Here is a 55,561-nt window from a genome sequence, read left to right as displayed (position 1 = left end):
CCCAGTGGGTCCGTCACGGCGCGCATCAGCCGCGCCGCCGCTAATGCAGTCGATTGCACGGCGTGGGGCAGCGGCGCTGAGGAATTCCTCGACGCCCTTCCGGCAATGCTTGGCGCCCTGGACGATTCGTCGAATTTCGTACCGGCCCACCCCATCGTCGCCGCGGGGCACCAGCGGGTGCCGCACCTGCGACTCGGCCGCACCGATCAGGTGTTGGAGGCGGTGATCCCGGCCGTCCTCGAGCAGCGGGTGCCGGGTGCGGACGCGTTCCGCGCCTGGCGGTTACTGGTCACCAAATTCGGGACGCCGGCACCGGGACCCGCCCCAGAGCGGATGCGCGTACTGCCGCCGGCCGAGGTGTGGCGGCGCATCCCGTCGTGGGAATTTCACCGCGCCAACGTTGATCCCGGACGGGCCCGCACCATCGTCGGTTGCGCGCAACGTGCGTCGTCGCTGGAGCGGCTGGCGTCATGGCCGGCCGGCAAGGCCCGCGAGGCGCTGAGGTCGCTGCCCGGAGTCGGGATATGGACGGCGGCCGAGACGGCGCAACGTGCCTTCGGCGACGCCGACGCGCTGTCGGTGGGCGATTACCACATCTCCAAAATGATCGGTTGGACGTTGCTGGGACACCCGATCGACGACGACGCCATGGTCGAACTTCTCGAACCGATGCGCCCGCACCGCCACCGGGTGGTCCGGTTGCTGGAGGTCAGTCGGCTGGCCTACGAGCCACGCCGGGGCGCGCGGCTGCCGGTGCAAGACATCCGCGCGCTGTGATCTGCCAGGTTACGTCCCACGGTCATCGGGTACCCGTCGCCTGACCGAGGGGACGACCTTCAGGGAGGAAGCCATGACCCAATTCACCGTTCCGGGCTTGACCGACAAGCAGGGAACCAAGGTCGCTGACCTGCTGCAGAAGCAATTGAGCACCTACAACGACCTTCATCTGACACTCAAGCATGTCCACTGGAATGTGGTCGGCCCCAACTTCATTGGGGTGCACGAGATGATCGATCCGCAAGTGGAGTTGGTCCGCGGTTATGCCGACGAAGTGGCCGAGCGGATCGCGACTCTGGGTGGATCGCCGCAGGGCACCCCGGGCTCGATTCTCAAAGACCGCACCTGGGACGACTACTCGGTCGGCCGCGACACCGTGCAGGCGCACCTGGCCGCACTCGACCTGGTCTACAACGGCGTCATCGAGGACACCCGCAAGGGGATCGACGAAACCGAGAAGCTGGATCCGGTAACCCAGGACATCCTGATCGGCCACTGCGCCGAGCTGGAGAAGTTCCAGTGGTTCGTGCGTGCGCACTTGGAGAACGCCGGCGGGGGGTTAGCTCACAAGGGCACGTCGACCGAGAAGTCGGCGGCGAAGTCTGCCCGCAGCAAGGGCTGAGTGGAATAATCGGACCGCGGTCCGGTTATAGCGGGTATCGGAAGCATAAGGAGGCTGCAGATGCCCGCGATCACCGCAGACACACTGGCCTTGCCGCGAGTGTCCGCGGCCGGCCCCATCGATACCGAACGTCCGGTCCGCTCGATCACGACCGGACCCCGCGGCCACGAGGGCGAAGGATTCCCGGTGGTCCGGGCCTTCGCCGGCGTCAGCAGCGCTGCCCTCGATCCGTTCGTCCACATGGACCAGATGGGCGAGGTGGAATACCAGCCCGGCGAACCCCGCGGCACGGACTGGCACCCGCACCGCGGCTTCGAGACGGTCACCTACATGATCGACGGTCGGTTCGCGCACCAGGATTCACACGGTGGCGGCGGGCTGATCGCCGACGGAGCTACCCAGTGGATGACGGCGGGTTCCGGCATCCTGCACATCGAAACGCCGCCGGCAGAACTCGTCGAGAGCGGTGGGATGTTTCACGGCATCCAGCTCTGGGTGAACCTGCCGAAGAAGGACAAGTTCGCCACGCCGCGATACCAGGCCATCGAAGGCCCCGACGTCGCCCTGCTGTCCTCCGACGACGGCGGCGCACTGATCCGCGTCATCGCGGGCCAGATCGACGGTCACAGCGGGCCCGGTGTGACGCACACTCCAATCACTATGGCGCACGCCACGATTCAACCAGGGGCTCGGCTGAGCATCCCGTGGAACCGGGACTACAACGCACTGGTCTACGTTCTCGCCGGGCATGGCTCCGTTGGGCCGATCGCGCATCCGTTGCAGCACGGTCAGCTGGCGGTCCTGGGTCCTGGTGACCGGATCACCGTCAACGCCGCCGCCTCGCAGGAGTCGCGGGTCCCCGCTCTGGAGGTACTTATCCTCGGCGGCAGGCCGATCCGTGAGCCGGTGTTCCATTACGGCCCGTTCGTGATGAACACCAAGGCGGAGGTCGTCCAGGCCGTCGAGGACTTCCAGGCCGGCAAGTTCGGCAGCGTCCCGCCCAACGGATTGATGCCGCACCGCGCGACGTAGCGCCCGCTGGCTAACTACCGGTTCTCTCGACTCGGCGGGCAGCAGTGTGAGCTGTGGCACAATTCATGCTGTGGTGCAGCCCGCGAGCCGGGGGCCGGGTCGCCCCCCCGCAGCAAAGGCGGCCGAAACGCGTAAGCGCATTCTGCGTGCTGCTCGCGAGGTGTTCAGCGAACGCGGTTATGACGCCGCCACCTTTCAGGCCATCGCGATCCGGGCCGACCTGACCCGGCCGGCGATCAATCACTACTTCGCAAATAAACGCGTCTTGTATTGGCAGGTGTTGGAGGAGACCAACAGTGCCATGGTCGCCGCCAGCGTGCAGCGGGCGCGAGGTGAGACGACGCTGACCGGCCAGGTGTCCGCGTTCATCGAAGGCGCGATCGATTCAGACATCGAAAACCCAACGGCTGCCGCGTTCTTGATCACGGCGACGCTGGAGTCGCAACGCCACCCCGAGCTGAGCCGGCCCGGAACCGACTCGGTCAGCACCACCCGGGCGTTTCTGTTGTGGGCGATCAACGACGGAATCCAGCGAGGCGAGTTGGATGCGGACACCGACGCCTCGGCGCTCACCGAGATGCTGCTGGCGGTGCTGTTGGGCGTGGGCTTCTATGCCGGTTTCATCGGCAGCCGCCACGAGCTCGACCCCGTCACCGATCAACTGAAATTGATGCTGGCCCGCAGCCTCACCCGGCGGACCGACCAAGTGCAGTGATGTAGCGCACACAACCATATAGATTGCCTAAGTTATTAGGTAACATCGACGGCGTTATGACTGGTGTACACAACGCGAGCTCGATCCGGACCGACGGCGACAGCTGGGACATCACCGAAAGCGTGGGCGCCACCGCCTTGAGCGTGGCCGCGGCCCGCGCCGTCGAGACAGGGGCGGCTGATCCGCTGATCCGCGACCAGTTCGCCTACCTGCTGGTCGCTACGGCCGGGCAGCCATGGGCGCGGTTGGCCAGCTCGCTGGACTGGATCGGCGACGACGACCACGGGCGACGGGCACACCGACTGGCCATCGATTATCAGGCCGTGCGCACGCACTACTTCGACTCCTACTTCGCCGAGGCCGCCGGCGCCGGAATCCGGCAGGTGGTGATCCTGGCGGCGGGGCTGGACTCGCGGGCCTTCCGGCTGGACTGGCCCGCCGGCACCACCGTCTTCGAGATCGACCAGCCGCAGGTGGTCCACTACAAAACGACCACGCTGGAGTCGGCCGGCGCCGCTCCGACCGCCGCCCGCCGAACCGTTCAGGTCGACCTTCGCGACGACTGGGCGGGTGCGGTGACGGCAGCGGGTTTCGACCCCGGCCAACCGACCGCCTGGCTGGCCGAGGGCCTGCTGCCGTATCTACCGGCCGAAGCGCAGGACCGGTTGTTCGAGATCCTGACGGGGTTGAGCGCGCCCGGTAGCCGGGTGGCCGTCGAAGCGTTCAGCCTGGGCGCCGCCGACAACGAAGCCCGTCGCGTCGCGCGGCGGGCACGCTTCGACCGGATGCGTCAACGTCTCGGCCTGGACATCAACGTCGAAACCCTGACCTACCAGGAGAGCGGCCGGGCCGACGCCGCAGAGTGGCTCACCGAGCACGGTTGGCAGGTGACCGCGGTCAGCAGCGCCGATGAGATGGAGCGGCTGGGCCGGCCGATTCCCGCGGACCTCGCTGACGAAGCCTTCACCACCAAGCTGTTGCGCGCCGAACTCGGCGCGACCCATTGATCACCAACCGCATTCAGCAGGAGGCAGGAGCGCGATGAGCACCTTGCGCAGCCACGACGACACTTGGGACATTGCCACCAGCGTCGGCAGCACCGCGGTCATGGTGGCCGCAGCCCGCGCCGCCGAAACCAACAAGCCCGACCCGCTGATCCGGGACCCCTACGCGAGGGTGCTGGTCAGCGAGGCCGGCACCGGTGTGTGGGAAAGGATGCTGGACGACTCACTGCTCACCAAGGTGCAGGAAATCGACGCGGAGGCGGCGGCGATCTTCGAGCACATGCGCGGCTATCAAGCGGTGCGCACGCACTTCTTCGACGCCCATTTCGCCAGGGCGGTGGCGGCTGGTATCAGGCAGGTGGTGATCCTGGCCTCGGGGCTGGATTCTCGCGCCTATCGGCTGGACTGGCCGGTCGGCACCACGGTGTACGAGATCGACCAGCCCAAGGTGCTGGAGTACAAGTCGGCGACGCTGGCGGCACACGGCGCGACTCCGTCGGCCGACCGCCACGAGGTGGCGATCGACCTGCGTCAGGACTGGCCGGCTGCCCTGATCGCCGAAGGCTTCGACCCGAAGGCGCCGACGGCATGGCTGGCCGAGGGGCTGCTGATGTATCTGCCCGCCGAGGCTCAGGACCGGCTGTTCGCCCAGATCACCGAATTGAGCGCACCGGGCAGTCGGGTCGCCGCCGAGACCGCGGCCAATCACGCCGACGACCGCCGCAAGGAGATGCGGGAGCGCCTCGACCGGGTGGCCGCCAAACTCGGCATCGAGCGGACGGTCGACATTCAGGACCTGATTTATCGGGACGACGATCGGGCCGACGTCGCCGCTTGGCTCAACGACCACGGCTGGCGGGCCAGCGGGCAGAACTCCGGCGACGAGATGCGCCGGCTGGACCGCTGGGTCGAAGGCGTGCCGTTGGGTGACGACCGGGATGCGTTCTCGCAGTTCGTGACCGCCGAACGCGAATGACCCGTGGCGGACGGTGACCGTGTTCGCCGCCGCTGAGACGCCATGATCGCGATCGGCCGCGATCGCTGAGGGCACCTGTTGCCCACCTGGATGGTTGATTAGGATTGGGCTTCCGCCGGTCGAGGAAGGGAATCCCCATGACCACCGAAGCCACCCACGCCACCGAAACCACCGCACCAGCTGCACCCGCGGCCCCGGCTGCCGGCTCCGATGTGGCCAAGACGGTCGCACGGCTTCGCCGGACGTTCGCCACTGGTCGCACCCGCAATCTGGAGTGGCGCAAGGAGCAGTTGCGCGCCCTCGAGCGGCTGATGGTCGAGAACGAAACGGCGATCGCCGATGCTCTCGATAAAGATCTCGGGCGGTCGCCCTTCGAGGCGTGGATGGCCGACATCGCCAGCACCGCCGGCGAAGCCAGGGATGCGGCGAAGAACGTGCGCAAATGGATGCGTCGCAAATATCGCCTGCTGGAACGGTCCCAGTTGCCGGGACTCGGATGGATTGAATACGAGCCCTACGGCACCGTGCTGATCATCGGCGCATGGAATTTCCCGTTCGTGCTGACGCTCGGTCCTGCCGTCGGCGCCATCGCCGCAGGCAACGCTTTGGTGCTAAAGCCGTCCGAGGTCTGCCCGGCATCGTCGGCGCTGATGGCCGAACTAGTTCCCAAGTATCTGGACCCCGATGCGATCGCCGTCATCGAAGGCGATGGCGCCGTGAGCCAGGAGCTCATCGCACAGGGCTTCGACCACCTGCTGTTCACCGGCGGCACCGAGATCGGGCGCAAGGTGTACGAGGGCGCGGCGTCGCATCTGACGCCGGTCACCCTGGAGCTCGGCGGCAAGAGCCCGGTCATCGTGTCGAAGGACGCCGACATCAAGGTGGCCGCGAAGCGGATCGCGTGGACCAAGTTGATCAACTCCGGGCAGATCTGCATCGCACCCGACTACGTCCTGGCCGAGGCGCCCATCCGCGACAAGCTCGTCGACGAAATCAAGAAGGCGGTCACCGGGTTCGAGGCCGAGAACGCCAGCGGTGGTAAGCGGATCGTCAACGAGCGACACTTCAACCGCCTCACCACCGCACTCGCCGCGACCAAGGGCACGGTCGCCATCGGTGGTGGCTCGGACCCGTCCAGCCTGAAAATTCAGCCGACCGTTGTGATTGATCCGGCCGTCGACGAGCCGCTGATGACCGACGAGATCTTCGGCCCGATTTTGCCCGTCGTGACCGTCCAATCCCTCAATGACGCAATTAGTTTCGTCAACTCACGGCCGAAGCCGCTGGCGGCGTATCTGTTCACCAAGACCAAGAGCATCCGTGAGCGAGTGATCAGGGAGGTACCGGCCGGCGGCATGGTGGTCAACCACCTGATGTTCCACTTCGCCACAAACAAGCTGCCGTTCGGCGGCGTCGGAGCGTCGGGCATGGGTGCTTACCACGGCAAGTACGGGTTCGAGGGGTTCAGCCACAAAAAGGCAGTGATGACCAAGCCGACCCGACCCGACGTCATCTCATTCATGTACCCCCCGTATACAGATAAGGCGTGGAAGCTGGCGCGCAAGCTGATCTGACATCGGCGCCGGCCTAACCGAGGAGAGGAACACCAGTGCCAGGAGTGCAGGATCGTGTTGTCGTCGTCACGGGAGCCGGCGGTGGCTTGGGTCGCGAATACGCGCTGACCCTCGCCAAGGAAGGCGCCAGCGTCGTGGTCAACGACCTCGGCGGATCCCGCGACGGCACCGGCGCCGGACACAACATGGCCGACGAGGTCGTCAAAGAAATCAAGGACGCCGGCGGCCGTGCGGTCGCCAACTACGACAGCGTTGCCGAGGCCGAGGGCGCCGAGAACATCATCAAGACCGCTCTCGATGAGTTCGGCAAGATCGACGGCGTGGTGAGCAACGCCGGCATCCTGCGCGACGGCACTTTCCACAAGATGTCGTTCGAAAACTGGGATTCCGTTCTTAAGGTGCACCTCTACGGCGGCTACAACGTCGTCCGCGCCGCCTGGCCGCACTTCCGCGAGCAGAGCTACGGTCGCGTGCTCGTCGCCACCTCCACCAGTGGGCTGTTCGGCAACTTCGGTCAGGCCAACTACGGCGCAGCCAAGCTGGGTTTGGTCGGCTTGATCAACACGCTGGCCCAAGAAGGCGCCAAGTACAACATCAAAGCCAATGCGCTGGCGCCGATTGCGGCCACCCGGATGACCGAGGACATCCTGCCGCCGGAGGTGCTGAAGAACCTCACGCCGGATTTCGTCGCGCCGGTGGTGGCTTATCTGGTCACCGAAGAGGTGCCCGACTCCGGTTCGATCTTCATCGTCGGTGGCGGCAAGGTGCAGCGCACCGCGCTGTTCCAGAACGAGGGCGTCACCTTCAAGACGCCGCCCTCGGTCGACGACATCGCCTCGCACTGGGGCGAGATCGACGACTTGTCCGGGGCTAAGGCGGCCAACTTCTCGATCCGTTGATCGGGACTGCATGAAAGCCTGTGTTGTACAGGAGCTTTCAGGTCCGGACGGTCTTGTCTATACCGATGTGCAGGACGTCGCTGGAAACAACGACGTCCTGGTCATCGGTGTCCGCGCCGCAGGGGTCTGCTTTCCAGACCTGCTGCTGAGCAAGGGCGAGTACCAGCTGAAGCTGCCGCCGCCGTTCATCCCCGGGATGGAGGCGGCCGGCGTTGTCGATTGGGCACCGGAGGACTCCGAATTCAAAGTAGGGGATCGGGTTTCGGCGTTCGGTGTGCTGGGCGGCTTCGCCGAGCAGGTGCTCGCGCCGATGGCCAACGTGACTCGCAGCCCGGCCGAACTCGACGACGCCGAAGCGGTGTCGCTGCTGGTGAACTACAACACCATGTACTTCGCGCTGGCCCGGCGGGCCGCCATGCGGCGCGGCGACAGCGTGCTGGTGTTGGGTTCGGCGGGCGGTGTGGGCACCGCGGCCATCCAGGTGGCCCGGGCGATGGGCGCGAGCAAGGTCATCGCGGTGGTACACCGCACGAGCGCAACGGAATTCGTCGAGTCGCTGGGTGCCGACGTGGTGCTGCCGCTGGCCGACGGCTGGGCTCCGGCGGTCCGCGAACACACCGGCGGACGCGGCGTGGACATCGTGGTCGACCCGGTCGGCGGGCAGGCCTTCGACGATGCGGTCCGGGTACTGGCCATTGACGGCAAGCTACTGGTGATCGGCTTCGCCGCGGGATCGATTCCGACGGTCAAGGTCAACCGGCTGCTGCTGCGCAACGTCGGCGTGCTCGGCGTCGCCTGGGGCGAATATCTGCATCAGGTTCCCGGCTCGGCGGGGCTGTTCGCCTCGGGTCTCAACCAGCTGGTGGCGGCCGGATTGAAACCTCCACCGCCGCAACGGTATCCACTGTCGAAAGGCCGTGACGCGCTGCAGTCCCTGGCCGACGGTGGGGTGTTCGGCAAGGTTGTGCTGGAGCCCTAGGACTTACGGAACACGCCGCCCCGGCAGAACGGTGGCGGCGCGTTCGGTACCCCTCAATGGTTGGCGGCGCCTTTCTTTCTCGGCGTCATAACCCGATAGCCGCGAAGTCGGCCGCTATCTGCGAGGCCGCACTGGAGATGACCTCGGTCGCGAAACCGGCGGCCAGGGTTTCCAGCGCGGTGTTCGCCGCGATCGGCAGCCCAAAGGCGTCCGTATAGTCGCCGGTGGCCAGGTTGGCGGTGAACAGCGAGAGGTCGTAGGCCGGAACGCTGGTCGACAGGGCATTCGAGATATCTTGCAGCGGCAGGAAAACCGAGTAAGCCGTCGACAGCGCACTGGAGAAGGCGTTGGCGATGTCGGTGATCGTTGGTGTGGCCGCTGGGATGGCGGTGGCGGCTTCCGCCCCGGCCGATGCGGGCGCGGTGGCCGCCGCCGCGTACGGGTCTGTGTTGGTCATCAAGTTCTGGATGCCTTGCTCCGTAAGGGTGACTAGAGTGTTGAACTCGGTGGTCGCGCTGACGTCGGGGGCCAGCCCGAACGGGGTGGGCACGTTCGCCGGTGAATCGACCGTCGCGGAGTAACCGAGGGTGCCGTCGCCGTAACCCAGGTTGATCAGATACGTCAGGTCTGGCCCCAGCAATTCTTGCAGCGATTTCGGCAGCAGCGACACCAGCGGTGCGGTCTCGTCGATCATGTAGTAGTTGGTGAGGCTGTCCGTGGTGCCGGATAGTGAGGACCCGGGCAACAGAATCGCGTTGGCAATCTGTTCTGCCGTCGGGCCGCTGCCGGCCACGCCGCCGTTCAGGTACGTTCCGTGCAGCGTCTCGATGCCCAGGAACGCGTTGAGGTCGGACAAGAAGTTCAGCGGGTAGCGCGGGAAGTCGGTGAAGCCGTCGTATTCCAGCGAATACATGTTGGTGACGAAGTCATTGGAGGGGGTGGCGCCGTCGAAGCTCAACCCCAGACTCGGCAGGCTCAATGGGTCGACGGTGGTGTGCCCCATTAAGGTTTCGAAACCATTGAAGCGCTCTAGCAGCCCGCCGTTGGGAGCGCTGGGGTCGGCGATCAGCAGGAATTGCGGCGCGTCAGGGCCCGTCTGGGGCGTGCCCGACGGATCGAGATGCTCCATGGCAATTCCGGACAGCGTCGAACTCTGCGAGTAGCCGAACACGATCGAGGTGTCGTTGGGGTTGCCGAGGATGGTGCTGTCCAGGATGTCGGCACCCTGGCCTACCGAGGTGCTGAGGTCTGGCAACCCAGTGCCAGGATCAAGGGGGTAGTTGAGCAGCAAGGTATGAACGCCGGTCAGTGGATAGAGCCCCTCCGGGGTGAACAGACCGTTTCCGAATGGGGGGGACGCAGCGGCTTGGTAGAAGTCGAGGTTGGGGTAGAGCTTCGTCAACGGGTTGTCGAGGTAGAGCTGGTCGGCTGCTCCGACATACAGGGATCCGGGAATCGGCAAGCCGCTACCGCCCATCACCAACCCGAGGTCATCAGCGTGTGCATAACCCGAGTTCAGCATGGCTGCCATGCTCAGGACGCCGGCACCAGCGGTGGCGACCATTCCCAGACCCGTGAGACAAAGTGTGCGTCCTGACATTGTGCGACCTTCCGGACTGTTAGTCGTCAGGGCACGATGCGGCCCCAGCGGCGCGGGTATTCGACATATGTTCTACTCCGGTTGGGGACATATGTCTGAGAAACACACAGGTTTTCGTTGGTGAAAATTAAGTTTCTGTTTCAACAGTTTGGAGGGCCTCATACACCTCAAAAGTCCTGTAGTCACTGGCTTTGGGGTCGTGTTGTCTTCTAAAACGAGAGCACGGGCGATATCAGCCCTTGCGGTGCTATCGCATGCGCCGACCCTTGAAAAGCACGCCATACCCAAGCTTTGGCTCGTGTTGCGAGAGTGACGCTGTGAGCGGTGTACCTGGTGTACTCAGCCCAGCAGCGCGTCGCGCAACTGCGTCACATCGGCTGCAGTGATGCCCGCGCTGCGGAAGTAGCCGTTGAGAGAGCCGAAGTTGTCGTCGATAGTGCGCCGTGCAGCGTCGAGGTATTCCGCGCGCACACCGAGAACCTCTTCGGACAGCCGCGCCTCGGTGACCGAGATCAGTTCCGGTGTCATGGCGACGTCGGACCGCTCGCGGATCGCGTTCAGGATCCGCTCCCGTAAATGCGGGACGGCCCGATTGCTTTGCAGGAAGTCGGCCACGATCGCGTCGCGGTCGACACCGGCGGCCTCAAGCACCAGGGCAACCGTGAAACCGGTGCGGTCCTTGCCGGCGAAACAGTGCGCGAGCACCGTGCGCCCCTCTGCCAAAAGGCTCACGACGCGGTGCAGTGCCTGCTGTGCTCCGGGGTAGGTCGGGAACCTGCTGTACTCGTCGACCATGTAGCGAGTGGCGGCGTCGCTGACCGGCTCGTCGTCGGGCTTGTCTTCCAGTAGCCGCTTGAATGCGTGCTCGTGGGGTGCCTCACCATCCGGGTTGACCTCGTCGGGCGCGAGGTCCGGGATGGGCAAGAGATGAACGTCGACACCGTCCGGGACCAGGCCGGGACCGTGTCGCAATACCTCACTACGCGAACGCAAATCGGCGACATCGGTGACGCCCAAACGGCGTAGCTCGTGACGGCCTTCGTCACCCAACTCGCTCAGTTCGCCGGACCGGAAGAGCCGACCGGGCCGCAGTACGCCGGTGGTGTCGGCGACGTCGCGAAAGTTCCAGGCCCCCTGTAGATCTCGCACGTCGGTTGCCACCTTAGGTGACCGCCGCAGCGAAAGCGCTTCTATCCCGGCCGATCTCAGCGCGGGCGATCGACCGCATGTGCACCTCGTCGGGTCCGTCGAAGATGCGCATCGCGCGCTGCCAGGCGTACATCCGGGCCAGTACCGTGTCCTCGCTGACCCCGGCCGCCCCGTGCACCTGGATGGCGCGGTCGATGACATTGCAGGCCATCTGGGGCGCCACCGCCTTGATCTGGGAAACCAGCAGATGGGCCGCGCGGTTGCCATGCTGGTCTATGGTCCATGCCGCCTTCTCGCACAGCAGCCTGGCCTGGTCGATCTCGTTGCGTGACTGGGCAATTGCCTGCTGCACCAGACCCTGGTCGGCCAGCGGCCGGCCGAATGCGATCCGGGTGTTCGCCCGGTTCACCATCAGCGCCAGCGCACGTTCCGCGCCACCCAGCGCGCGCATGCAGTGGTGGATGCGACCCGGCCCGAGTCGGGCCTGGGCGATCGCGAATCCGGAGCCCTCTTCACCGAGCAGGTTGGTGGCCGGCACCCGGACGTTGTCGTAGATGATCTCGCAGTGCCCGGGCTGGTCCTGGTACCCGAATACCGTGGTGGAACGCACCACGGTCACGCCCGGGGTGTCGATCGGCACCAGGACCATCGACTGCTGCTGGTGGCTGGCCGCCTCAGGGTTGGTCCGGCCCATCACGATCAGGATCTTGCAGCGCGGATCCGCCGCTCCCGACGTCCACCACTTACGGCCGTTGATGACGTAGTCGGCGCCGTCGCGCACGATCGAGGTTTCGATGTTGCGGGCGTCGCTGCTGGCGACGGCGGGCTCGGTCATGGAGAAGCCGCTGCGGATCTCGCCGTTCAGCAACGGCTCCAGCCACTGCTTGCGCTGCTCTTCGGTGGCGAACAGGTGCAGGGTCTCCATGTTGCCGGTGTCCGGCGCCGCGCAGTTGATCGCCTCGGGCGCGATCTCCAGAGACCATCCGGTCAGCTCGGCCAACGGCGCGTACTCCAGGTTGGTCAGCCCGGATTCCGACGGTAGGAACAGGTTCCACAGGCCGGCGGCCTTCGCCTTGACCTTCAGTTCCTCGATGATCGGCGGAACGGTGTGATCGTGCGGGCCGACTTCCTCGCGGTACTTGTCGTACTCCGCTTCGGCGGGGAAGACGTAATCGGTGATGAACTCGCTCAGCCGCTTGTGGTAGTCGTTGCCTTTGGCTGACATTGCGAAGTCCATGACGGCCACGATAAGCCACCCGCGGCGGGGGCACACCGGGGGCAGGATGAACGTTATGACTGACACCCGCCCACCGTTGCCGCCGTTCACTTATGAGACGGCGATCCAGAAGGTTCAAGCCGCCGAGGACGCCTGGAACAGCCGCGATCCGGAGCGGGTGAGCCTCGGCTACACCGTCGACTCGCAGTGGCGGAACCGGGGCGAGCACCTCGTCGGCCGCGTGGCGATCGTGGCGTTCTTGACCAGCAAATGGCAGCGCGAACTCGACTACGCGCTGCGCAAGAGCCTGTGGAGTTTTCACGACAACCGCGTCGCGGTCCGGTTCCAGTACGAGTGCCGCGACGCCTCCGGTCAGTGGTGGCGCAGCTACGGCAATGAGCTGTGGGAGTTCGACGACGCCGGCCTGATGGGCCGACGAGAGGCCAGCATCAACGACGTCGCGATCGACGAGTCCCAGCGGCGATACTTTGGCCCTCGGGTGCCGGCGGAGCACGGCCGGGACTTTCCACTTTGGTGACCGGTTAGGGTTGTTGCCGATCTACCGGGGTAGGGAGTACAGGAAGTAGATGCGGACGCCATGACACAAACGCAGACGACGGTCGGGGTGGTCGCCGAGTCGGGGGCCGACGAGCGACGGGTCGCGCTGGTCCCGAAGGCAATCGCGCCGCTGGTGAAGAGCGGGGTCGCAGTCGTAGTGCAGGCGGGTGCCGGCGAGCGAGCGTTGCTTCCCGACTCGCTGTACACCGAGGCCGGAGCCACCATCGGCGACGCCTGGGCCGCCGATGTGGTCGTCAAGGTGGCACCGCCCACCGCCGATGAGGTCGGCAAGCTGCACAGCGGCCAGACGCTGATCGGCTTTTTGGCGCCCCGTAACGCCGAGAACTCGATCGGTGCGCTCAAGGCGGCCGGTGTGCAGGCGTTCGCGCTGGAGGCCATTCCGCGGATATCGCGGGCGCAGGCGATGGACGCGTTGTCGTCGCAGGGCAACGTCGCCGGATACAAGGCTGTGCTGCTGGCGGCCTCGGAGTCGACCCGGTTCTTCCCGATGTTGACCACCGCCGCCGGAACCGTGAAGCCGGCCACCGTGCTGGTGCTCGGCGTCGGCGTGGCCGGGCTGCAGGCCCTGGCGACGGCCAAACGACTCGGCGGACGCACCACCGGCTACGACGTGCGACCCGAAGTGGCCGACCAGGTCCGCTCGGTCGGCGCGCAATGGCTGGACATCGGCATCGACGCCGCCGGCGAAGGCGGCTACGCCCGCGAACTCACCGAGGAGGAACGGGCGCGGCAGCAGAAGGCGCTGGAGGACGCGATCAGCGGCTTCGACGTCGTGATCACCACGGCCCTGGTCCCGGGCCGGCCCGCGCCCAAGCTGGTGACCGCGGCCGCGGTCGAGGCGATGAAGCCCGGCAGCGTGGTCGTCGATCTGGCCGGCGAAACCGGCGGCAACTGCGAGCTCACCGAGCCGGGGCAGGTCGTCGTCAAGCACGACGTCACGATCGCCTCACCGCTGAACCTGCCGGCGACCATGCCCGAGCACGCCAGCGAGCTCTACAGCAAGAACATCACCGCGCTGCTGGACCTGCTGATCACCGACGGCACGCTGGCCCCGGACTTCGACGACCAAGTCATCGCGGATTCATGTGTGACCCGCGAGACAGCCGCTGGCGACGATGCAGAGCGCAGCGATGCGCAGCAGCGGCGCAATGAGGCGAGGGAGGACTCCTAATGCACGGGATGTATGACGAACTGCTGTCCAACCTGGCGATCCTGGTGTTGTCGGGATTCGTCGGGTTCGCGGTGATCTCGAAAGTGCCCAACACGCTGCACACCCCGCTGATGTCGGGCACCAACGCCATCCACGGCATCGTCGTGCTCGGCGCCCTGGTGGTGTTCGGCGAGGTTGAGCACCCGTCGCTGGCGGTGAAGATCATCCTGTTCGTGGCCGTCGTGTTCGGCACGCTGAACGTCATCGGCGGTTTCATCGTCACCGACCGTATGCTGGGCATGTTCAAGGGCAAAAAGAAGCCTGTGCCGGCGAAAACGGAAGACGCGGTCGCCAAATGAACTACCTGGTGATCAGCCTCTACGTCATCTCGTTCGCGCTTTTCATCTACGGCTTGATGGGTCTGACCGGCCCCAAGACGGCGGTGCGCGGCAACCTGATCGCCGCGGTCGGTATGGCGCTGGCCGTGACGGCCACGCTGATCAAGATCCGGCACACCGACCAGTGGATATGGATCATCGCGGGTCTGGTGGTGGGCGTGGTGCTGGGTGTTCCGCCGGCTCGCTTCACCAAGATGACCGCCATGCCGCAGCTGGTGGCGTTCTTCAATGGCGTCGGCGGTGGCACGGTTGCGCTGATCGCGCTGGCGGATTTCATGGAGACGAAGGGCTTTTCGGCCTTCGAGCACGGCGAGTCACCGACCGCGCACATCGTGGTGGCGTCGCTGTTCGCCGCGATCATCGGGTCGATCTCGTTCTGGGGATCGATCATCGCGTTCGGCAAGTTGCAGGAGATCATCTCCGGCTCGCCGATCGGGTTCGGCAAGTTGCAGCAACCGATCAACCTACTGCTGCTGGCCGCGGCGATCGCTGCCGCGATCGTGATCGGCCTGGGCGCGCATCCCGACACCGGCGGGGTACCGCTGTGGTGGATGATCGGCCTGCTGGCCGCCGCGGGTGCACTGGGTCTGATGGTGGTGCTGCCCATCGGCGGCGCCGACATGCCCGTGGTGATCTCGCTGCTCAACGCGATGACCGGGTTGTCGGCCGCCGCGGCGGGTCTGGCGCTGAACAACACCGCGATGATCGTCGCGGGCATGATCGTCGGCGCGTCCGGCTCGATCCTGACCAACCTGATGGCCAAGGCGATGAACCGTTCCATCCCGGCGATCGTCGCCGGCGGGTTCGGCGGCGGCGGTGTGGCACCGAGTGGCGGCGACACCGGCGACAAGACCGTCAGGGCGACCTCGGCTGCCGACGCCGCGATCCAGATGGCCTACGCCAACCAGGTGATCGTCGTCCCGGGCTACGGGCTGGCCGTCGCGCAGGCCCAGCACGCCGTCAAGGACATGGCGTCGCTGCTGGAGGACAAGGGTGTCGCGGTGAAGTACGCGATCCACCCGGTCGCCGGGCGGATGCCCGGACACATGAATGTGCTGCTGGCCGAGGCCGAGGTCGATTACGACGCGATGAAGGACATGGACGACATCAACGACGAGTTCGGCCGCACCGACGTCGCGATCGTCATCGGCGCCAACGACGTGACCAACCCGGCGGCCCGCAACGACGCGTCCAGCCCGATCTACGGCATGCCGATCCTCAACGTGGACAAGGCGAAATCGGTGATCGTGCTCAAGCGGTCGATGAACTCCGGATTCGCCGGCATCGACAACCCGCTGTTCTACGGCGAGGGCACCACGATGCTGTTCGGGGACGCGAAGAAATCGGTGAGCGAAGTCGCTGAGGAGCTGAAGGCGCTGTAGCCGCGGGGGCCGTAACGGCCCTTACCTGTTCTCGACGAAGGCTGCGTTTAGACGGGCGGATACGCCGGCGGCGGGTAGCCCTGGCCGTCGGTGACGCCCCGCAGGCCCCACGGCAGGTACTTGAAGTAGAACTCGAGTTCGTCGGAAAAGTCGTAGCTGGGATCAGGATCCGGTTGCATCTGACTACCTCTCGAGTCGGGACGTGTTCCACGCCGAAGTCTAGTCCTGGCGGGTAACGCGCAACAGTGAACTGCCGTGTTGCCTAGACTACCCAACTAGTTGATTGACTCCGGGCAGCCCCGGACTGCTGATAGCGAGTAAACATGCCATCCGAGAACGGGCGCACCCGCCGCGAGGAGCTGCTGGTTGTTGCCACCAAGTTGTTCGCCGCACGCGGCTACCACGGCACCCGGATGGACGACGTGGCCGACGTGGTCGGGCTGAACAAGGCCACCGTCTACCACTACTACGCCAGCAAGTCGCTGATTCTCTACGACATCTATCAGCAGGCCGCCGAACGCACCCTGACCGCCGTGCACGACGATCCTTCGATGTCGGCCCGCGAGGCGCTCTACCAGTACACCGTGCGGCTGCTGACCGGGATCGCCGGCAACCCAGAAGGCGCGGCGGTGTATTTCCAGGAACAGCCGTACATCACCGAATGGTTCACCGAGGAACAGGTTGCCGCGGTCCGCGAGAAGGAAACCCAGGTCTACGAACACGTGCACGGTCTGATCGACCGGGGCGTCGCCAGCGGCGAGTTCTATGAATGCGACTCGCACGTCCTGGCGCTCGGCTACATCGGGATGACGCTCGGCGCGTACCGATGGCTTCGGCCGAGCGGACGACGCAGCGCCAAGGAGATCGCCGCCGAGTTCAGCACCGCACTGCTGCGGGGTCTGATCCGCGACGAGGCGGTCCGGGTGGAGTCACCGTTGGGCGTCGGAACCGAAATCGGTACAGCCGCCCGTCGTTCCTGAGCCGTCGAAGAGACTGATCACCATGACTGACATGTTTCGCCTGGACGGAAAGGTCGCCGTGGTCACCGGCGGCGGCCGCGGCATCGGCGTGATGATGGCGCGCGGACTGCTGCAAGCCGGAGCGACGGTATACCTGTCCAGCCGTAAAAAGGCCGAGCTGGACGCCGCCGTCGCCGAATTGTCGGCACATGGTCCGGTGCAGGCCATTCCCGCCGATCTGGGCACTGTCGACGGAGTGCAGGCGCTGGTTGCCGACCTCGCCGAGCGGACGGACGCGGTGCACGCGCTGTACAACAACGCCGGCGCGGCGTGGGGTGCGCCGTTGGGCGAGTTTCCCGAATCCGGCTTCGACAAGGTCTTCGACGTCAACGTCAAAGGTGTCTTCCTGCTGACCCGCGCGCTGGTGCCGATGCTCACTGCCGGCGCAACCGAGGGCGACCCGGCCCGCGTCATCAACACCGGCAGCATCGACGGCATCGTTCCGCCCGGGCGCGGCCGGGACAACTTCTCCTACAGCGCCAGCAAGGCCGCGGTCCACATGCTGACCCAGCACCTCGCCGGGGAGCTGGCGCCGCGGATTCTGGTCAACGCGATCGCGCCTGGGCTCTTCGAATCCCGGATGACCAAAGAGCTGTTGCGGGCGGGTTCGGACGCCGTCGGTTCAGGCTTTCCGCTCGGCCGCATCGGCCAGCCCGACGATATGGCCGGTATCGCGGTCTTCCTCGCCAGCCGGGCCAGCAGCTACATCACCGGCGCGGTGATTCCGGTGGACGGTGGCGTCAGCGTCATCCGCTAGGCCTTCAGCAGATTCCGCTCGAGGAACTCGAGTTGGTCGGCGAGGACACGCTCGAAAGCGTCGCCGACATAGATCTCGAAATGCCCTTCCGGGTAGAGCTTGATCTCGCCGCGGGGTGCCGTCGCCGCGTAGCGGCGGGTCGGACCTGACGGCGCGACCGTGTCGGTTTCACAGACGCAGAACAAGATTGGGCAGGGCACCTTCGCCGCGAGCCGACCCGGCCGGTAGGGCAACAGCTTCAAGCCGATCCGCGCGGCGACCTCGTTGCGCAGCTCGACGCCGTCGGGCACCAGGCCCAGAAAGCCGGGGTAGGCGTCCGGGGCGGTCATCAGCGCGACTTCGCCCGGAAGCCCGGCGGTCTGCACCATCACCGGTGTCCCGCCGAAGCGGGCGGTGATCAGGTCGCGCGCCGCCAGGGCCGTGAGGCGAGCGCTGATCAGCGGGTCCACCGCGCCCAGCGAGGCGACGCTGTCGGTGAACGGGCATTGCGCGACGACCACCGCGATTCCCGGAAGCCTTGCCGCGGTGGCGATTACGTGGCCGCCGCTGAACGAGGTACCCCACAGCCCAATTCGATTCGGATCGATCCCGGGCAGCGTGCGCGCATAGGCCACCGCAACCATCCAGTCCTGCAACTGCATTCGGATATCGAGCAGTTGACGTGGTGCTCCTTCGCTGTCGCCGAAGTTGCGGTAGTCGAACACCAGGCAGGCATAACCGGCCTCGCGAAAGCGCTCGGCGTAGGCATCCAGTCGCATCGTGCGTACCGCGCCCAGCCCGTGAGCCATCACCAAAAGCGGTGCGTCACCGTCGCTGGCCGGCCGATACAACCACGCGCTGATCCGGTCGCTGCCGGAGTTGAACCAGACATCCTCACGCTGCATGACACTCATCCTGCACGGCGACTCGGCGATGTGATAGACCCACGGGATGGCCGGGCGCGTGCTGCAGCAGGTGTCGTCGCTGGTGGGGACGAAGTATCTCAGCACCGATCCCGACGTGCTGGCCGGCCGCAGCGTCGATTACACCGGCCGCTACCGTGGCCACGCGAGCGCCCTGGTGCGGCCGGGTTCGGCCGACGAAGTGGCCGGCGTTCTGCAGCTGTGCCGCGACGCCGGGGTGCACGTGACGATCCAGGGCGGCCGGACGTCGTTGGTGGCCGGCACCGTGCCCGAACACGACGACGTGTTGCTGTCGACCGAAAGGCTCAGCGCCGTAGGCGATGTCGATGCCACCGAACGTCGGGTGGAGGCCGGGGCAGGGGCCACCCTGGCCACGGTGCAGCGCGCGGCCGACGCGGCCGGCCTGGTGTTCGGCGTCGACCTGGCTGCCCGCGACACCGCGACCGTCGGCGGCATGGCATCGACCAACGCCGGCGGTCTGCGCACGGTGCGTTACGGCAACATGGGCAACCAGGTCATAGGGTTGGACGTGGCACTGCCAGACGGGTCGGTGGTGCGACGGCACTCGCGGGTGCGGGCCGATAACACCGGCTACGATCTGCCGGCACTGTTCGTCGGCGCCGAGGGAACACTGGGCGTGATCACCGCGCTCGACCTGCGGCTGCACCCGGATCCGCCGCATCGGGTGACCGCCGTCTGCGGCTTCGACGATCTGGCCGCGCTGGTCGACGCCGGCCGGTTGTTTCGCGACATGGACGGCATCGCGGCGCTGGAACTGATCGACGGGCGGGCCAGCGCACTGGCCGGGGAACATCTCGGCGCGCCGCCGCCGGTGCGCGGAGAGTGGCTGCTGCTGGTGGAACTGGCGTCCGACATCGATCAGAGCGAGCGACTGGCCGACGCGCTGGAGGGCGTGCAGACCTCTGGTGAACCTGCGGTTGGCGTTGATCTCGCTGCGCAACAACGGCTTTGGCGGTCTCGTGAATCGTTGACCGAGGTGGTCGGATTGTTCGGACCACCACTGAAGTTCGACGTGTCGCTGCCATTGTCCGTGATACCCGCGTTCGCCCGCGACGCCACGGCGCTGGTCGAACGGCACGCCGCCGATGCCATCGGCGTGTTGTTCGGGCACATCGGTGAGGGCAACCTGCATCTGAATGTGCTGCGCTGCAGCGACGAGCAGGAGCGCGATCTGTACGCCGCGATGATGGAGCTGATCGCGGAATGCGGCGGCAACGTCAGTTCCGAACACGGGGTCGGTAGCCGCAAACGCGGCTACGTCGGCATGTCACGTGAGGCCGCCGACATCGCGGCGATGCGAGCCCTGAAAACGGCGTTCGACCCCACCGGCTACCTCAACGCCGCGGTGCTGTTCGACTAGTCGGCGCCCTTGATACCGACCGCGTGGCGCAGCTGAGCCAGAAACTCGTCTGCGTCGTCGCTGCGAATCATGTAGTGCGAGAACGCGACTCGGATTGCGGTAGCAGCCTTGACCGCGGCGTTGGGACCGGGTATCAGGCGCTGCAGACCATCGCGCATCTGCGGGATTACGTTCGAGAACTGGTTGATGACATGCTCGGGCTCGATGTCGACCATCCGCACACCGGTGTACGAGTGCTGGTAGTCGACGATGAACCGCAGCGCCGCATCGAGCTTTTCGGCACCTTTGAGGCCGGCTGTCGCCCGGCCCATGCCGCTTTCGAAAGTCAGCCGTTCGTACTGGGAGAATGCCGAGAGCAAATCCTCTTTGGACGCGAACCAGCGGTAGAGCGTCGGCCTGGACACCCCGGCCTGAACAGCGACATCGGACAGGCTGAGCTTGCGCTTGCCGTTGCGGCCGAGCACCTCGGCCGTGGCGGCAAGGATCCGCTGCTGAGTCGAGATGTCACCCTCGAGGGTGGGCGTCTGCTCCATGCACCAAACTTTACAAAATAAACCCGAAGTGTCACGCTGTTTTCGTGTCACTGCCATGTTCCCCGGCCAGGGCGTTTTCGTCCCCACCTGAGGTAGTTGACCACCAGAGTTTAGCCGGGCAGGCCGAGATTGATCGGGGTCCGTCGTGAGCGAGTCCAGGACGGTCGTCATCACCGAGGCCTCGTCGCCCGTCGGTTTGGCGACGGCGGCCCGGTTGGCCGCCGGTGGGCACCTGGTGTTGATGGGCGGCCGCCGTACCCACATCTGCGAGGAGTTCGCTGCCGGTCTTCGGTCCGGTGGCGCTGCCGTGTTCGCCGCTCACCTGGATCTCAGGGAGCCGCTTTCCATCGATCGTTTCATGCGGTCCGCCGACTACCTGGTAGGCGCCGTCGATGCCCTGGTCAGCAGCGCCGGTATTGCCGATAGATCTTGGGTAGGCGCGCAACACCTTGTGACACAACTTGTTACGCCGATGATCGACATAGGCCGTGGTGACGTGGTGCTGCTCAGCCCAGAGCTGATCGGGGCATCGCCGGCCGGCGCGCATCGGATGCTCGACGCGTGGGTCAGTGGTCTGGACGCCGAGTTCGTCGGGACTGGGGTGCGAGCCTCGGTCGTGCGGTCCACCGGGCACGTACCGCCCGACGACGTGGGCCGCGTGATCGCCGCGGCGATATGTGCACCGGACCGAAGGCATCTGCGGGTCGTCGACCTGATTCCGCCTGTTCCGGCGTCCTCCCTGGCGCGCCGAGATCGACGCCAGAGCACACAATTACGAAAGAAGTTGCTCTAACGTCGATCTCGGCGCAGAACTAGGACCCGGGACGTCGGCGCACGAGCACCGACTGCTGAATGCTGCCCACGGCTCCGGTCTCGTCGAACAGCGTGCCCACGGTCGTGCCGATCCCGTCGGGTCCGTAGTTGGTCTCGGCCCGGATGCCGACCCATTCGCCGTCGGGAATCCGGTGCACGTGCACGACGAGGTCGTTGTTCAAGAACGTCCACTTATTGATGTCGATTTTGGAGCCGATGCCGTTGGCGCAGTCGGCGACCGCGAACAGTCGCTCCAACTGCGTCATCGTCTCACCGGCGACGAGGTTCGTGGTCGGCTTGATCCACGACTCGCCCGGACCCTCGTTGAGCGGGTTGGTCAGCCAGCGCCAGTCCAGGCTGTGCACATAGTTGCGGTCGAAGTTCTTGGCGAGATCGCGGCTGCGCGCCTCGCTCAGCGGGGCCGGCAGCGGTGCGGAGGCGTGCAACAGGTCGGCGGTGTCGAGCTGCTGCAGCCGCCAACCGGTGGCCCGCGCCGTCGGCCGGGGCTGGCCGTCGGGCCCCAGGGCCAGCGTTTCGGCGCTGATCAACTCGATCTGCTTGCCGGGACGTTCGACCTTCGAGCGAACCCACATGTCACCGTCGGCCGGTACCGGTCCCAACAGGTCGATGGCGATCCGGCTCAGCCGGGTGTCGTCACGGGCGGCGCAGCGTTCCAGGGCGCGGACCAGAAGCGCCGACACCGGCCCGGCATGCTGGATGTCCGCTGTCCAGGTGCTGCGCACAAGGTCTGTGGCACAGAACTTTTCGCCCAACGGGTCCGCATCGTCGATCAGCTCGTAATAGGAATCGGTCATCGTTCACCGTTCACACCGGCGGCAGGAGTATCCACGATCACCGTGTCGACCCGGGACAGCCGGGTACCGATCAGGCGCTTGGGGTAGGCGTCGCTGCTCGACAACATGAACAGCGTGCGGCCGGCGGATCCGCCGAGCACGCAGGCGATCGCCGCGCGATCGCCGATGTCGATCCGATGCGTCACCTCACCGCCGTCGACGATGCGCTCGAACTGGTGCGCCAGCGTCATCGCCGTCCACACCCCACCCTCTGCGTCGAGGCAGATCCCGTCGGGCGGCCCGTCCAGGCCATCGGCGAAGACTCGTCGATCGGACAATGCGCCGTCGGCGCCGATGCTGAACGCGGTGAGACGCCGGCCGATCGACTCGGCGACGATCAGGGTCCGGTGGTCGGTGGTGATGGCCATGCCGTTGGGGAAATCCAGGTCGCGCGCCACCACGCTGACCGTGTCGTCGGGATCGACCCGCAGGATGACGCCACCACTGAAGGCCTGCGACCCGATGTAGGCACGGCCGTGGCCGTCGACGACCAGGTCGCCGAGGTCGGCCGGCGCCACAGCGCTCAAATCGGCCACGGTGTCGACGGTTTCGCCGTCATAGCGCAGCAGCCGCCGGTCTTCGGTGGACGCGATCAGCAGCGTGCCGTCCGGCCGGAACCCCAGACCCGACGGCGCATGCCCGGGCAGCGGCAGCGTGGTCATCGATCCGCTCAGGGTGACGGTATGCACGGCTTCGCCGAGCATGTCGGAGAACCACAACAGGCCCTCGAACCAGCGCGGGCCTTCGCCGAAGCAGAACCCCGTCGCCAGCGGGGTCAGCCCCTCAACCATCGCCGTCATACTGCGTCGCTCCTTTGCGGCGGTAAAACTGAGCAGCCGGTTGCCCAGCTGGCTTTACAGATTATCGTATAAATGTCACGCGGTAGTTTGCAGGGACGTCGTCGGCGCTCAGCTAAGGAAAGCGGCAGATGCATTTCAACATCACCCACCCGATGCACAGCCACCCCTACAACCCGGAGTTGGTCACGGGCGAGGGCATCGCGAAAGTGGCCGCTGCCGCCGAGGCCGCCGGTATCCACGGCTTCGGGTTCACCGACCACCCGGCGCCCACTCAGCGCTGGCTCGAAGCCGGCGGACACGACGCGCTGGACCCGTTCGTCGCGATGGGATACGCCGCGGCCCGCACCACCACGCTGCGGCTGATCCCGAACATCGTGGTGCTGCCGTATCGAAACCCGTTCGTAGTGGCCAAGTCTGGCGCAACGCTGGACCTGCTCTCCGGTGGCAGGTTCACTCTGGCCGTCGGCGTCGGCTATCTCAAGCGCGAGTTCACCGCGCTCGGGGTGGACTTCGAGGAGCGCGCTGCATTGTTCGACGAGGCGCTCGATGCGATCCGGGCCATCTGGACCTCCGACGACGTCACCTTCGAGGGCACCCACTTCAGCGCTCACGGCATCACCGCGCATCCCCGACCGGTCAGCGATCCGCATCCGCCGATCTGGATCGGTGGCAACTCCGGGGCCGCCCGCCGCCGGGTCGCCGAGAAGGGTGACGGTTGGTGCCCGTTCGCCGCGCCCCCACAGCTGGCGCAGACCGCGCGCACCGCGGCGATGGATTCGGTGGAGGCGCTCGCTGCCGGCATCGATGATCTGCGCCGCCGACTCGACGAGGCAGACCGGGACCCCTCGACGATCGATATCGTCTTCGGCAATTTCGAAGGGGGCAGCCCGGCCGACGACGACTTCAACGCCGATGCGTACCTGGGCGGCCTGGAACGGCTGGCCAAGCTAGGCGTGAATTGGCTGCAGGTGGGTCTGCCGGGCGACAGTCTGGCGCACGCCCTCGAAGTCCTCGACCGTTTCAAGACCCAGGTGATAGAGGCTTTGTGACGAGCGGGAGGCTTTACAAGTTTTAGCGAGAATGTCATTCTCGCTAGGTGACAACAGACTCTGAGCAGACGCACTGGTCGGTCGCCGGCCTCCTGGACTTGCTCGACGCGCGCCCCGCCGACGACGGCCGTTTTAAAGCCGACACCGGGATCGCCGCCGAGGACGAACGTCAGGTCGTCGAGGGCACCCAGGTGCTCGCGCAGGTGATCGTCGCGGTGGCCAAACGGTTTCCGGAGAAGTCGGTCCGCTCGGTGCACGCCGTGTTCGCCCGTGCGGTGGTGGTCGGGCCACCGGTGGAGTTCGACATCGACGTCGTCGCCGAGGGCCGTTCGACGGCGACCGCGGTGGTCAGCGTGGCGCAGGGCGGGCGTCGCGCCATCACGGTGACGACGCTGCTCGACGTGCCGTGCGACGACGTGATCCGCCACCACCTGCCGCGACCAGAGGTGGCCGCGCCCGCCGACGCCAATGACGGGGCGATGCCGATGGCCGGCAGGGAATTGCGACTGGTCGACGTGGTCGACGTGAACAGCCCCGACGAGGTCGGGCCGCCGGAGCTGTATGCCTGGCTGCACTACGACCAGATCCCCGCCCGCGATGATCTGGCCAAGGCGCTGATCGCGTATTTCACCGGCCACCTTGGCATTTCGACCACAATGCGCGCCCACGAGGGCATCGGTACCGCCCAGTCGCACCTAACCGTTTCGACCGCGCCGATGACGATCTCGGTGAGCTTCCACGAGCCGGTGTCGTGGACCGGATGGCTGCTGTACACACACGAAAGCACTCAGGTCGGAGCGGGGATGTCCTATGTCCGCGGCGCGGTGCACACCGAAGAGGGTGAGCTGATCGCCTCGTTCGCCCAGGACGCGCTGATCCGCCCGCTGCGCACCACCGATACCGCGATCAAAACCGAAGCGCGGCTGTAGTAGTCATGGATTTCTCGACCGTCGAGCTTTCTCCCGATGACCGCGAATTCCGCGATCAGCTCAGGGCGTTCCTGACCCAGATCGTCACCGACGACGTGATACGCCGGGACCGGGAGAGTGGGGAGAACTTCGACGAGGGCGTGCATTTGGCGCTGGGCGCCAAGGGCTATCTGGCTGCCGACTGGAACGACGAGTCCGACGGCGGGTTCAGCGCGCTGCGCCGGCGCATCTGGGATTTGGAGATCGGTCGGGCGCACACTCCGTGGTTCCACTGGGGCACCACCGCCGTGGTCGCGAAGATGGTGCGCGAGTTCGGGCCGCCGGAACTCACCGAAGAGGTGCTGCCCGGGGTGCTGTCCGGCGAGATCCGGTTGTGTCTGGGCTACACGGAGCCGGAGGGCGGCTCCGATGTGGCGACATGCAAAACCCGTGCGGTCCGCGATGGCGACAACTGGATCATCAACGGCTCCAAGATGTTCACGTCCAACGCGCACAACGCGAAATATGTATTCCTGCTGACCAACACCGACCCTGACGCGCCAAAACACAAGAACCTGACCATGTTTCTGGTGCCGCTCGACACGCCGGGCATCGACATCCAAGCCATTCGCACCATCGACGGCGACCGCACCAACATCGTCTTCTACAGCGACGTGCGGGTGGACGATCGATACCGCATCGGCGCTGTCAATGGCGGCTGGGGAGTGTTGCGGGGTGCGCTAGACGTCGAGCACGGCACGGTCGAAACCGAAGATGACGGGTTGCAAAGGCTCGCGGTGATGAGCGAGCATCTGATCCTGATGGCCGAGGCGATCGACGCGATCGCCGCGTTGGCCACGCAACCGCGCGCCGACGGCCGCCGCCTGCTCGACGACACTTCGGTGGCATATCGGTTGGGCCGCAGCGTTGCTCGCACCGAGGCCGCGTTGAGTACCCCGGGGATGTTCGGCCGGGTGGCCAACGCGCAGACCATGCGCGACGTCGCACCGGACCTGATGGACATCCTGGGCACCGCATCGGCGCTGCCGGTCGAGACCGAGGGTGCCGCCGACGACGGCGGCGCCGAATACATCTTCCGGCTGGCCTCGCCGGTCGGTATCTACGGCGGCACCCTGGAGGTGTTCCGCAACATGATCGCCCAGCACGCCCTGGGGCTGGGACGGCCCAACTATTCGCCGCCGAGGTCCTGAGACTCCGGCAACTCGGCGATGACGTCGGCGCGAGCGGCGTCGAAACTGAAGAACCCCTTGATCGGCAGGCTCTCCGGCAGCGGGTCCAGGTAATTCCACGCCACGTCCGCGATCTCCGTATCACCCACGACCGCAGACCAATACGTGGCGTGGCCCTTGTAATTGCAGTAGGTCGACGTATCCGTCTGTCGCAGAAGCTCAGTGCGCACATGCGAGGGATCGACGTAGAGGCGGGGCTCGAGCGCCGTCTCGAACACAATCACCGTGTCGTCGGTGTCCACCAGCGTCGTCCCGGCCGCCATGACGCGAAGACGGCGCTTTGTCGGCCGGCAATCGACGCGGTGATACGGGTTGGGCGGGTAGTGCACCAGGGTGCGTCCCTCTTCGGTCCAGAGGTCCACCGCGTCCCACGGCACCTGGACGAATCCGGCTGCCTCCGACACCGGCTCACTGGGCAGATCGACGACCTCGTCGGCGGGAAATGCGTAGCTGAGCGGGTGATCTGGCCGATGCACCAACAACGCGTGCTCGGTGTCGATCATCGTGCGCCCGTTTTTCACCGCCTGAACCCGCCGGGGATGCGGTTCGACGTAGACCACGCCGGCTGGAACTTTCGGCGAAAACCAACCTGCCGGAGCACTGCTCAGCGGCCCATGCCCGGTGACCATGCTCATGGAGCATGAGCGTACGCGTGGCATGGTGTGTGGCATGGCCGGACCGATGGAGGGCATCAACGTCGTGGAGCTTGGCGTCTGGGTGGCCGGGCCTGCGACGGGCGGCATCCTTGCCGACTGGGGCGCCGACGTCATCAAGATCGAACCGCCGACCGGCGACCCGGCCCGGATGTTCGGCCGCATGCTCGGCCTCGACGTCGACGTCAGCCCACCGTTCGAGATGGACAACCGGTCCAAGCGCAGCGTCGTCATCGACCTGACAACCGAGGACGGTCGCGGCACCGCGCTCGAATTGATCAGCGGCGCCGATGTTTTCATCACCAATGTTCGGCCCGGGGCGTTGCGCCGCCTCGGCCTCGACTACGAGTCGCTTGCCCCGGACCACCCGCAGCTGGTGTACGGGCTGATCACCGGCTACGGCGAGACCGGGCCGGACGCCGATCGGGCCGCCTACGACGTCGCCGCGTTCTGGGCGCGCGGCGGGCTGGCCCACCTGCTGACCCGGCCCGGTGAGACGCCGCCGTTCCAGCGCGGCGGGATGGGCGACCATTCCGCCGGCATGACGCTGGCCGCAGCCGTCTGCGCGGCGCTGGTGTCTCGTGACCGCACCGGAACCGGTCAGCTGGTCAGCACCTCGCTCTACCGCCAGGGCGCCTACACCGTCAGCTTCGACCTGAACACCTACCTGATGTCGGGCCAGCCGATCGCGATCGGGCAGCGCGAAAAGATGTTCAACCCGTGCATGAACAACTACGCCACCGGCGACGGCCGGCGGTTCTGGATCGTCGGGCTGGAAGTCGACCGGCACTGGCCGCCGCTGTGCCGCGCCGTGGGTAGAGCCGAGTGGCTGGATGATCCGCGATTCGCCGACGCGCGGTCACGCGCCGTCAACGCCGTCGAGCTGATCGGCGAGCTGGATCAGATCTTTGCTACCAAGACTCTCGACGAGTGGGCCGAGGTCTTCGCCGGTGAACCGGATTTCTTCTGGTCACCGGTCAACACCATCGAAGATGTCATCGCTGACGAGCAGTTTCATGCCGCCGGCGGCATGGTCGACGTGCCAGACGGACCCGCCGCCGTGCCGATGGTCGCCACACCGGCGGATTTCCACGGCACGCCGTGGGCGCCGCGGGCGTGCGCGCCGCGGCTCGGCCAGCACACCGACGAGGTCCTCGCTGAGCTCGAGGCGCGGCGCCCGTCCTGACCCAATCGAAACTTTACAGATTGAGGTAGAAGTGTCACGCTGAGTCGACCGGGTTATCGAACGCGCTGTGGCGTTCGACTGCTGAAGGGACGTGATGGGAACCTTCGAGGTGGACTTCGAGAATCGACGGCCACAGGCTCAGCATTGCGACGGCTCGGTCAAGTATCGACTCGACGTCGTCGCTTCCAGCCCCGCCGATGTGGTGGGCTGCATCGGCGGCTGGCTCTACGACCGGGTGCGGGCTGGCTGGGACGTCAACGTGCTGTTGCCGCAGCGCTGCGACAGCCGTCCGCTGCAGATCCTCGGCATCCAGGTGGCCGGCCTTGACTGGCAGATCCTCTCCGCGAGCAAGGAATACGCGGCGCGCGGCTTGGCGGTCAGTGCCGACATGTTCGCCTCCGACGCGCGCATTCGGCAGGAGGTGTTCACCGCACTGGACCGCTGGATGACGGAATTGACTCTCTGGCATGACGATTGGCCACTCACCGTCGGGCGCCGGACCGCCACGGTGCAGCATGTGCTCAGCGGTGCCGCACGCGCGTTCAAGCGTCACGCGATCGCCGCGGCCGGGATCCCGGGCAGGGTCGGTCCGACCGAGACACTGCGCTCCGACATGAAAGCGTCTTTGCCGGTGGATTCCGAGCTGATCCCGGTTGGCTGATGCGCATGTACTACAGGGCCGCGCGCTGCGGCGAGCGTTCTACGGGGCCTAGCCGCGTCGAGTGTGAACGATACGACGCGACACGCCCCAGCGGCGCAGTCAGATTCACACTCGCTGAGATCAGAAGGTGATCAGCTGGCGGACCGCGGTGCCGTCGGCCAGGTTGTCCATCGCGGTGTTGATGTCCTCGAGGGTGATCCTCGAGGAGACCAGCGACTCCACCGGCAGCCGGCCCGAGCGCCACAGCTCGACGAACTGCGGGATGTCGCGGTCGGGCACCGCCGACCCGAGGTAACTGCCGATCAGCGAACGCCCTTCGGCGACAAAGCCCAACGGGGACAAGCTGATCCGGGCGTCCGGCCGCGGCAGGCCGACGGTGATGGTGCGGCCCCCGGCGGCGGTGAGCGCGATGGCCGTCTCCAGCGCGGCGGGGTGGCCGGCGGCCTCGACGACAACGGCGGCCTTGACGCCGGCGTCGGTGGCCTCTTGCGGGGTGTAGGCCTCGTGCGCTCCGAGAGTGCGCGCGCCGGTGAGCTTTTCGGGCAACTGGTCGACAGCGACCACATGTACACCGGCATAGGAGAGGGCGGTCATCACCGCGGCCATCCCGACGCCGCCGAGGCCGACGACGGCCACCGACTGCCCCGGCTGCGGCTTGCCGACGTTGAGCACCGCGCCGCCACCGGTCAGCATTGCGCAGCCCAACAGCGCGGCGACGGGTGGGGGAACGTCACGATCGACCGGCACGACGCTGGCCCGGTTGACCACGGCGTGCGTCGCGAAGCCGGACACCCCCAAGTGGTGAAAGACCTTGTCGTCGCCGCGTTTCAGCCGCATCCCGCCGCCGAGCAACGTGCCGGCGTTGTTGGCCGCGCTGCCCGGCTTGCAGGGCGTCAACCCGTCGGTGACGCACGCCGCGCAGTGACCGCAACGCGGCAGGAAGGTCATCACCACCCGCTGTCCGACTTCCACGTCGTTGACGCCGTCGCCGACCTTCTCGATGATCCCGGCCGCCTCGTGACCGAGCAGCATCGGCGTCGGCCGCACCCGGTTGCCGTCCACCACCGACAGGTCGGAGTGGCATATGCTCGCGGCCTCGATGCGCACCAGCAGTTCGTCGGCGCCAGGCGGGGCCAGCTCGACGTCGGCGATGGTGATGGGCCGCGACGTCGCGAACGGCCGAGGCAATCCGATCCGCTCCAGTACGGCGCCCCGGATTTCAAGCATGGTCGAATACAACCATGCCTTCGTTTTCTGCGGTGCCGCCGCACTCTGACGGGCTCACCAGTCGAGACTTCCCGGTGCATTGGCCGGTACTGACCCGATGGGCCGACAACGATATGTTCGGCCACCTGAACAACGCGGTGTACTACCAGCTTTTCGACACCGCGATCAACGGCTGGATCCAGACCAACGTCACGCTCGACCCGGTGACGGCGCCGGCGCAGGGGATCGTCGCCGAATCGGGCTGCCGCTACTTCTCCGAACTGCACTTCCCGGAGCGGCTTGTCGTCGGGGTGGCCGTGACCCGGCTCGGCAACAGCAGCGTGACTTATCGGCTCGGCGTCTTCCGGGGCGCCGAAGAGCCGGCTGCCGACGAGCCGCAGGCCGTCGCCGCGGTCGGCCACTGGGTGCACGTGTACATCGACAAGGCCACCCGCCGGCCGACCCCCGTCCCCGACGACATCCGCGCGCTGCTGTCGACGGCCTGCGTGAGTTAGCGGTCGAAGCGTTCTCGTTATGCTCGGCCAATGCCTTTTGTCAGCAAGACCGTTGAGGTCGCCGCCAACGCCGACACGATCCTGGCCATCGTCGCCGACTTCGAGTCCTACCCGGAGTGGAACGACGGAGTTCAGGGCCTGTGGGTGCTGGCCCGCTATGACGACGGGCGCCCAAGCCAGCTGCGTCTCGATGCCAAATATGAGGCCATCGAGGACAGTTTGATCCAGGCGGTCTACTACCCGAGCCCGACGCAGATTCAGACCGTGCTGCAGCAGGGCAACCTGTTCAAAAAGCAGGAGCAGTTGTTCAGCGTGGTGGACACCGGCTCGTCAGCGCTGCTGACAGTGGACTTGGATGTCGAGCCGTCGATGCCGATACCCGCACCGATGGTGAAGCAGTTGGCCGGCAACGTGTTGGACTACCTCGCCGAGAACCTCAAGAAGCGCGCCGAGGACCTGGCGTCGTCAAACGGCTAGTCCCAGATTCCGCTGCTTTGCAACCGTTCGGTGAGCCGGTGCGCGCCGTCGGTGAATTGCCTCGCGGTGTGCTCGACGACCGCGGCGGTGTCCCGGCGGCGCAACGCCGCCACCACATCCCGGTGGTTCTGCACGGCGGCGGCACCCCACTGCGGGTCCGCGGCGTACACCATCAACGGCATGTACCGAGCCACGTGCAGCAGGAACCACGCCAGCTTGATCCGTCCGGTGGCGTGGTTGAAGGCTCGGTGAAACGCGAACTCCGTCGTCGCGATCGCTTCGATGTCGGCAGCGGCCACGGCGGTGGTCAGCAGATCGGTGAGGTGTTCGAGATCGTCGATCTCGGCGTCGGTGATGCGCTGGGCCGCAGACGCGGCGAGTTCCCGGGCGATGGTCGACTGCACCCAGAAGATGTCGTCGATGTCCTGGCGGCTCAGTGGCAACACGACGTGGCCGCGGTGTGGCTCGAGTTGCACCATCCCCTCGCCCCGCAGCTTCAGCAGCGCCTCGCGCACCGGAGTCGCGCTGACGCCGAGTTTGGCCGCGGTCTCGTCGAGCCGGATGAACGTCCCGGGCCGCAATGCGCCCGACATGATCGCGGCCCGCAGGTGGCCGGCGACCTCGTCGGACAGCTGCGCTCGGCGCAGCGGAAGCCGAGCCTCCCGCTGCGCGGCAGGCCGCCGTGCCGCCGATTCGCTGAGGGCGGTCATCGGGGTTGTCTTCGTGACGCCCAGACCATAGTGTGACCCAGACAACACCAAGTTTTATCAAATATCAACTTAAGCACAGGGCTTAGCAACGAGAAGGGGAGCGACCAGTTGACCGCGCAGTTGACCGGCCATGGAGCTCATGACACCCGCGACGCCGGCACCGAGCAGCCGTATTTGGCGCGCCGGCAGAACTGGGTCAATCAACTCGAACGGCACGCATACATGCAGCCGGGCGCGACTGCGCTGAGATTTCTGGGCAACACCGTCACCTGGGCCGACCTTCGCGACCGGGTCGCGGCACTGGCCGGAGCCCTGGGCCGCCGAGGGGTCGGCCCGGGCGACCGGGTGATGGTCTTGATGCTGAACCGCACCGAGTTCGTCGAATCGGTGCTGGCGGCCAACATGATCGGGGCCATCGCCGTCCCGGTCAACTTCCGGCTCACGCCGTCGGAGGTCGCGTTCCTGGTCGAGGACTGCGGGGCGCGGATCATGATCACCGAACCGGTTCTGAGCGCGGTGGCCGCCGGCGTCCGCGACATCACGTCGGTGCTCAACACCATCGTGGTGGCCGGTGAGACCGCCGACGAGGGTCTACTGGCCTACGAGGACCTGGTGAACGAGCCGGGTGAGCCGGCCCGGCCAGCGGATGTGCCCAACGAATCGCCGGCGCTGATCATGTACACCTCCGGCACCACCGGCCGGCCCAAGGGTGCGGTGCTGACCCACACCAACTTGACCGGTCAGACGATGGCCAACCTCTACACCCACGGCGTCGCCGCCGATGACATCGGCTTCATCGGAGTCCCGTTCTTCCATATAGCCGGAATTGGCAACCTATTAACCGGACTATTGCTGGGGCTGCCCACGGTGATTCATCCGCTGGGCGCATTCGACCCCGGCCACCTGCTCGACGTCCTGGCCGCCGAGAACGTCACCGGGATCTTCCTGGTCCCCGCTCAGTGGCAGGCGGTTTGTAGTGTGCAGCAGGCGAATCCGCGTGATGTGAGGCTGCGGGTGATCTCTTGGGGTGCCGCGCCGGCATCCGATACCCTGCTGCGACAGTTGTCGGAAACCTTCCCCGGGTCGCAGATTTTGGCCGCGTTCGGTCAGACCGAGATGTCGCCGGTGACCTGCACGCTGCTCGGCGAGGACGCGATCAGAAAGCTCGGTTCGGTCGGCAAGGTGATCCCGACCGTGGCGGCTCGCGTGGTCGACGAGGAGATGAACGATGTGCCCGTCGGGGAGGTCGGTGAAATCGTCTATCGCGCACCCACATTGATGAGCGGCTACTGGAACAACCCGGAAGCGACCGCGGAGGCGTTCGCGGGTGGCTGGTTCCACTCCGGTGACCTGGTCCGGATGGACAACGAAGGCTACGTGTGGGTGGTCGACCGAAAGAAGGACATGATCATCTCCGGTGGCGAGAACATCTACTGCGCGGAGGTGGAGAACGTCCTCGCCAGTCACCCGGAGATCATCGAAGTCGCGGTCATCGGTCGTCCACATGAGAAGTGGGGTGAAGTGCCGATCGCGGTTGCGGCCGTAACGCGAAGCGGCCTGCGCATCGAGGACCTCGATGAGTTCCTCGGAGAGCGGCTCGCGCGCTACAAGCATCCCAAGGGTCTGGAGATCGTCGACGCACTGCCGCGCAACCCCTCGGGCAAGGTGCTGAAGACAGAATTGCGGACGCGTTATGGGGCTTCGGCTGTGCCTCAAAGCGCCTCAGCGTCAACGGATCCAGGGCAGAACGGATGAACCTGACATAACGAAAAACCCGCAGGTCAAATTGACGAAAGGCGAATTACGCCGATGCCATGCACGCCCACGAGCCCATCGGGTACAGTCCTGTGGTCCGCCTTACTACCAACCAGTAGGGAGACGGAGATCACACAAATAGGGACGGGGCGAGGAGGAGTTGTGCGAGACTTTTCGCCGCTCCCCCGCAAGGCGCAGGGTCGCGGCGGAAGGGGGGCCCAGTGACAACGACGCAGCCTCGAGTCACTGACTACGTCCGTGACCAACTAGGCCCACCGCTCGTCCTCGTCGGCGGCTTTTTCCGGATGTGTGTGTTGACCGGAAAAGCGTTGTTCCGCTTCCCATTTCAGTGGAAAGAATTCATCCTGCAGTGCTGGTTCATCCTGCGGGTCGCACTGCTGCCGACGATGGCAGTGTCGGTGCCGGTGACGGCGCTATTCATCTTCACGTTCAACATCCTGCTGATCCAGGTCGGCGCCGCTGACATCTCAGGGGCCGGCGCGGGTATCGCCGTCATCACCCAGATCGGCCCGATCAATACCGTGCTGGTGATCGCCGGCGCGGTCTCGACGGCCATCTGTGCAGACCTCGGTGCGCGCACCATCCGCGAGGAAATCGACGCGATGGAAGTGCTTGGCATTGACCCCATCCACCGGCTGGTGGTTCCGCGGGTGCTGGCCTGTGCGCTGTGCGGGATGCTGCTCAACGCTCTGGTCAGTATGGTCGGCCTGGTCGGCGGATTCCTGTTCGGCGTCTACATGCAGAACGTGTCGGCCGGCGCATATCTGGCCACGCTGACGCTCGTCACCGGGCTGCCCGAAGTCGTGATCGCGACGATCAAAGCGCTGGCCTTCGGGCTCATCGCAGGACTGGTCGGTTGCTACCGCGGCCTGACGGTGAAGGGTGGTTCCAAGGGACTGGGTACCGCCGTGAACGAAACCGTGGTGCTGTGCGTGGTCGCGCTGTTCGCGGTCAACGTGGTGCTGACCACCATCGGCGTGCGATTCGGAACGGGGTTCTGACATGTCGACCGTTCAGGTATTGCGCGGGCGCTTCCCGCGGGCGTCCGCCACGCTCCGTAAGTACGGCGAGTCCGCGACCAAACCGCTCGACGAGGCCGGCAAGATCGGTTGGTTCGCGGTCATCGGTGTCCGCGACATGGTCTGGGCGCTCACCCGCTACCGCAAGGAAATCCTGCGGCTGATCGCCGAGGTCGGCATGGGCACCGGTGCCATGGCCGTCATCGGTGGTACCGCGGTGATCATCGGTTTCGTGACGATGTCGGCCGGTTCGCTGGTCGCGATCCAGGGCCTGGCATCGCTGGGCCACATCGGTATTGAGACCCTGCTCGGGTTCGTCGCCGCCTTTATCAACGTCCGGCTCGTCGCGCCCATCGTCACCGGCATCGCCCTGGCGGCCACCGTCGGCGCCGGCGCCACCGCCGAGCTCGGCGCCATGCGGATCAGCGAGGAGATCGACGCGCTCGAGGTGATGGGCGTCAAGTCGACGGCATACCTGGTGTCGACCCGCATGCTGGCCGGACTCGTCGTGATCATCCCGCTGTACTCGGTCGGTCTGATCCTGTCGTTCCTTTCGCCGCAGATCGTCACGACCTTCTTATACGGACAGACGTCCGGTACCTACGAGCACTACTTCCGAACGTTCTTGCGCCCCGACGACGTGTTCTGGTCCTTCGTGGAGGTGATCATCATCGCCGCGGTGGTGATGTTGTCCCACTGCTATTACGGCTACAACGCCAGCGGCGGTCCCGTCGGTGTGGGCGAGGCGGTCGGCCGTTCGATGCGCTTCTCGTTGGTCGCAAATCCCATCGTCATCCTGTTGGCCGAAATGGCGCTCTACGGCGTCAATCCGAACTTCAACTTCACGGTGTAGGCGCCATGACGAGTCCACGAGGGAAGATCAACAAAGCGCCGTTCCAGCCGTTCCGGGTGGCCGGTGTCATCGTTTTTGTGATCGCCGCGCTCGTGCTGTGGTTGGTGTTCCTGCAGTACAACGGCGACTTCACCGACAAAACCAAGCTGACCATGCTCTCCGACCGGGCAGGTCTGGTGATGGACCCGGGCTCGAAGGTCACCTACAACGGGGTGCAGATCGGCCGGGTGGACAAGATCGACGAGGTCGAACGGGACGGCAAGCCTGCGGTCAAGTTCACCTTGGATGTCTATCCCAAGTATTTGCACCTGATCCCGGCCAACGTCGACGCGAAGATCGTGGCCACCACGGTGTTCGGCGAGAAGTACGTGTCGATGACGGCACCGGAAAAGCCACTGCCACAACAGATTACGCCGTCAAACGTGATCGATGCCCGGTCGGTGACGACGGAGATCAACACGCTGTTCCAGACGATCACCGAGATTGCCGAGAAGGTGGACCCGGTCAAGGTCAACCTGACTCTGAGCGCAGCGGCGCAGGCACTGAGCGGGTTGGGCGACAAGTTCGGGCAGTCGATCATCAACGGCAGTGCCGCGCTCGACGAAGTCAATCCGCGGATGCCGATCATCCGTCACGACATTCAGCAGTTGGCCGCCTTGGGCGACACCTACGCCGACGCTGCACCTGACCTGTTGAACTTCCTGAACAACGGCGCGACAACGGCGCACACGATTCACGCGCAGGAGAAGGACCTGGACCGGGCGTTGCTGGCCGCCGCCGGATTCGGCGCCACCGGGGCCGACATCTTCAACCGAGGCGGGCCGTACTTCGCGCGCGGGGCCAAGGACCTGGTGCCCTCGGCGCAGCTGCTGGACACCTACAGTCCCGAGCTGTTCTGCTCCATCCGCAACCTGCACGATGGCGAACCGAAGGTCGCCGCGTTTGCCGGTGGCGCCAACGGCTATTCGCTGCGGTCCGAGACCGAAATATTCTCCGGACTGGGGCTGGCTCTGGGACTGCCCGGGCTCGGCATGACCATCGCCACGCAGGGGCTGCTCGGGCTAGCCGGACTGGTTGGTGGAGCGCCGAACCCGTACGTCTATCCGGAGAACCTGCCGCGGGTGAACGCGCACGGCGGGCCGGGCGGTGCGCCGGGCTGCTGGCAGACCATCACCCGTGATCTGTGGCCGGCACCCACTCTGGTCATGGACACCGGAAACAGCCTTGCTCCGTACAACCATGTTGATACCGGCTCGCCGTACGCCGTTGAGTACGTTTGGGGCCGCCAAATGGGGGATCAGACGATCAATCCATGAAAATCACCGGAACCCTCGTCAAACTCGGCATCGTCGCCGCGGTGTTGTTGCTCTTCACGGCGCTCATCGTGGTGGTGTTCGGTCAGATGCGCTTCGACCGGACCACCAGTTATGCCGCTGAGTTCAACAACGTCAGCGGGCTGCGCTCCGGCCAGTTCGTCCGGGCATCCGGGGTGGAGATCGGCAAGGTCAAAGACATCAAGCTGGTTGACGGCGGCCATCGGGTGCGGGTCGAGTTCAACGTCGACCACTCGGTGCCGCTGTATCAGTCCACCACCGCGCAGGTCCGCTACCTCAACCTGATCGGTGACCGCTACCTCGAGCTCAAGCGTGGCGAGGGCGAAGGTTCCGACCGGGCGCTTCCGGCCGGCGGGTTCATCCCGTTGTCGCACACGCAGCCCGCGCTGGATCTGGACGCGCTGATCGGTGGTTTCAAACCGCTGTTCCGGGCTTTGGACCCGGAGAAGGTCAACAACATCGCGACGGCCATCATCACCGTCTTCCAGGGGCAAGGCGGCACGATCAACGACATCCTCGACCAGACCGCGCAACTGACCTCCCACATTGCCGAGCGTGACGAGGCGATCGGCGAGGTGGTCAAGAACCTCAACATCGTGCTGGACACAACGGTCAAGCACCGCAAGGACTTCGACGAGACCGTGGACAAGTTCGAGCAGCTGGTCAGTGGCCTGAACAACCACGCGGACTCGTTGGCGGCCGGCATCGCGAACATCAGCAACGGCGCCGGTACGGTGGCCGACCTACTCGCCGACAATCGGCAGCTGCTGCACAAGACGCTGAACTACCTCGAGCCGATTCAACAGCCCATCATCGACCAGAAAGACCTCTACGACGACCAGATCCACCGGACACCGATCGGGATGAACATCGTGGGCAACGCCGTGGGTAACTACGGTGACTGGGTCAACTTCTACCTGTGCGACCTCACCTTGAAAACCAACGGGCTGCAGGCCGGAGGGCCGGTCCGCACCGTCCGCGTCTGGTCGCAGCCGTCAGGTAGGTGCACGCCGCAATGAGAACGCTGGAACCCGCCAACCGGAAGCGGATCGGCCTGATGGGCCTGATCGTGACGGTCATGATCGTGGCCGTGGGCCAGACCCTGACCAGTATCCCGATGCTGTTCGCCCAGCCCAACTACTTCGGGCAGTTCACCGACTCAGGCCAGCTGAACAAAGGTGACAAGGTCCGGATCGCCGGCGTTGACGTCGGCGAAGTCGAGGCCATCAAGATCGACGGCGACCACGTCGTGATGAAGTTCTCGACCGGAAGCGAGACCATCGGCACCGAGAGCCGGCTGGCGATCAAGACCGACACCATCCTCGGTAAGAAGGTGCTCGAGATCGAGCCGCGGGGGACCCAAACGCTGCGGGCCGGTGGGACGCTGCCGCTCGGCCAGAGCACCACGCCGTACCAGATCTACGACGCCTTCTTCGACGTCACCAAGGCCGCTGCCGGCTGGAACATCGACACCGTCAAGCAGTCGCTGAATGTGCTGTCGGAGACCATCGATCAGACATACCCACACCTGAGCGCGGCACTGGACGGGGTGGCGAAATTCTCCGACACCATCGGCAAGCGCGACGAACAGATCACCCATCTGCTCGCGCAGGCCAACCAGATCGCCAGCATCCTGGGCGACCGAAGCCAGCAGGTCGACCGGCTGTTCGTCAACTCCAACAACCTGCTCGCCGCGTTCAACGAGCGCAGCCGGGCGGTCAGCGCGCTGCTGAATAATGTTTCCGCGTTCTCGGTTCAGGTGCAAAACCTGATCAACGACAACCCGAACCTGAACCACGTCTTGGAGCAGCTGCGCACCGTGAGCGATCTGTTGGAGAAGCGCAAGGACGATCTGGCGCTGACGCTCAAGACCTTCGGCAAAACCGTTGCGGGCCTTAATGAAACCGTGGCCTCCGGGCCGTACTTCAAAGTCCAGCTGACCAACCTGCTGCCGCCCTGGATCCTGCAGCCCTGGGTCGACGCCGCCTTCAAGAAGCGCGGGATCGACCCCGAGGACTTCTGGCGCAGCGCCGGACTGCCGGCGGCCAAGTTCCCCGACCCCAACGGCACCCGGTTCCCCAACGGTGCTCCGCCGCCCGCACCGCAGATTCTCGAAGGCACCCCGGATCACCCGTATCCGGCGGTGGCACCAGGGTCGCCCTGCTCTTACACGCCGCCGCCGGAGCTGCTGCCGCGGCCGGGCAACCCGATGCCGTGTGCCGGCGTCAACCAGGACCAGGGTCCGTTCGGGCCCAACGGTCCCTACCCGGCATCGCCCGACATCGCGTCGTCGTCGCCGAACCCCAACGGGCTCCCCCCGACTCCCGGGATTCCGATCGCCGGCCGGCCGGGGCAGGTGCAGCCCGACCTACCAGGCACACCCGTGCCGATCGCGCCTGGTCCGCCCGGGGGGCGGACCGAGCCGCTGGGACCGCTGCCGGGCCCCGCTCCGGCGAATCCCGCGGCAGCACCACCACCCGGACCGGTGGCACCCGGACCACCGGCGCCACCGGGGCCTGGCAACAACCTGCCGGCGCCGTACATCGGCAACACCGGTGGAGCGGGCGGTAGCGGCGCGCAAGGAGGTAGCCAGAATTGAGCACCGTCTTTGACTTCCGCAACCTCCGGCTGCCGAAGCTGTCACGAGCCTCGATCATCGTCGGCTCGCTCGCGATCGTGGCGGCGCTCGTGCTGGGCTTCCTCGGCATCCAGCTGTATCAGAAGCTGACCAACAACACTGTCGTCGCCTACTTCCCGGTCGCCAACGCCCTCTACCACGGCGACAGGGTCGAGATCATGGGCGTGAAGGTGGGCGCGATCGACAAGATCGAGCCGGCCGGCGACAAGATGAAGGTCACCTTCCACTACTCCAACAAGTACAAGGTGCCCGCTGATGCGCGGGCGGTGATCCTCAACCCGACGCTGGTGGCGTCGCGGCTGCTCCAGCTCGAGCCGCCGTACAGGGGTGGCCCGGTGCTGGCCGACAACGCGGTGATCCCCGAGGAGCGCACCCAGGTGCCCACCGAGTGGGACGAGCTGCGCAACACCATCACCAACGTCATCTCCAAACTGGGTCCCACCAAGCAGCAGCCCAAGGGGCCGTTCGGTGACGTGATCGAGGCCTACGCCAACGGTCTGGCCGGCAAGGGCAAGCAGATTAACACCACCTTCAACGACCTGTCGCGGGCGCTGACCGCGCTCAACCAGGGCCGGGGTGACTTCTTCGCGGTGGTGCGCAGCCTGGCGTTGTTCGTCAACGCGTTGCACGCCGACGACCAGAAGTTCGTGGCGCTCAACAAGAACCTCGCCCAGTTCACCAACAGCCTGACCGGCTCCGATCAGGACCTCGCCAACGCCGTCACGCAGTTCGACGGCCTCCTGACGACGGTGCGACCGTTCCTCGACAAGAACGCCGACGTGCTCACACACGACATCAACAACCTCGCCGACACGACCAACACCCTGGTCCAGCCGGACCCGCTGAATGGTCTGGAAACCGGCCTGCACATCCTGCCGACGGCACTGTCGAACGCGAACCTCATTTATCACCCGGCGCACAGTGCCATCGTGGGTCAGCCGGCGGGTGTGCTCGGGACGCAGGGCTTCGCGAACCCGATGGAATTCGTCTGCAGCGCCATCCAGGCCGGAAGCCGGCTGGGATATCAGGAATCCGCCGAACTCTGCGCGCAGTACCTCGCACCGATCCTCGACGCGATCAAGTTCAACTACCCGCCGTTCGGGCTCAACCTGTTCAGCCTCGCGGCGACGCTGCCCAAGGAAGTGGCTTACTCCGAGAACCGGCTGCACCCGCCGAACGGCTATAAGGACACCACCGTGCCGGGTATCTGGGTGCCTGACACACCCACGTCGCATCGCAATACCCAGCACGGCTGGATCACCGCGCCCGGTATGCAGGGCGTCAAGGTGGGACCGGTTACCGCCGGCCTGTTGACCCCCGAATCACTCGGCGAGCTGATGGGCGGTCCAGACATCGCGCCGGTGCAATCCACCTACCAGACCCCGCCGGGTTACCCGAACGCCTACAACGAAGAGCCCGGACCGGCGCCCTTCATCGGCGTGCCAGGGAACCCCGCCCCGATAGCGCCGCCGCCGCCGGGACCCGAGGTGATCCCCGGTCCCGTCGCACCGACGCCGGCGCCCGGACCGTCGCCACTGGCAGGACAGGCGCCGCCCGGACCCGCGCTGCCCGCTGAGGCGGCATCCGGACCAGGAGGCGGCCAATGAGGCGCGTGACGATGAGCCAAGTCCGCCACCGGACCTGGCAGGGCCTGGTGTTTGCGGTGGCCGCCATGGTGCTCAGCTCCTGCGGCTGGCACGGCATCTCGAACGTCGAACTGCCCGGCGGGCCGGGCAGCGGAGGCGGCTCCTACACGGTGTACGTGCAGATGCCCGACACCCTGGCGATCAACGGCAACAGCAAGGTCATGGTTGCCGATGTCTTCGTCGGGTCCATCCGCAATATCGCGCTGAAGAACTGGGTGGCCACCCTGACGCTGGGCTTGGACAAAAACGTCAAGCTGCCGAAGAACGCCACCGCCAAGATTGGTCAGACCAGCCTGCTGGGTTCTCAGCACATCGAGTTGGCCGCGCCGGCCGACCCGTCGTCGCAGCTGCTGCGCAACGGCGACACGATCCCGCTGAAGAACTCGTCGGCCTACCCCAGCACCGAACAGACGCTGGCCAGCCTGGCGATGGTGGTGCGTGGCGGTGGACTGCCGAACCTCGAGGTTCTGCAGAACGAGGTCAACAACATCCTGACCGGCCGGGGCCCGCAGATCCGGGCGTTCCTCGGCAAACTGGACACGTTCACCCGCCAGCTCAACGAGCAGCGTGATGACATCACGCACGCCATCGACTCGACCAACCGGCTGTTGGCCTACGTGGGTGCCCGGTCGGCGACCCTGGATCGGGCACTGACCGAATTCCCACCGCTGATCGAGTATTTCGCTGACAAGGACTACCAAAGGCACTTGATCGACGCGATCGAGAATGTGGGCCAGCTCAGCCAGGCCGCCGCCCAGTATCTGGGTGAGGCGCGGGGGCCGCTGCATCAGGACCTGCAGCTGCTGCAGTGCCCGTTGAAGGAACTGGGCCGCGCCTCGCCGTACCTGCTGGGTGCGCTGAAGCTGGTCTTCACCGCGCCGTTCGACCTCGACACCGCTCCGAAGCTGATCCGCGGTGACTTCATGAACTCGTCGCTCGAGGTCGACACGACGCTGTCGGCGGTCGACAACGCATTCCTCACCGGAACCGGGTTCTCCGGCAACCTGCGCGCACTGGAGCAGGCCTACGGCCGCGACCCGGCGACGATGATTCCCGACGTGCGCTACACGCCGAACCCGAACGACGCGCCCGGTGGGCCACTGGTGGAGAGGGCGGACCGGCAATGCTGACACGTTTCATCAAGCGCCAGCTGGTCATCTTCAGCATCCTCACTGTGGTGGCCCTGTTGGTGCTGGGCTGGTACTACCTGCGCATTCCGTCGCTGGTTGGTATCGGCCAGTACGACCTCAAGGCCGAGCTGCCGGCCTCCGGCGGTTTGTACCCGACAGCCAACGTGACCTACCGAGGGATCACCATCGGCAAGGTGACCGCCGTCGAGCCCACTCAGAAGGGCGCCGAGGCGACGATGAGCATCGACAGCCAGTACAAGATCCCGCTCGACGCGGCGGCCAACGTGCACTCGGTGTCGGCGGTCGGTGAGCAGTACCTCGACCTGGTGTCGCAAGGCAAGGCGCACGGGTTCTTCCAACCCGGACAGACGATGACCAAGGGCACCGTGCCCAGTGAAATCGGCCCGGCCCTGGACACCGCCAACCGAGGTTTGACGGTGCTGCCGAAAGACAAGATCGGCCAATTGCTCGACGAGACCGCGGAAGCGGTCGGTGGGCTGGGTCCCGCGTTGCAGCGACTGGTCGACTCCACCCAGGCGATCGTCGGCGACTTCAAAACGAACATCAACCAGGTCGACGACATCATCCAGAATTCGGCGCCGATCTTGGACAGCCAGGCCACGTCGCGCAGCGCGATCGAGCAGTGGGCGCACAACCTCAACATCTTGGGTAGCGAGGCCGCCCAGACTGACTCGCACCTGAAAAGCGCTCTGTCCCAAGCGGCTCCGACGGCCGATCAGGTCAACTCGGTATTCAGCAATGTCCGCGAATCGCTACCGCAGACCCTGGCGAACACCGAGATCGTGTTCGACATGCTCAAGCGTTACCACCCCGGCGTCGAGCAGTTGCTGGTGTTCCTGCCGCAGCTTGGGTCGATCGTGCAGGCGATCTCGGCGCCGTATGAGAAAGACCGGATGGCCGCGCTGGACCTCTCGCTGGCGATCAACTACCCGCCGCCGTGCTTGACCGGATTCCTCCCGGCGCCTGAATGGCGGTCAGCGGCGGACACTTCCATCGCGCCGCTGCGGGAGAACAACTACTGCCGGATTCCGCAGGACTTCCAAGCCAACGTGGTCCGCGGTGCGCGCAACATGCCGTGTATGGATGTACCGGGCAGACGCGCGCCGACTCCGCAGGAGTGCCGCAGCAACCAGCCTTACGTGCCACTGGGTACCAACCCGTGGTTCGGTGACCCCAATCAGATCCTGAACTGCCCGGCCCCCGGGGCGCGTTGCAACCAGGCGGTGAAACCGGGCTTTGTGATACCTGCACCGTCGGTCAACAACGGCCTGAACCCGCTGCCGGCCGACCGGTTACCACCGGGCGGCTTGACGCCGCCGCCGAAGAGCGATCCGTTGCAGCGGCCGGGCTCCGGAACGGTCCAGTGCAACGGTCAACAACCCAACCCCTGCATCTACACTCCGGGAGGCCCTCCGGCGGCCGTCTATAGTCCGATGAGTGGCGAGGTAGCGGGCCCCGACGGTTCTAAATACTCCGTCAACAACTCACGCACTACAGGAGATGACGGATGGAAGGAGATGCTGGCGCCAGCCGGCTGACCCCGAACGACACGGATGATTCGTCGCTTGTCGCGGTGACGGTCGAGGATTCGCCAGAATCCGAGCCCGGATCCGATCAGACCAGCACTGCGGATGCGGCAGCCGACGAGCCCACCTCTGAAGACGTTGTTGAGGATTCCTTGGAATCCGAGGATGCAGCCGATGATGAGATCACCGAGTCGGATGCTGAGGACCTAGCGGAATCGGCGACCCCTGAGGCAACGGGCGACCCGGGTGCCCCGTCGCGTCTGGGCCGCGCCTGGTTCATCGGAATCGCGGCCGCCTTGGTCGTGCTCGCCGGCGGCATCGGGGCCGGCGGATACCTGGCGCTGCGCTCGCACCTCGACAGCCGCACCACCGCGCAACACGATGCCGCCGCGCTGGAGGCTGCGAAGGACTGCGTGGCAGCCACCCAGGCGCCCGACATCGGGGCGATGGCCTCCAGCGCGCAGAAGATCATCGAGTGCGGCACCGGAGCCTTCCGCTCACAGGCGATCTTGTACAGCGGGCTGCTCGTCGAGGCTTATCAAGCCGCCAACGCCCACGTACAGGTGTCGGATCTGCGTGCGGCGGTAGAGCGCAACAACGCCGACGGGTCCATCGAGGTTCTGGTGCCCCTGCGCGCGAAGGTCTCCAACGCCGAGACGCAGAACCAGGAAGCGGGCTACCGCTTGCGGGTGACGATGGTGCAAGACGAGGGCAAGTACCGAATCTCCAAGCTCGACCAGGTAGCGAGGTGACGGTGCTGGTCGAGGAAACCGACGCGGCACCGGCAGTTGAAGAATCAGCGCCGAACGAGTTGGCGGGCTGGCACATTCGCGCCGCCGCTTTCGCTGTCGACGTATTGCCCGGTGTTGCCGTTGTGGCGACGGCGGCACTGGTCTGGTTGGCGGCGCCGCCGCAGAGCTTGTGGTGGTGGGTGTCGATATCGGTCCTCGTCGGCGCGGCCCTGGTGACGATGGTCAACCGCGCGATACTGCCGGCGACCGTCGGTTGGAGCCTGGGGCGGGCCCTGCTCGGGCTCGAAGTCGTGCGGCCGGACGGGGCCGCCGTCGGAGTCGGCCGGCTGATGTTGCGCGAACTCGCCCATCTGCTGGACACCCTCTCGGTGTGCGTCGGATGGCTGTGGCCGCTGTGGGATTCACGCAAGCGCACCTTCGCTGATTTGCTGCTGCGGACCGAAGTGCATTGTGTGGCAACCGATCGGCGTCCGGCAGACATCCGGCGGCACGCCGCGATCGCAGTCGGGGTAGCCGTGCTGCTCTGTGTCGGCGCCGCCGCGGTGAGCGTCTTCGCGATCTACTTGCCCGACCGGGCAGCCGAACAGACCCGCACCGCGGTCAACGCGCAGGGGCCCAAGATCGTCACCGAGATGCTCACGTACGACCCGAAATCGCTCAAGCAGGACTTCGATCGGGCCCGGTCTCTGACCACCGATAAATATCGGCCAGAATTGGTCAAGCAGCAGGAGGCGGTGCAAAAGGGTCACCCGGTGATCAACGAATACTGGGTGACCGACAGCACCGTGCTGTCCGCGGCACGGGACAGCGCGACCATGCTGCTGTTCATGCAGGGCCATCGGGGCGGCGGCGGCGACGAACGATTCATCACCGCCACCGTTCGGGTGTCGCTCGTGAAAGGGAAAGACGGGCGCTGGCTTGTCGACAACCTCGACGTCGTGACGAAACCCAAACCGGCGCCGGCCAAGGAGCCGGCACCACCCAAGGGTCCCACTCCACCCAAGGGGCAAAAGTGAGCCCCCGCAGGCGAATCCAGCCCGGCGAAGAGCCGCTTCTGAAGGTGCCGAAAGCGACCCTGTGGTCGAGGCTGCCGTGGCGACCGACGATGCCGGCGCAGTGGTGGAAGCCGTCGCGCAAGTGGGCCCTGCCCTCGGCGGTGGCCGGCGCGACGGTGCTCACGGCGGCCGCCATCGCGACGTCGTCGATCGTCCTGGTCGACCAGCGGTCGCATCACCGGGACACCATGCAAGAAGTCGACGTGCTCGGCTTCGTCAAGGCCTTCATGACCGGGTTCACCACGCTGGATCCATTTCACGCCAACGCTTACTATGATCGCGTATTGGCCAACGCGACAGGCGATTTCGCGAAGCAATATCATGACAAGCACAACGAGATTTTGGTTCAGATCGCTCAGGCCGAGCCAACCAAGGGCACCGCTCTGGCCGCCGGGGTGGAACGGTGGAACGACGACGGGAGCGCCAGTGTCATGGTGGCGACCGATGTTTCGATGAAATCCCCCGACGGCAAGCAGAGAATCGATAGTACAAATCGTTGGGTGGTTACTGCTCAGCGGGAAGGCAGCAAGTGGAAGATCAGCAGCCTGCAACAGGTGATCTGACCGAAGAGTCTCCCGATCGCACGTCGGGAGACTCTTCGGCCGTCGACACCGACGTCGCGGACGTCGAAGCCGGGCACGTCGATCCAGACGCGACGGACGTCGACGACGAGAACGGCGACGCCGCAACCGAAGATGACGAGGCGACCGACGCTGAGGCGGCCGACGAGCCCGTCATCGGCGTGAAGGAACGGCGACCGGTCAGCAAGTGGTCGGTGATCGCGGCGGGTGTGGCCGCTGCGCTGTTCGTGGGTTCGGCGGCATTCGCCGGTGCGACCATGCAGCCATACCTGACCGATCGCGCGACGGTGGCGACCAAGCTACGAGTCGCACGCACCGCCGCGAACGCGATCACGACGTTGTGGACCTACACGCCGCAGAACATCGACAAGCTGGCCGATCGGGCATCGCAGTATCTCAGCGGTGACTTCGAAGCCGCCTACCGCAAATACCTCGACGCACTCGTCGCACCCAACAAGCAGGCTCAGATCACCAACACCACGCAGGTCGTCGGCGCGGCCGTGGAGTCACTGAGTGCGTCGGAGGCCACCGCGATCGTTTACACCAACACGGAGTCGACCAGTCCGTCGACCAAAGACGTTCCCTCATTGAAGTACCTGTCCTATCGGCTAGTGCTGCAACGGGATCACGCACGCTGGCTGGTCACCAAGATGACGACGATCACTTCCCTGGACCTGACGCCGAAGCTCTAGTTGAACGCGAGCCAGCCCGGCAGTGAGCGCTCGTGCGAGTCGCACAGCACCTCGCGGGTGTCGCAGTTGCCCTTCGGGACACCGGCTCCGGCCCACATGCCGCCGGTATCGCGACGGAGCACGATCGCTGATGACCCGCCGCCGTCGAGCAGCACCGCGGTATCGCTGCCAAGTCCGCGGAACAGATCTTGCACATTGTCGGGGGTATAGCTCCCGCCTTGGAATATGTACATCTCGTCGCGAGGCTTGGAGTAGGCCAGCGCCGTGCGGGCTGCGCTCGGCCCGCCGTCGTTGAGCTGCCCGGTATTTCCAGGGGCTAGCAGCCCGAGCCCACTGACCGCGACGAACTGCTCGCCGCGATCGACCAGGCCGGTAACGGCCGACGTGGCGGCGTCGTAGTCGTGCCCATCCCGACCGCCCCTGGGCCACAACACCGTTGGGGCGCCTCGCGTCGGCAGGACCATCGTGGCCAAGGCGCTCCAGTTCTCGTTTCCGCCGGACAGGCCTTGCTTGCCGGCGTAGGGGATGGTGCCGGTCACCGCCTGGTTGGCGCGGCCCTGGCCGTGCGTGTTGTCGACGTACGCGCCCAGCGGTGAGCTGCAGCCCGTCGAGCGCCACGAGCCGCCCTTTTGGCCGCGGATGTCGAAGAAGTTGGCGTTGACCGCAATCGTCGGCTGGCCCAGTGCCTGCCAGGCCTGCACCGCGGTGTACGTCTCGGACGCCTGCATCAGCCCATCGCCGGTGCGCGCATGCGGGTTACGTTCGCAGCGCGACTGGTAGCCGCGATGGCTGTCCACCAGCAGATGCGGCTCGAGGCGCTGCGAGGCGGCTTTGATGATCATCAGGTGGCCGCCGCTGCCGCCGTCGTACCAGTTTCCGGCGGCATTGAGCATCGGTGCCGGATGACCGCCGCCGAAGTTGTACACCAGGTAAGCCCCCTGAGTGTTGGCGATCGCACTGGCCAGCAGCTCGCGCGCCTCGGCGCGCGCAACCGGCTGCCCGGTGCTGGTCGCCAGCGTCAGGCACAGCGCGGTACCGGCGCCACAGGCTGCGATGCGCCGGAAGGCGGTGGCGAGATATGGCACGGTTGCCCTTTCGGCGCGAACGTCATTACAAATAGCAGAGCATGAGCCACAGGTATTACACAGCAACTTGCATAACAGCGGCGTGACGGTTCAGCCGCAGTCCAATGACGTTCGGCCGCTGCGCGTTTGCGACCGTTCGGCGGACCTACTGATCGGGGTAGCCGACCTCGGCCGCCGGTGGGCCGGCGATGCCCTCATCGGCCACCGGCGTCGTCGAGACACGATCGTAGCCGCGCCGGTCGTAGATGCGGGTGGCGATGACGCCGAGCAGCACACCGATCAGCAGGCCGCCCGCGGTCAATTCCACCGACTGCGACAGACCTGCGTCGGCGCGCCCGCCCAGGTACAGCAAAGCCCTTGCGCCCAAGTACACTTGGTGCATCGGCTCGAACTTCGCCAACCCCTCGAAGAGCGCCGGGGTGGCCTGCAGCGGCACCGCCGCGCCCGCCGAGGGTAACCCGAGAATGATGAACACGAACAGGCTGACCAGCGCGCCGACTGCGCCTAGTGCGGCGATCAGCGATGTGGAGGTCACCCCCACCGACAAAATTGCGAACGCGCCGAAAAGCCATAGTGCCAGGCCGTTCTGAACCGGCATGCCCATGTTGTCGGCGATCAGCAGATAGGCGGCCGACGTCAGCAAGGCCAATGCCGCGATCATCGCCCACTTGATCAGCAGCGTGCGAAACCGCGAGATCTTGACCTGCTCGGCGAACCGATAGATCGGGCCGACTTCGGCCGGTACAAAGCCGAGCATCGAGTCCACCAGCCTGCTCACCACGACGCTGCCGATGAAGCCGGCGAGCAGTAGCAGTATCGAGTAATAAAAGGCGGACAAGCCATTACCGGTGCCGTCTGGAAGCAGGTTGTGCACCGTCGACTTGACCTCGATCGGGTTCGCGAGCATCAATGCGACCGCGCCGGGCTCGGGCTTCTTGCCGGTGTGCTCGGCCACCTCTTGTGAAAGCCGTTGGCCCACACGCTGATCCATCAGCGTGACCGCACGTTGAAGGGTTTGGCCGGCGATAGTGGCACCCAGTGTGCCCGCCCGCGGGTTCGTGGAGACGATGATGACCGCCCGTTCGACGCGTCCCGGCGTCAGCGCGCTCTTCGCGTAGGCCTGCAACTTTGACGAAAAGTTCGGTGGTATCACCGCGATGCCGTAAATCTCGGCGTTATCCATCTGGGTCTTGGCTTGATCGTGGTTGAGCACCCGGACGTCGTAGGCATCGTTGTCGAAGCCCGCCTGCATCCCCTTGACGACCTGTGCGCCGGTGGGCCCGGCGTCCTCGTTGAGGATGCCGACCGGGAAATGCCGCAAGTTTGTCATCGGCTGCAGAACCCCACCGAGATAGAAGGCGGCCAGCGCCGACAGTACCGCGAGCGAGACGAGTATCGGTAGTCCCCAAAAGCGCACTGTTCGAGTCATTTTCGGTTTGGCGAAGCCATAGCGGTGGGCGGCTGCGGAGTCGTCGTCGCCGTTAGCGACGTCGGATGCCGTGTGGCGGGCTTGCGATTCAGACATTCCGGCTCCTATCCGTCCGCGCCAACCCTAGTCGCCGAGCGTTGCGTGCATCTCCCAGACGAGCAATTCAGCGTCCTGGTGGGCCGCGACTGTTGCCCCGGTCGCCGCGGTGATTCGGGCCGCGTCACCGTCGACAAGGCCGACCTCGTCATAGTTCACCCGCCCCCGGGCCACATAGAGGTGCAGATACGGCGCCGCGGGCAGGGTGAGTTCGGCTCCGGCGGGCAACCGAGCCGCATGGAACGCGGCCGATCGGTTGTGGATGGTGATCGCGGCATCGTGGCCCGGTATCCCCGAGGCGATTGTCACCAGGCGGCCATCGAGCTGATCGTCTTCGATCGCCTGCTGCTGGTAGCTGGGTTCGATTCCGGACTCGTCGGGCCGCACCCACATCTGTACGAAGCGCACCGGATTGGTGTCGGATGCATTCTCTTCCGAGTGCGTGATGCCGGCGCCGGCCGACATTCGTTGCGCGAGCCCGGGATAGATGACGCCGCTGTTGCCGGTGGAATCGCGATGTGCCAACGAGCCTTCCAGCACCCAGGTCACGATTTCCATGTCGCGGTGCGGGTGGGTGCCGAAGCCCGCGGCGGGCTGCACGATGTCGTCGTTACTGACGAGCAGCACACCGTGGTGGGTGTTGGCCGGGTCGTAGTGATCGCCGAAGGCAAACGAATGCCGCGACTGCAGCCACGACGTCGTGGTGACCGCCCGGTCGGCGGCACGCCGTATGTCAACAGTGGCGGGCACGTAGTCACGCTACTCCTGGGCTGAGCAACGCCTGGGCGTGCAGCAGGGCGGCGTCGAGATCGGCAAGCGCCAGCTCGTCCTGGCGGCCCAGGTGGATCTCGATCTGATACACCGGCTGGCCATCCCGCCCGAAGATCGGCAGAACCACGAATTCGGTTGACGCCAACTCACTTTCAAGCACACTGGTCACCGATTGCAGCGTGACGATCGTCATCAGCGCGCTGAGCTCTCGCGTCACCTGTGCGGTGGGCTCCAACGACGCGAGAACCGCGGCGAGCCGGTCGTGCAGTGAGCTGTGAGCGGCGTCGAATCGCCATGCTCCGTAGCCGCGGTCGCGGATCTCGGCCAGCACCAGCCGATGACCGGCGATATCAGAGTCGGTCAACCGTGGCGTCACCCGCCGCAGCCACCCGTCGATCGCATCCTCGTCCCGCCAGGCCATCGCGACCAGGCCGAACGGCGGCCCGATCGGAAAGCGCTGGCCGACCGCTTGCTCGCCGTCGGTGCTGTGGCCGACGGCGTCGATCGTGATGAGATGCGCCTGGCCGATCTTGGACATCGAACAGCCCGCGCCCAGCGTGGTGTGCAGGAAGCTGAGCGCCTCGCGGCCGCGGTCCAGCAGCGGGAACTGCGTTCTCAGGCCGTGCACCAGCCCGAACAATCCGCTGCCCAGCGTGTAGCGGCGATCCTCCCGGCGGGTCACCCAGTTGCGTCGCTCGAGTTCGGCCAGCACCAGCGCACAGGTCGACGTGCTGATCCCGCAGCTTTTGGCCAACTCGGCCGATGTCCGACCATCCGGTGAATCCGACAGCGACGCAAGCACATCCATCACGCGACTGGTGGGCGGTGACTTCGCCGGTCCGGTCGCGCTCGGCGGCGCTGTTGACGAATCCATGGCGACCTTCCTACCATCCGTCCTAAATCTACTTTATTGATTCCAAATATTAGGAGAAATGATGTACAAGGTCGCCGTCTGGGGTCCGGGTTCGATGGGGCTGATCGCCCTGCGAGGAGTGATCGACCATCCCCAACTGCAACTCGTCGAACTCGTCGTGCACAGCGATGCCAAGGCGGGTCGTGATGCCGGCGAGTTGTGCGGGGTGGACCCGGTGGGTGTGACGGCAACCCAGGATCCCGCGGCGTTGCTGTCCGGTGACGCCGACGTGGTGGTTTACGCGGCTGCGGCCAACCTCCGGCCCGCTGAGGCGATCGACGACATGGTGTCGATCCTGCGCGCCGGCAAAAACGTGGTCTCGTGCTCGGTGGTGCCGCTGGTGTATCCCGACGGCGTCGACGCGGCGTTCACCGCGCCGCTGCGTGAGGCCGCGGCCGCCGGCGGCGCGTCGTTCTTCACCACCGGGATCGACTCAGGCTTCGCCAACGATGTTCTGCCGCTGGTGCTTACCGGAGTATCGCGGGTCATCGACTCGGTGCGGGTGACCGAGATGTTCAACTATGCGACCTACCCGGACAAAGACGCCGTCTACGAGATATTGGGATTCGGCAAGCCACCGGAGTTCACCGCTTTCGCCGCGGCGCCGGGGATGTTCACCTTCGGCTGGGGGCCGGTGGCGCATCAGCTCGCCGCGGGGCTGGGCGTCAAGATCGACAACCTGGATGAGAACGTCGAACGGGTGGTCACCGAGGAGTCATTCGACACGCCCACCGGGCACATCGCCGCCGGAACGGTCGCTGCGATGCGGTCCACGCTGACCGGATACGTGGACGGCAAGCCAACTTTCGTCATCGACCACGTCACCCGGATGCGCGACGACCTTGCACCCGATTGGCCGCAGCCGCACATCTCGATACCGCCGCGCGATCTCGGCTACGGGCCGGCATCCGGACGTGGTCTCTACCGCGTCGAGATCGAGGGCTCGCCGGCCATGCGCTGCGAGTTCGAGATGGCCGACGACCACGATCACGACCTGGGTGCCCGGATGGCCGGCGCATCCCGGATGGTCAACGCCATCCCGGCGGTCTGCCAGGCGCAGCCGGGGCTGCTGTCGGCGCTGGATCTGCCACTGGTCACCGGCGCCGGGCTGGTCCGATCGGTGGCCGGTCCGTCACCGGACAGCCGGCTGTTCTAGTTTCATGCCCAACGGCCACTCAAAGTACGCCAAACGCGGCGAGGCGTGACATAACTGGCCGCCGGACAAGCTTGTCTGACCTTGGTGCCAACGTGAGCGCATGCGAGAGCAGATCTGGCCGTTCCTTGGGACCGAAGCCCTAGCCCGCGGATGCGTCACCCGCCGAACGTTGCGTAGCCGATATTGGCCGGTCTACCGCAATGTGTATGTGCCGACGGGCCACGAGTTGACTGCCATCAGTCGCGGTATCGCCGCGTGGCTGTGGTCTGGACGCCAGGCGGCCCTTGCGGGTCTATCAGCGGCCGCGCTGCATGGCGCACGATGGATCGACCCGGAACTTCCTGCTGAGCTCTACCGGCAAAACGGTAAGCCGCCCGTGGACGGCATTGTCATCCATCGCGACAACTTGCGCGACGATGAAGTCTGCGCCCTGCGTGGGATAGCCGTAACAACGCCTGCTCGGACCGCTTTTGATCTCGGACGACGAAAAGGGCTGACTAGCGCGCTGATTCGCGTCGACGCGCTCGCTAACGCAACAGGGCTGGATGTCGCCGACGTCGGCGCGATGATTCAGAGCCACCCCGGTGTACGTGGTCTGGTGCAGTTACGCCAGGTCCTCCTGCTCATGGACGCGGGTGCGGAATCACCACAAGAAACCAGGACGCGACTGTTGCTGGTGCGCTCGGGTTTACCGAAGCCCGAAACACAAATCCGCGTCTTGGACCGCTGTAATTGTCCGTTCGCACGTCTGGACATGGGGTATCGCGAATTGAAAGTTGCGATCGAATTCGACGGTGCACAGCATTGGACGGATCCGGCGCAGCGCACTGCCGATATCGATCGCCATGCCGAACTTGCTGCGTTGGGCTGGCGGATCGTCAGGGTCAGCAGTGATCTACTCCGCTATCGACCCGATGTCGTCGTCGTCCGCGTAGGTACTGCACTTCGTGAAGCGGGTGCTGAGTGGCCAGTTATTGCACGAATTCTACGGAATTACGTGACATAAGTGGCCACTCGACACATTTAGAGCCGTTGCGGCAGGCCGAATTTCGCGAACAGCGCGGTGTCGAGAAAGGCCACAACCCGAGACACCCCGTCGGCGCGCACGTCCAGGACGTGTAGCTGAAACGGCACGTGGCCGTCGCCGTCGCGCATATACATCGCCGCGGCCGGCTGGCCGTTGGCAGTCAGCGGGAGCATCCGCATGTCGCCGGGTTCGTCGGCGGGGCACTGCTGGTGGATCAACGTAATGATGGCCCGCGGTCCCCGGTACCAGCCGACGAAAGGTGGCATCTCCCAGATCGCCTCGGCGGTGAACAGCTCGACCAGCCGGTCGATGTCGTACGCCTCGAACGCGGCGATATAACGCCTCAACCGGTCTTGCGCATCCTCCGAGTCGGGCGCCGCCAACCGGTCGTCGGCACTGGGCCCAGCGGCTTCGAGTTGCGACCGCGCACGCTGCAGCAGGCTGTTGACGGCGGCTGTACTGGCGCCGATCGCGTCGGCTACCTCGGCGGCCTTCCACTGCAGCACGTCGCGCAGCAGCAGCACCGCCCGCTGCCGGGGCGATAGATGCTGCAAGGCCGCCACGAATGCCAACCTAACCGACTCGCGGGAGCCGACGATCGTCGCCGGATCGCCCGCGGCGTCGGGCAACGGCTCGAGCCACGGCACCTCGGTGCCTTCGACAAGCTCGGCGGTCGGGTCCGAACTGGGTGCGCCCAACCCGGTCGGCAGCGGCCGGCGCTGGCGACTCTCCAGCGCCGTCAGGCAGGTGTTGGTGGCTATTCGGTGCAGCCAGGTGCGCACCGACGACCTTCCCTCGAAGCGGTCGTAGGCCTTCCAGGCTCGCAGCAAAGTCTCCTGTACCAGGTCCTCGGCATCGTGCAGCGAGCCGGTCATTCGATAGCAATGCGCGAGCAGTTCACGTCGATACGGCTCGGCGGTGGCAGAGAAATCGGTTCTGCCGTCATCGCCGAACTCGCGGGCCAGCACGCTCACCGGACCGAGCTTACGTACTGCCTGTGACAGTGGGTCTACGCTGCCCCTGATGGCAACCACCCGTACCGAACGATCCTTCGACGGTGTCGATGGTGTGCGCATCGTCTACGACGTCTGGACTCCCGACGCCACACCGCGCGGCCTGGTCATCCTCGCGCACGGGCTGGGCGAACACGCCCGTCGCTACGACCATGTCTCCGCGCGGTTGGGCCGCGAGGGATTGCTGACCTACGCGCTCGACCATCGCGGACATGGCCGCTCGGGCGGCAAGCGGGTGCTGCTGAAGGACATCTCCGAATACACCGACGACTTCGACACCCTGGTCGGCATCGCCGCCAAAGAACATCCCGAGGCGACGCGCATCGTCCTTGGCCACAGCATGGGCGGCGGCATCGTGTTCGCCTACGGCGTGCAGCATCCCGACGACTACGACCTGATGGTGCTGTCCGGACCGGCGGTGGCAGCCCAGACTGCCGTCTCGCCGTTGCTGGCCCGGATCGCCAAAACCGTCGGAGCGATCGCCCCGGGTCTGCCGATGCAGGCACTCGACTCCAGCGCGGTGTCCCGCGACCCGGCAGTGGTGAACGCCTACGACACCGACCCGTTGGTGTATCACGGCAAGGTTCCCGCGGGCATTGGCCGAGCGCTGCTGCTGGTCGGCGAGACGATGCCGCAGCGAGCGCCGTCGTTGACCGCGCCGCTACTGGTCGTGCACGGATCCGACGACCGGCTGATCCCGGTCGAGGGCAGCCGGCAATTGGTCGCGGCGGTGGGTAGTTCCGATGTCGAGCTGAAGGTCTATCCGGGGCTCTATCACGAGGTGTTCAACGAACCGGAGCAGAACCAGGTCCTCGACGACGTGGTGTCGTGGATCAACGCCCGGCTGTGAGTGGCGGCGCCGAGAAGTTTTACGGTTCGCCTATTTTGGTGGCATGAGCGACGACAAGATGCTGGCACGTATCGCAGCCCTGTTGCGTCAGGCCGAGGGCACCGACAACGCCCACGAGGCCGAGGCGTTCATGGCCGCCGCGCAGCGGTTGGCCACCGCGACGTCCATCGACCTGGCGGTCGCGCGCTCGCATGCCGACAAGCGCACACCCGCTCAGGCGCCGGTGCAGCGCACGATCACCATCGGCGCCGCCGGCACCAAAGGATTGCGGACCTACGTGCAGCTGTTCGTGGTGATCGCAGCCGCCAACGACATTCGCTGCGACGTCGCGTCCAACTCGACGTTCGTCTACGCCTACGGCTTCGCCGAGGACATCGACGCCACCCATGCGCTGTACGCCAGCCTGGTCGTCCAGATGGTCCGCGCGTCAGACTCCTACATCACCTCGGGCGCACACCGGCCGACCCCGACG

At 65.8% G+C, this 55,561-nt stretch carries 57 protein-coding genes (1 of these 57 cut by a window edge); 41 read left to right on the top strand and 16 right to left on the bottom strand.

All coding sequences use genetic code 11. The features are described from left to right. From VGH54_RS18205 to VGH54_RS18165, 9 genes are all read left to right on the top strand, one after another. On the top strand, positions 1-777 hold the 3' portion of the coding sequence (locus tag VGH54_RS18205) for a DNA-3-methyladenine glycosylase 2 family protein (RefSeq protein ID WP_331513472.1). Its footprint begins 138 nt before the window's first position; the window shows 777 of its 915 coding nt (coding positions 139-915); the start codon falls outside the window, past its left edge; the stop codon is at positions 775-777. A 73-nt stretch (positions 778-850) separates the two neighbouring features. Next, positions 851-1,399: a DNA starvation/stationary phase protection protein gene (locus VGH54_RS18200; RefSeq protein ID WP_331513471.1), complete on the top strand. Its 549-nt coding sequence runs from the start codon at positions 851-853 to the stop codon at positions 1,397-1,399. A 60-nt stretch (positions 1,400-1,459) separates the two neighbouring features. Continuing rightward, positions 1,460-2,431 (top strand): pirin family protein, encoded by a 972-nt coding sequence (locus VGH54_RS18195; RefSeq protein WP_331513470.1) that lies wholly within the window; start codon positions 1,460-1,462, stop codon positions 2,429-2,431. A gap of 70 nt (positions 2,432-2,501) precedes the next feature. Then, positions 2,502-3,146 (top strand): TetR/AcrR family transcriptional regulator, encoded by a 645-nt coding sequence (locus tag VGH54_RS18190; protein WP_331513469.1) that lies wholly within the window; start codon positions 2,502-2,504, stop codon positions 3,144-3,146. 56 nt (positions 3,147-3,202) lie between these two features. Continuing rightward, on the top strand, positions 3,203-4,153 hold the full coding sequence (locus tag VGH54_RS18185) for a class I SAM-dependent methyltransferase (protein WP_331513468.1): 951 nt from the start codon (positions 3,203-3,205) through the stop codon (positions 4,151-4,153). A 34-nt stretch (positions 4,154-4,187) separates the two neighbouring features. Beyond that, complete coding sequence (locus VGH54_RS18180) at positions 4,188-5,126, top strand: class I SAM-dependent methyltransferase (protein ID WP_331513467.1); 939 nt, start codon at positions 4,188-4,190, stop codon at positions 5,124-5,126. Positions 5,127-5,263: 137 nt separating this feature from the next. Beyond that, entirely contained in the window at positions 5,264-6,700 is a 1,437-nt protein-coding gene (locus tag VGH54_RS18175) for an aldehyde dehydrogenase family protein (RefSeq protein WP_331513466.1), read from the top strand. Positions 6,701-6,735: 35 nt separating this feature from the next. Continuing rightward, on the top strand, positions 6,736-7,599 hold the full coding sequence (locus tag VGH54_RS18170; protein ID WP_331513465.1) for an SDR family oxidoreductase: 864 nt from the start codon (positions 6,736-6,738) through the stop codon (positions 7,597-7,599). Between the two features lie 10 nt (positions 7,600-7,609). Then, positions 7,610-8,578: an NADPH:quinone oxidoreductase family protein gene (locus VGH54_RS18165; protein WP_331513464.1), complete on the top strand. Its 969-nt coding sequence runs from the start codon at positions 7,610-7,612 to the stop codon at positions 8,576-8,578. A gap of 85 nt (positions 8,579-8,663) precedes the next feature. Here VGH54_RS18165 and VGH54_RS18160 read toward each other — a convergent pair whose 3' ends face one another. The 3 genes from VGH54_RS18160 to VGH54_RS18150 all read right to left on the bottom strand — a co-directional run bounded on the left by VGH54_RS18160 (position 8,664) and on the right by VGH54_RS18150 (position 12,552). After that, positions 8,664-10,142 (bottom strand): PE-PPE domain-containing protein, encoded by a 1,479-nt coding sequence (locus VGH54_RS18160; protein WP_331513463.1) that lies wholly within the window; start codon positions 10,140-10,142, stop codon positions 8,664-8,666. Between the two features lie 375 nt (positions 10,143-10,517). Then, complete coding sequence (locus VGH54_RS18155) at positions 10,518-11,339, bottom strand: tyrosine-protein phosphatase (protein WP_331513462.1); 822 nt, start codon at positions 11,337-11,339, stop codon at positions 10,518-10,520. Position 11,340: 1 nt separating this feature from the next. Further along, entirely contained in the window at positions 11,341-12,552 is a 1,212-nt protein-coding gene (locus VGH54_RS18150; protein ID WP_331513499.1) for an acyl-CoA dehydrogenase family protein, read from the bottom strand. A gap of 67 nt (positions 12,553-12,619) precedes the next feature. On the opposite strand from VGH54_RS18150, the gene VGH54_RS18145 reads away from it, so the two are divergent. Genes VGH54_RS18145 through VGH54_RS18130 form a run of 4 tightly spaced genes read left to right on the top strand, consistent with a single transcriptional unit; the run spans position 12,620 to position 16,052 of the window. After that, positions 12,620-13,081, top strand: a complete 462-nt coding sequence (locus tag VGH54_RS18145) for a nuclear transport factor 2 family protein (protein ID WP_331513461.1) — start codon at positions 12,620-12,622, stop codon at positions 13,079-13,081. A gap of 60 nt (positions 13,082-13,141) precedes the next feature. Then, the gene (locus tag VGH54_RS18140) at positions 13,142-14,293 is read left to right on the top strand and encodes a Re/Si-specific NAD(P)(+) transhydrogenase subunit alpha (protein WP_331513460.1); all 1,152 of its coding nucleotides are present in this window, start codon (positions 13,142-13,144) and stop codon (positions 14,291-14,293) included. A gap of 8 nt (positions 14,294-14,301) precedes the next feature. Next, positions 14,302-14,631: an NAD(P) transhydrogenase subunit alpha gene (locus VGH54_RS18135; protein ID WP_331513459.1), complete on the top strand. Its 330-nt coding sequence runs from the start codon at positions 14,302-14,304 to the stop codon at positions 14,629-14,631. After that, the gene (locus VGH54_RS18130) at positions 14,628-16,052 is read left to right on the top strand and encodes an NAD(P)(+) transhydrogenase (Re/Si-specific) subunit beta (RefSeq protein WP_331513458.1); all 1,425 of its coding nucleotides are present in this window, start codon (positions 14,628-14,630) and stop codon (positions 16,050-16,052) included. The genes VGH54_RS18135 and VGH54_RS18130 overlap by 4 nt, the downstream gene beginning before the upstream one ends. Before the next feature lie 47 nt (positions 16,053-16,099). Here VGH54_RS18130 and VGH54_RS18125 read toward each other — a convergent pair whose 3' ends face one another. Continuing rightward, positions 16,100-16,231 (bottom strand): hypothetical protein, encoded by a 132-nt coding sequence (locus tag VGH54_RS18125; RefSeq protein WP_156751530.1) that lies wholly within the window; start codon positions 16,229-16,231, stop codon positions 16,100-16,102. A gap of 144 nt (positions 16,232-16,375) precedes the next feature. Here VGH54_RS18125 and VGH54_RS18120 point away from each other — a divergent pair, with 144 nt between their 5' ends. Both VGH54_RS18120 and VGH54_RS18115 read left to right on the top strand, forming a co-directional pair. Beyond that, a complete protein-coding gene (locus VGH54_RS18120; RefSeq protein WP_331513457.1) occupies positions 16,376-17,032 on the top strand; it encodes a TetR/AcrR family transcriptional regulator in 657 nt (218 codons plus the stop codon). A 22-nt stretch (positions 17,033-17,054) separates the two neighbouring features. Continuing rightward, entirely contained in the window at positions 17,055-17,828 is a 774-nt protein-coding gene (locus VGH54_RS18115) for an SDR family oxidoreductase (protein WP_331513456.1), read from the top strand. Here the strand turns inward: VGH54_RS18115 and VGH54_RS18110 are convergent. Continuing rightward, positions 17,825-18,712: an alpha/beta hydrolase gene (locus tag VGH54_RS18110; RefSeq protein WP_414688741.1), complete on the bottom strand. Its 888-nt coding sequence runs from the start codon at positions 18,710-18,712 to the stop codon at positions 17,825-17,827. The genes VGH54_RS18115 and VGH54_RS18110 overlap by 4 nt on opposite strands. Before the next feature lie 46 nt (positions 18,713-18,758). On the opposite strand from VGH54_RS18110, the gene VGH54_RS18105 reads away from it, so the two are divergent. Then, positions 18,759-20,111 carry an FAD-binding oxidoreductase gene (locus VGH54_RS18105; protein ID WP_414688740.1) on the top strand — a complete coding sequence of 451 codons (1,353 nt, stop codon included), beginning with the start codon at positions 18,759-18,761 and terminating at the stop codon, positions 20,109-20,111. Here the strand turns inward: VGH54_RS18105 and VGH54_RS18100 are convergent. Then, positions 20,108-20,644 (bottom strand): helix-turn-helix domain-containing protein, encoded by a 537-nt coding sequence (locus VGH54_RS18100; RefSeq protein WP_331513454.1) that lies wholly within the window; start codon positions 20,642-20,644, stop codon positions 20,108-20,110. The genes VGH54_RS18105 and VGH54_RS18100 overlap by 4 nt on opposite strands. A 145-nt stretch (positions 20,645-20,789) precedes the next feature. Between VGH54_RS18100 and VGH54_RS18095 the strand changes: the two genes are divergently transcribed. Beyond that, positions 20,790-21,437 carry an SDR family NAD(P)-dependent oxidoreductase gene (locus VGH54_RS18095; RefSeq protein ID WP_331513453.1) on the top strand — a complete coding sequence of 216 codons (648 nt, stop codon included), beginning with the start codon at positions 20,790-20,792 and terminating at the stop codon, positions 21,435-21,437. Positions 21,438-21,456: 19 nt separating this feature from the next. On the opposite strand, the gene VGH54_RS18090 is transcribed toward VGH54_RS18095, so the two are convergent. Together VGH54_RS18090 and VGH54_RS18085 are read right to left on the bottom strand one after the other, a co-directional pair. Beyond that, positions 21,457-22,272: a thioesterase family protein gene (locus VGH54_RS18090; RefSeq protein WP_331513452.1), complete on the bottom strand. Its 816-nt coding sequence runs from the start codon at positions 22,270-22,272 to the stop codon at positions 21,457-21,459. Then, positions 22,269-23,102: an SMP-30/gluconolactonase/LRE family protein gene (locus VGH54_RS18085; RefSeq protein WP_331513497.1), complete on the bottom strand. Its 834-nt coding sequence runs from the start codon at positions 23,100-23,102 to the stop codon at positions 22,269-22,271. Before VGH54_RS18085 ends, VGH54_RS18090 begins: the two co-directional genes overlap by 4 nt. Before the next feature lie 137 nt (positions 23,103-23,239). On the opposite strand from VGH54_RS18085, the gene VGH54_RS18080 reads away from it, so the two are divergent. Genes VGH54_RS18080 through VGH54_RS18070 form a run of 3 tightly spaced genes read left to right on the top strand, consistent with a single transcriptional unit; the run spans position 23,240 to position 26,279 of the window. Next, positions 23,240-24,160: an LLM class F420-dependent oxidoreductase gene (locus tag VGH54_RS18080; protein WP_331513451.1), complete on the top strand. Its 921-nt coding sequence runs from the start codon at positions 23,240-23,242 to the stop codon at positions 24,158-24,160. Positions 24,161-24,207: 47 nt separating this feature from the next. After that, positions 24,208-25,089, top strand: coding sequence for an acyl-CoA thioesterase (locus tag VGH54_RS18075; RefSeq protein ID WP_331513450.1), 882 nt, complete (start codon positions 24,208-24,210; stop codon positions 25,087-25,089). A gap of 5 nt (positions 25,090-25,094) precedes the next feature. Then, a complete protein-coding gene (locus VGH54_RS18070; protein ID WP_331513449.1) occupies positions 25,095-26,279 on the top strand; it encodes an acyl-CoA dehydrogenase family protein in 1,185 nt (394 codons plus the stop codon). On the opposite strand, the gene VGH54_RS18065 is transcribed toward VGH54_RS18070, so the two are convergent. Then, positions 26,258-26,953 carry a DUF427 domain-containing protein gene (locus VGH54_RS18065; RefSeq protein WP_331513448.1) on the bottom strand — a complete coding sequence of 232 codons (696 nt, stop codon included), beginning with the start codon at positions 26,951-26,953 and terminating at the stop codon, positions 26,258-26,260. The genes VGH54_RS18070 and VGH54_RS18065 overlap by 22 nt on opposite strands. Positions 26,954-26,987: 34 nt before the next feature. On the opposite strand from VGH54_RS18065, the gene VGH54_RS18060 reads away from it, so the two are divergent. Both VGH54_RS18060 and VGH54_RS18055 read left to right on the top strand, forming a co-directional pair. Continuing rightward, positions 26,988-28,157, top strand: coding sequence for a CoA transferase (locus VGH54_RS18060; protein WP_331513447.1), 1,170 nt, complete (start codon positions 26,988-26,990; stop codon positions 28,155-28,157). A 94-nt stretch (positions 28,158-28,251) separates the two neighbouring features. Further along, positions 28,252-28,818, top strand: a complete 567-nt coding sequence (locus tag VGH54_RS18055; protein WP_331513446.1) for a hypothetical protein — start codon at positions 28,252-28,254, stop codon at positions 28,816-28,818. A gap of 120 nt (positions 28,819-28,938) precedes the next feature. On the opposite strand, the gene VGH54_RS18050 is transcribed toward VGH54_RS18055, so the two are convergent. Beyond that, positions 28,939-30,045, bottom strand: coding sequence for an alcohol dehydrogenase catalytic domain-containing protein (locus tag VGH54_RS18050; RefSeq protein ID WP_331513445.1), 1,107 nt, complete (start codon positions 30,043-30,045; stop codon positions 28,939-28,941). 14 nt (positions 30,046-30,059) lie between these two features. Here VGH54_RS18050 and VGH54_RS18045 point away from each other — a divergent pair, with 14 nt between their 5' ends. Then, positions 30,060-30,539: a thioesterase family protein gene (locus tag VGH54_RS18045; protein ID WP_331513443.1), complete on the top strand. Its 480-nt coding sequence runs from the start codon at positions 30,060-30,062 to the stop codon at positions 30,537-30,539. A 30-nt stretch (positions 30,540-30,569) separates the two neighbouring features. After that, positions 30,570-31,016 carry an SRPBCC family protein gene (locus tag VGH54_RS18040; RefSeq protein ID WP_331513442.1) on the top strand — a complete coding sequence of 149 codons (447 nt, stop codon included), beginning with the start codon at positions 30,570-30,572 and terminating at the stop codon, positions 31,014-31,016. Here VGH54_RS18040 and VGH54_RS18035 read toward each other — a convergent pair. Beyond that, complete coding sequence (locus VGH54_RS18035; RefSeq protein ID WP_331513441.1) at positions 31,013-31,726, bottom strand: GntR family transcriptional regulator; 714 nt, start codon at positions 31,724-31,726, stop codon at positions 31,013-31,015. The genes VGH54_RS18040 and VGH54_RS18035 overlap by 4 nt on opposite strands. A 108-nt stretch (positions 31,727-31,834) precedes the next feature. Here VGH54_RS18035 and fadD5 point away from each other — a divergent pair, with 108 nt between their 5' ends. From fadD5 to VGH54_RS17970, 13 genes are all read left to right on the top strand, one after another. Then, positions 31,835-33,481, top strand: coding sequence for a fatty-acid--CoA ligase FadD5 (gene fadD5 / locus VGH54_RS18030; protein WP_414688739.1), 1,647 nt, complete (start codon positions 31,835-31,837; stop codon positions 33,479-33,481). Between the two features lie 305 nt (positions 33,482-33,786). After that, entirely contained in the window at positions 33,787-34,503 is a 717-nt protein-coding gene (locus tag VGH54_RS18025; RefSeq protein WP_414688743.1) for an MlaE family ABC transporter permease, read from the top strand. A 1-nt stretch (position 34,504) separates the two neighbouring features. Beyond that, a complete protein-coding gene (locus tag VGH54_RS18020; RefSeq protein WP_331513439.1) occupies positions 34,505-35,374 on the top strand; it encodes an ABC transporter permease in 870 nt (289 codons plus the stop codon). 5 nt (positions 35,375-35,379) lie between these two features. Beyond that, positions 35,380-36,690, top strand: coding sequence for an MCE family protein (locus tag VGH54_RS18015; protein ID WP_331513438.1), 1,311 nt, complete (start codon positions 35,380-35,382; stop codon positions 36,688-36,690). After that, positions 36,687-37,727, top strand: a complete 1,041-nt coding sequence (locus tag VGH54_RS18010; RefSeq protein WP_331513437.1) for a virulence factor Mce family protein — start codon at positions 36,687-36,689, stop codon at positions 37,725-37,727. The genes VGH54_RS18015 and VGH54_RS18010 overlap by 4 nt, the downstream gene beginning before the upstream one ends. Next, positions 37,724-39,307 (top strand): MCE family protein, encoded by a 1,584-nt coding sequence (locus tag VGH54_RS18005; RefSeq protein WP_331513436.1) that lies wholly within the window; start codon positions 37,724-37,726, stop codon positions 39,305-39,307. The genes VGH54_RS18010 and VGH54_RS18005 overlap by 4 nt, the downstream gene beginning before the upstream one ends. Further along, a complete protein-coding gene (locus tag VGH54_RS18000) occupies positions 39,304-40,953 on the top strand; it encodes a virulence factor Mce family protein (protein ID WP_331513435.1) in 1,650 nt (549 codons plus the stop codon). The genes VGH54_RS18005 and VGH54_RS18000 overlap by 4 nt, the downstream gene beginning before the upstream one ends. A gap of 11 nt (positions 40,954-40,964) precedes the next feature. Next, a complete protein-coding gene (locus VGH54_RS17995) occupies positions 40,965-42,122 on the top strand; it encodes a virulence factor Mce family protein (protein WP_331513434.1) in 1,158 nt (385 codons plus the stop codon). Then, positions 42,116-43,681, top strand: coding sequence for an MlaD family protein (locus VGH54_RS17990; RefSeq protein WP_331513433.1), 1,566 nt, complete (start codon positions 42,116-42,118; stop codon positions 43,679-43,681). Before VGH54_RS17995 ends, VGH54_RS17990 begins: the two co-directional genes overlap by 7 nt. Continuing rightward, positions 43,651-44,421 carry a hypothetical protein gene (locus tag VGH54_RS17985; protein WP_331513432.1) on the top strand — a complete coding sequence of 257 codons (771 nt, stop codon included), beginning with the start codon at positions 43,651-43,653 and terminating at the stop codon, positions 44,419-44,421. The genes VGH54_RS17990 and VGH54_RS17985 overlap by 31 nt, the downstream gene beginning before the upstream one ends. Next, positions 44,418-45,437, top strand: coding sequence for an RDD family protein (locus VGH54_RS17980; RefSeq protein ID WP_331513431.1), 1,020 nt, complete (start codon positions 44,418-44,420; stop codon positions 45,435-45,437). Before VGH54_RS17985 ends, VGH54_RS17980 begins: the two co-directional genes overlap by 4 nt. Next, entirely contained in the window at positions 45,434-46,039 is a 606-nt protein-coding gene (locus VGH54_RS17975) for a mammalian cell entry protein (RefSeq protein ID WP_331513430.1), read from the top strand. The genes VGH54_RS17980 and VGH54_RS17975 overlap by 4 nt, the downstream gene beginning before the upstream one ends. Continuing rightward, positions 46,006-46,749, top strand: coding sequence for a mammalian cell entry protein (locus VGH54_RS17970; protein WP_331513429.1), 744 nt, complete (start codon positions 46,006-46,008; stop codon positions 46,747-46,749). The genes VGH54_RS17975 and VGH54_RS17970 overlap by 34 nt, the downstream gene beginning before the upstream one ends. Here the strand turns inward: VGH54_RS17970 and VGH54_RS17965 are convergent. The 4 genes from VGH54_RS17965 to VGH54_RS17950 all read right to left on the bottom strand — a co-directional run bounded on the left by VGH54_RS17965 (position 46,746) and on the right by VGH54_RS17950 (position 50,938). Next, a complete protein-coding gene (locus VGH54_RS17965) occupies positions 46,746-47,867 on the bottom strand; it encodes a phosphodiester glycosidase family protein (protein ID WP_414688742.1) in 1,122 nt (373 codons plus the stop codon). The genes VGH54_RS17970 and VGH54_RS17965 overlap by 4 nt on opposite strands. A gap of 112 nt (positions 47,868-47,979) precedes the next feature. Further along, positions 47,980-49,263, bottom strand: coding sequence for a YhgE/Pip domain-containing protein (locus VGH54_RS17960; RefSeq protein ID WP_331513495.1), 1,284 nt, complete (start codon positions 49,261-49,263; stop codon positions 47,980-47,982). Positions 49,264-49,386: 123 nt separating this feature from the next. Beyond that, the gene (locus VGH54_RS17955) at positions 49,387-50,109 is read right to left on the bottom strand and encodes a pirin family protein (RefSeq protein WP_331513427.1); all 723 of its coding nucleotides are present in this window, start codon (positions 50,107-50,109) and stop codon (positions 49,387-49,389) included. Positions 50,110-50,113: 4 nt separating this feature from the next. After that, positions 50,114-50,938 (bottom strand): MarR family transcriptional regulator, encoded by an 825-nt coding sequence (locus tag VGH54_RS17950; RefSeq protein WP_331513494.1) that lies wholly within the window; start codon positions 50,936-50,938, stop codon positions 50,114-50,116. Between the two features lie 127 nt (positions 50,939-51,065). On the opposite strand from VGH54_RS17950, the gene VGH54_RS17945 reads away from it, so the two are divergent. Further along, positions 51,066-52,199: a dihydrodipicolinate reductase gene (locus tag VGH54_RS17945; RefSeq protein ID WP_331513426.1), complete on the top strand. Its 1,134-nt coding sequence runs from the start codon at positions 51,066-51,068 to the stop codon at positions 52,197-52,199. Positions 52,200-52,299: 100 nt separating this feature from the next. Beyond that, positions 52,300-53,205, top strand: a complete 906-nt coding sequence (locus VGH54_RS17940; RefSeq protein WP_331513425.1) for an endonuclease domain-containing protein — start codon at positions 52,300-52,302, stop codon at positions 53,203-53,205. Between the two features lie 17 nt (positions 53,206-53,222). Here the strand turns inward: VGH54_RS17940 and VGH54_RS17935 are convergent, their stop codons facing one another. Continuing rightward, a complete protein-coding gene (locus VGH54_RS17935) occupies positions 53,223-54,302 on the bottom strand; it encodes a sigma-70 family RNA polymerase sigma factor (RefSeq protein WP_331513424.1) in 1,080 nt (359 codons plus the stop codon). Between VGH54_RS17935 and VGH54_RS17930 the strand changes: the two genes are divergently transcribed. Next, complete coding sequence (locus tag VGH54_RS17930) at positions 54,250-55,089, top strand: lysophospholipase (protein WP_331513423.1); 840 nt, start codon at positions 54,250-54,252, stop codon at positions 55,087-55,089. The two genes, VGH54_RS17935 and VGH54_RS17930, sit on opposite strands and share 53 nt — an antisense overlap. A gap of 43 nt (positions 55,090-55,132) precedes the next feature. After that, positions 55,133-55,561, top strand: a 429-nt coding sequence (locus tag VGH54_RS17925; RefSeq protein WP_331513422.1) for a DUF2786 domain-containing protein, incomplete at its 3' end; no start/stop codon positions are given.

The organism is Mycobacterium sp., assembly GCF_036488105.1.
GTDB lineage: Bacteria > Actinomycetota > Actinomycetes > Mycobacteriales > Mycobacteriaceae > Mycobacterium.
This window is presented reverse-complemented; position numbering and strand designations above follow the sequence as displayed.

What these genes read in the sequence shown, in the direction of transcription:
- VGH54_RS18200 (WP_331513471.1), top strand. Translation starts at nt 851, where the DNA reads ATGACCCAATTCACCGTTCCGGGCTTGACCGACAAGCAGGGAACCAAG.
- VGH54_RS18195 (WP_331513470.1), top strand. Translation starts at nt 1,460, where the DNA reads ATGCCCGCGATCACCGCAGACACACTGGCCTTGCCGCGAGTGTCCGCG.
- VGH54_RS18185 (WP_331513468.1), top strand. Translation starts at nt 3,203, where the DNA reads ATGACTGGTGTACACAACGCGAGCTCGATCCGGACCGACGGCGACAGC.
- VGH54_RS18180 (WP_331513467.1), top strand. Translation starts at nt 4,188, where the DNA reads ATGAGCACCTTGCGCAGCCACGACGACACTTGGGACATTGCCACCAGC.
- VGH54_RS18175 (WP_331513466.1), top strand. Translation starts at nt 5,264, where the DNA reads ATGACCACCGAAGCCACCCACGCCACCGAAACCACCGCACCAGCTGCA.
- VGH54_RS18165 (WP_331513464.1), top strand. Translation starts at nt 7,610, where the DNA reads ATGAAAGCCTGTGTTGTACAGGAGCTTTCAGGTCCGGACGGTCTTGTC.
- VGH54_RS18160 (WP_331513463.1), bottom strand. Translation starts at nt 10,142, where the DNA reads ATGGTCGCCACCGCTGGTGCCGGCGTCCTGAGCATGGCAGCCATGCTG.
- VGH54_RS18150 (WP_331513499.1), bottom strand. Translation starts at nt 12,552, where the DNA reads ATGTCAGCCAAAGGCAACGACTACCACAAGCGGCTGAGCGAGTTCATC.
- VGH54_RS18145 (WP_331513461.1), top strand. Translation starts at nt 12,620, where the DNA reads ATGACTGACACCCGCCCACCGTTGCCGCCGTTCACTTATGAGACGGCG.
- VGH54_RS18140 (WP_331513460.1), top strand. Translation starts at nt 13,142, where the DNA reads ATGACACAAACGCAGACGACGGTCGGGGTGGTCGCCGAGTCGGGGGCC.
- VGH54_RS18135 (WP_331513459.1), top strand. Translation starts at nt 14,302, where the DNA reads ATGTATGACGAACTGCTGTCCAACCTGGCGATCCTGGTGTTGTCGGGA.
- VGH54_RS18130 (WP_331513458.1), top strand. Translation starts at nt 14,628, where the DNA reads ATGAACTACCTGGTGATCAGCCTCTACGTCATCTCGTTCGCGCTTTTC.
- VGH54_RS18125 (WP_156751530.1), bottom strand. Translation starts at nt 16,231, where the DNA reads ATGCAACCGGATCCTGATCCCAGCTACGACTTTTCCGACGAACTCGAG.
- VGH54_RS18120 (WP_331513457.1), top strand. Translation starts at nt 16,376, where the DNA reads ATGCCATCCGAGAACGGGCGCACCCGCCGCGAGGAGCTGCTGGTTGTT.
- VGH54_RS18115 (WP_331513456.1), top strand. Translation starts at nt 17,055, where the DNA reads ATGACTGACATGTTTCGCCTGGACGGAAAGGTCGCCGTGGTCACCGGC.
- VGH54_RS18110 (WP_414688741.1), bottom strand. Translation starts at nt 18,712, where the DNA reads ATGCAGCGTGAGGATGTCTGGTTCAACTCCGGCAGCGACCGGATCAGC.
- VGH54_RS18105 (WP_414688740.1), top strand. Translation starts at nt 18,759, where the DNA reads ATGGCCGGGCGCGTGCTGCAGCAGGTGTCGTCGCTGGTGGGGACGAAG.
- VGH54_RS18100 (WP_331513454.1), bottom strand. Translation starts at nt 20,644, where the DNA reads ATGGAGCAGACGCCCACCCTCGAGGGTGACATCTCGACTCAGCAGCGG.
- VGH54_RS18090 (WP_331513452.1), bottom strand. Translation starts at nt 22,272, where the DNA reads ATGACCGATTCCTATTACGAGCTGATCGACGATGCGGACCCGTTGGGC.
- VGH54_RS18085 (WP_331513497.1), bottom strand. Translation starts at nt 23,102, where the DNA reads ATGGTTGAGGGGCTGACCCCGCTGGCGACGGGGTTCTGCTTCGGCGAA.
- VGH54_RS18080 (WP_331513451.1), top strand. Translation starts at nt 23,240, where the DNA reads ATGCATTTCAACATCACCCACCCGATGCACAGCCACCCCTACAACCCG.
- VGH54_RS18070 (WP_331513449.1), top strand. Translation starts at nt 25,095, where the DNA reads ATGGATTTCTCGACCGTCGAGCTTTCTCCCGATGACCGCGAATTCCGC.
- VGH54_RS18065 (WP_331513448.1), bottom strand. Translation starts at nt 26,953, where the DNA reads ATGAGCATGGTCACCGGGCATGGGCCGCTGAGCAGTGCTCCGGCAGGT.
- VGH54_RS18060 (WP_331513447.1), top strand. Translation starts at nt 26,988, where the DNA reads ATGGCCGGACCGATGGAGGGCATCAACGTCGTGGAGCTTGGCGTCTGG.
- VGH54_RS18055 (WP_331513446.1), top strand. Translation starts at nt 28,252, where the DNA reads ATGGGAACCTTCGAGGTGGACTTCGAGAATCGACGGCCACAGGCTCAG.
- VGH54_RS18050 (WP_331513445.1), bottom strand. Translation starts at nt 30,045, where the DNA reads ATGCTTGAAATCCGGGGCGCCGTACTGGAGCGGATCGGATTGCCTCGG.
- VGH54_RS18045 (WP_331513443.1), top strand. Translation starts at nt 30,060, where the DNA reads ATGCCTTCGTTTTCTGCGGTGCCGCCGCACTCTGACGGGCTCACCAGT.
- VGH54_RS18040 (WP_331513442.1), top strand. Translation starts at nt 30,570, where the DNA reads ATGCCTTTTGTCAGCAAGACCGTTGAGGTCGCCGCCAACGCCGACACG.
- VGH54_RS18035 (WP_331513441.1), bottom strand. Translation starts at nt 31,726, where the DNA reads ATGACCGCCCTCAGCGAATCGGCGGCACGGCGGCCTGCCGCGCAGCGG.
- VGH54_RS18025 (WP_414688743.1), top strand. Translation starts at nt 33,787, where the DNA reads ATGTGTGTGTTGACCGGAAAAGCGTTGTTCCGCTTCCCATTTCAGTGG.
- VGH54_RS18020 (WP_331513439.1), top strand. Translation starts at nt 34,505, where the DNA reads ATGTCGACCGTTCAGGTATTGCGCGGGCGCTTCCCGCGGGCGTCCGCC.
- VGH54_RS18015 (WP_331513438.1), top strand. Translation starts at nt 35,380, where the DNA reads ATGACGAGTCCACGAGGGAAGATCAACAAAGCGCCGTTCCAGCCGTTC.
- VGH54_RS18010 (WP_331513437.1), top strand. Translation starts at nt 36,687, where the DNA reads ATGAAAATCACCGGAACCCTCGTCAAACTCGGCATCGTCGCCGCGGTG.
- VGH54_RS18005 (WP_331513436.1), top strand. Translation starts at nt 37,724, where the DNA reads ATGAGAACGCTGGAACCCGCCAACCGGAAGCGGATCGGCCTGATGGGC.
- VGH54_RS17995 (WP_331513434.1), top strand. Translation starts at nt 40,965, where the DNA reads ATGAGCCAAGTCCGCCACCGGACCTGGCAGGGCCTGGTGTTTGCGGTG.
- VGH54_RS17990 (WP_331513433.1), top strand. Translation starts at nt 42,116, where the DNA reads ATGCTGACACGTTTCATCAAGCGCCAGCTGGTCATCTTCAGCATCCTC.
- VGH54_RS17985 (WP_331513432.1), top strand. Translation starts at nt 43,651, where the DNA reads ATGGAAGGAGATGCTGGCGCCAGCCGGCTGACCCCGAACGACACGGAT.
- VGH54_RS17960 (WP_331513495.1), bottom strand. Translation starts at nt 49,263, where the DNA reads ATGACTCGAACAGTGCGCTTTTGGGGACTACCGATACTCGTCTCGCTC.
- VGH54_RS17950 (WP_331513494.1), bottom strand. Translation starts at nt 50,938, where the DNA reads ATGGATGTGCTTGCGTCGCTGTCGGATTCACCGGATGGTCGGACATCG.
- VGH54_RS17945 (WP_331513426.1), top strand. Translation starts at nt 51,066, where the DNA reads ATGTACAAGGTCGCCGTCTGGGGTCCGGGTTCGATGGGGCTGATCGCC.
- VGH54_RS17940 (WP_331513425.1), top strand. Translation starts at nt 52,300, where the DNA reads ATGCGAGAGCAGATCTGGCCGTTCCTTGGGACCGAAGCCCTAGCCCGC.
- VGH54_RS17930 (WP_331513423.1), top strand. Translation starts at nt 54,250, where the DNA reads ATGGCAACCACCCGTACCGAACGATCCTTCGACGGTGTCGATGGTGTG.
- VGH54_RS17935 (WP_331513424.1), bottom strand. Translation starts at nt 54,302, where the DNA reads ATGCGCACACCATCGACACCGTCGAAGGATCGTTCGGTACGGGTGGTT.